Source organism: Bacillus sp. z33 (assembly GCF_058313615.1).
The window spans coordinates 1-57,671 of sequence record NZ_JBZFQN010000005.1; the positions used below are offsets into that span (position 1 = coordinate 1).

A 57,671-nucleotide genomic window follows, 5' to 3' on the forward strand; every position below is an offset into this window, starting at 1 on the left:
ATCAAATAGTCCGGTAACGATGGCGAAGAGGCCACACCCGTTCCCATTCCGAACACGGAAGTTAAGCTCTTCAGCGCCGATGGTAGTTGGGACGCGAGTCCCTGTGAGAGTAGGACGTTGCCGGGCATTTATATTGTTCCGCAGTAGCTCAGTGGTAGAGCACTCGGCTGTTAACCGAGCGGTCGTAGGTTCGAATCCTACCTGCGGAGCCATTTTTTTGTCCTGTTTAATGTGCTTCCATAGCTCAGCAGGTAGAGCACTTCCATGGTAAGGAAGAGGTCAGCGGTTCGAGCCCGCTTGGAAGCTCTCGAAAGTAGTTATGAATAGACATCTTATGAATGGCCCCTTGGTCAAGCGGTTAAGACACCGCCCTTTCACGGCGGTAACACGGGTTCGAATCCCGTAGGGGTCACCATTACAAGCTGGAGGATTAGCTCAGCTGGGAGAGCATCTGCCTTACAAGCAGAGGGTCGGCGGTTCGATCCCGTCATCCTCCACCATTTCAAACTAAAAACATTACCAAAAAATACATGGTGAAATTATAAATCATATCGGATATACTAATTAAGTATTCAAAAGAATGGTTTAAAAATGTTATGCCGGTGTAGCTCAATTGGTAGAGCAACTGACTTGTAATCAGTAGGTTGGGGGTTCAAGTCCTCTTGCCGGCACTCTTAATTTCGGAGGGGTAGCGAAGTGGCTAAACGCGGCGGACTGTAAATCCGCTCCTTCGGGTTCGGCAGTTCGAATCTGCCCCCCTCCACCATTATTTTAATAAGCTTTGAGTAATGGACAAGATATTGTCCCTTTTTTTCTTTTTGGGCTATAGCCAAGCGGTAAGGCAACGGACTTTGACTCCGTCACGCGTAGGTTCGAATCCTGCTAGCCCAGCCATTTAGAGCCATTAGCTCAGTCGGTAGAGCATCTGACTTTTAATCAGAGGGTCGAAGGTTCGAGTCCTTCATGGCTCATTATGCGGAAGTAGTTCAGTGGTAGAACATCACCTTGCCAAGGTGGGGGTCGCGGGTTCGAATCCCGTCTTCCGCTTCATAATAAAATATAATAAAAAAAACCTTAAATGCTATGCTATTTAAGGTTTTTTTTATTATAAAGACTTATCTTAAACTCAAAAAGATAGAAGCACTTAAAAATATGAAAAAAGGGTTTATGTCATTTAGGTGAAAAGAGTTCAATAGTAATTACACTCTTCTGGCAGTCAGCTTTCGTTTATTAAAACAAGTATTTAAAGTTGTTCTGGAGGGCTTTGGAGACTGAGGCAGAAAATTGAGGTATGATAGAAACATTGAAGGGTTTCAGAAAAACAGAGAATGACTTGTGATTCAGGTGAAGGGTAAATAGGTGGATGCATAAGGAACAAAGGTAAAATGTTTTGGAGAGGAAAGATATGGAGGATAATTGAAACCAACGAGGGCGAAGAAAGTTATCTTATAGATAAGATGAATCCTCTGAATATTCTCCGATCATAGTAAGTTGCGGTAAGGCAATCTATGTTGTAGGAGAGGGGACATAGTCTGGTTTAAACTGTGTATGAATTGATAACAAGCTTTTATAAAGAAAAGCAGCATCCCTACCTACTGGATTACTGCTTTTTATATACGTATCTAGTTTGAGTTTGATAGAGATTAATTAGCGAATCCAGTTCAGTACTTGCTTTTATGACATCAGAGTCAAGCATCGAGGTCGATGAGGCAAGTAGAATCATTCGTTGGCGACATCGTTCTATATCTTTCATAAGTATATGTAGTTCCAAGTCTTCACTCCTATCTGCAAGTGGTTTATTTTACCTTTATTACCCATTTTTATACATATTAAACAAGTGTTGGTTCTAAAAACAAATATTAAATATAATGAAACTTTTCTCAAGGCCAATGCGTATAAATGCTGAGGGCCTCAAATGCGGAGGATGGACAATTTGGAAGGACTTATTAAAGAAAGAATCCAGCAAGTGCTGGGAGGTAAACAACAAGCATATGAGGATATTGTTGAATTTTATAAGGACAGGGTATTTCAATTATGCTATCGCATGCTGGGTGACCGCCATGAAGCAGAGGATGTGGCACAAGAAGCTTTTTTGCGTGCTTATTTGAATATCCAAACATTCCAGATGAACAGAAAGTTCTCCACGTGGTTATACCGAATTGCTACAAATCTATGTATCGATCGAATACGTAAAAAGAAACCGGATTATTATCTCGATGCAGAAGTAGCAGGTACGGAAGGGCTTGATATGTACTCTCAGATTCCTTCAGATACTAAGCTGCCTGAAGAAGAACTGGAGAGCTTAGAGCTTAAGCAAAAAATCCATAATGAGATTCAAAATTTACCTGAAAAATATCGTTCGCCTATAGTATTAAAATATGTAGATGAACTTTCTTTAAAAGAGATAAGTGAAATTCTTAATTTACCTGTAGGAACTGTGAAAACACGAATTCATAGGGGAAGAAATGCACTGAGAAAATCGATGCGATCTATATAAATGAGGTGGATTAAAATGAAACAATGCCCTGAAAACATCGAAGATTATATGCATGATTATCTCGACGATGACATTATTGAAGAGCATGCGAATGTGCTTCTTGGACATATAGCAGAATGTGATGAGTGTATGAACACATTTCATGAGCTCAATAAGACAGTTGCATTCCTGAAAAGCACTCCTATTACTGCACCGAGCGGATTTACTGCGAATGTAATGGGTAATTTGCCGAAGCAATCAAAAGGAGTCATAGTTACAAAATGGCTGCAGAGAAATCCTGTATTAATAGCTGCATCTCTTTTCATCCTTCTGATGGGCAATACCTTATTTTCCTATTGGGGAGAAGATGAAAAGCAATTTTCTGTCTCAAAAGACCCTAATCTGATTGTTGAAGGACAAACTGTGATAGTCCCTGAAGGAAAGATAGTTAAAGGGGATCTAGTAGTTAAGAATGGGGATATAAAAGTAGAAGGAAAAGTTAATGGGGATGTAACTGTTATCAATGGAGATAATTATTTGGCTGGAGCGGGTGAGGTTAATGGAAATATAGAAGAAATTGATCAACTCTTCGAATGGATTTGGTACCATATGAAGAGTACCGTATCAGACGTATTTTAATTTATTGGAATAGACTCAAGCTAGGCTATCTGTTAGGATGGCCTTTTTTTCTATGCAGGAATTCGTACTGAATTCTTAGAGTTTATGGAACAGTATGATATAATAAAGGGGTTATACTAACATAACGGTATATAACCGTTCATGGGAAAGGACATGACTGGAGGAAATGACATGCCGTTTCTAAACAACTTTTCTTTATTGGATTATATTATCAGCATAACCGACATATTTCTTGTTTGGTTTGTTTTTTATAAATTATTACAAATTATTCAAGGTACAAAAGCTGTACAGCTATTACGTGGAATCATCCTGATTGTGTTTGTTCGTTTTGCCAGTGAGATCATTGGATTAAATACATTAAGTTATATAATGGCAAACGTAATGAATTGGGGAGTATTAGCGATTATCATTATCTTTCAGCCTGAATTACGAAGAGCGCTCGAACAATTGGGCAGAGGTCGTTTATTTACCAGGACAAATTTTCAGGAAGAGAATGTACAGGAACGAATGATTGAAGCCATTATTAAATCAACTACTTATATGGCCAAGCGCCGGATTGGTGCCTTGCTTTCTATAGAAAGAGACACAGGCCTAAATGATTATATTGAGACAGGTATACATTTGGATGCCAAAGTATCATCTGAGTTATTAATTAATATTTTTATACCGAATACCCCGTTGCATGATGGGGCTGTTATCATACAAAATGGGACAGTTGCAGCAGCAGCGTGTTATCTGCCATTATCTGAAAGTCCGTTCGTTTCAAAAGAATTGGGAACAAGGCACAGAGCGGCGCTTGGGATAAGCGAAGTCACAGATAGCTTCACTATTGTTGTTTCGGAAGAGACGGGGAGTATATCTTTAACTAAAAACGGAGAGCTTTATCGGAATCTTTCGATAGATGAACTGCAAAATATGCTTGAAAATGAATTGTCTATAAATAATAAAACGACCTCTTCGAATATTTGGAATTGGAGGTCGAGAAAAGATGGATAAACTCACTTCTAATAGTTGGTTTATGAAAATTGGAGCTTTTATTGTCGCCATATTCCTGTTTTTCTCTGTCAATAGAGATCCAGTCAATAATTCTAATAATCCTTTTGATACACCTTCAAGTACAGAAACAGCCACAATTAAAAATGTACCTGTGGAGGTTTACTATGATACGGACAATTTAATTGTCAGTGGGATACCAGAAACTTTGGATATTACGATAGAAGGGCCTAAGAGCCTTGTCATATCAGCTAAAAATAAAATGGATTTTGAAATATATGTAGATTTATCTGATCCTAAAATTGGTTCTCAAAAGGTACCAATCAAGGTGAAGAATTTATCTGATAAAATTAACTATACACTGACTCAGGCCAATGCAACAGCAGTAGTGGAAGAGAAAGTGGTCGAGGAATTTAAAGTGGAAGCTGAATTTGATAAAACACTTTTGGCGGAAGGATACACCGCAGACCCACCGTATGTGAATCCATCAACAGTTAATATAACTGGAGCCAAGAGCCAAATTGATAAAATTGCTATTGTAAAATCAACTGTGAAAGCAGACTCGCATATAACAGATGATATTACAACGGAAGCAACGGTGCAGGCTCTTGACAATAATATGAACTTGTTAGAAGTAAATATTGAACCAAGTACAGTTGATATATCAATTAATGTAAACAGCCCTTCAAAAAAGGTGAGCCTATCTGCTGAAGCTACTGGCTCACCACCTGAAGGCGTTACGATTGAAAGTATAAAGATAGACACAGAAACGGCTACCATCTATGGTGGGGAATCCATTCTTAAGGATATTAAGGAAATAAAGGTACCCGTCGATATAAGCAATATTGATGATGATACTGTGATTGATATACCTGTCAGTTTACCTGATGGAGTAGTTGGGTCTTCTGTCGACACTGTAAAAGTAACGATCAAGATAAAGAAGGAAAATGCTCGAACTATCTCGAATATACCTATTGTAATAAGAGGGTTAGACGAGGAGAAATATAGAGCTGAAATTCTCGATCCTTCAAATGGTATGATAGACTTGGCCATTGAAGGAGATGAATCTAAGATAAAATCCCTGAAATCCAGTGATTTCGATACATTCATTGATATAAAAGAACTGACTGAGGGAAGTCATAATGTAACCTTAGAGGTGAATGCACCGGATAAGGTACATTGGGAACTTCCCAACAACAGTAAGACAGTTAAAGTAGAATTAACAGAAAAAGATTCAGAAGGATAATTAACCTACACTCTTCCGATAGATAATAGGGAAATATAGGCATTAAACAGGAAGAGAATTAGCAGAAGGAGAGATTTTTAATGGGTAAATATTTCGGTACAGATGGTGTGAGGGGTGTAGCTAACAGCGAATTGACACCAGAGCTTGCTTTTAAGCTAGGCCGATTTGGTGGATATGTTTTAACGAGGCATAATGAAAATCGTCCTAAGGTAATAATTGGCCGCGATACGAGAATATCCGGATTTATGCTGGAAAGTGCTTTAGTTGCTGGGCTTCTTTCAATTGGAGCGGAAGTTATGCGTTTGGGCATCATTTCAACACCTGGTGTTGCTTATTTAACAAAAGCTTTAGGCGCAGAAGCGGGTGTTATGATTTCAGCCTCCCACAACCCTGTAGCGGATAATGGCATTAAATTCTTCGGCTCTGATGGGTTTAAGCTATCGGATGATCAGGAAGAAGAAATTGAAGCATTATTGGATATGGAAGAAGATAGACTGCCAAGACCAGTTGGCGAATACATTGGAAGAATTAATGACTACCTTGAAGGTGGGCAGAAATATATTCAATATTTAAAACAAACAGCGGATGAAGATTTTACAAATATTCACGTTGCCCTAGATTGTGCACACGGAGCTACCTCTTCCTTAGCAACACATTTGTTTGCAGACTTGGATGCTGATGTTTCGACAATGGGTGCTTCTCCAAATGGATTGAATATAAATGAAGGTGTCGGTTCGACACATCCGGAAAAGCTGGCTGAATTTGTATTAGAAAAAGGTGCAGATGTAGGTCTGGCATTTGATGGAGATGGAGACCGTTTGATAGCGATTGATGAAAAAGGCAAGATTGTTGATGGAGATCAAATTATGTTCATTTGTGCCAAATACATGAAAGAGCATAACCGCCTTAAGCATAATACGGTTGTTTCAACAGTCATGAGTAATATGGGATTCTATAAAGAATTAGATGTAAATAAAATCTTGAGTGCACAGACTGGTGTTGGAGATCGGTATGTTGTTGAAGAAATGAAAAAAGGTGGATATAACCTAGGCGGTGAGCAATCAGGCCATATTATTTTCCTTGATTACAATACAACAGGAGATGGATTGCTGACAGGAGTTCAGCTCATTAATATAATGAAGTTGACGGGCAAGCCACTTTCCGAACTTGCAGGTGAAATGCAAGTTTACCCACAGAAACTTGTTAATATTCGTGTAACAGATAAGCATCATGTAACAGATAATGAAAAAGTCAAAGAAATTATCGGAAAAGTGGAAGAGGAAATGAGCGGCAATGGACGTATTCTTGTGAGACCTTCGGGTACAGAGCCACTTGTTCGTGTAATGGCCGAGGCACCTACACAGGAGCAATGCGATCAATATGTTGAGCGAATTGCCGATGTTGTAAGGGCAGAAATGGGATTTTGATTAATAATGAATTTATTTATGCATAAGGGGAACGATTCTTCCTCTTGTGCATATTTTATATATGTATAACTGGATATTCGAGATTATATGTATAATTATGTAAATGTTGACGGAATAAGAGTATATGGTGTATGCTGAAAATTGAGTTTGAAATAGCAGGGAGGGTAGATGTTATATTGTTAGTAAAGCGCCAGGACTGGAATGAACCAGTTGACGAGGTGGAGGTTATCGATTTTTCGGCGGATGCCTTCCGGTTGCATGCACAACTGAACCTCTTTTTACTAAATCAGTTTGGTGACAAATTGGACAGAATAAAAAGAGATGCATATATCAACTAAAAATTATTCAGAGATAAGGGGGCAAGAGTGCCCCCGGGCGTTCTTGTTCCCTTCATCTTTTTATAGGAGGATAAACAAGTATGTGTGGAATCGTAGGATATATTGGACATCAAGATGCTAAAGAAATTTTACTAAAAGGCTTAGAAAAGCTTGAATATAGAGGATATGATTCAGCTGGTATTGCTGTTATGAATGAGAACGGTGTACATGTGTTCAAAGAAAAAGGAAGAATAGCGGATCTCCGTGAAGCCGTAGATCCAACTGTACTATCCTCAAAAGGAATTGGGCATACTCGCTGGGCAACTCATGGTGTACCAAGCATAAGAAATGCTCACCCTCACCAAAGTTCGAATGCACGTTTTACAATTGTTCATAACGGTGTAATTGAGAACTATGAGTTATTAAAGAGGGAGTACCTTCAAGATACAGATTTAGTGAGTGATACGGATACTGAGGTAATCGTACAGCTTATCAGCAAATTTGTTGAAGAAGGACTTAATGTAGAGGCAGCTTTTGCTAAAACTTTGAGTCTATTGCATGGTTCTTATGCAATTGGCTTACTGGATGCACAAGATGAAGACATCATTTATGTAGCTAAAAATAAAAGCCCGCTTTTAGTAGGTGTAGGTACTGATTTTAATGTAATCGCAAGTGATGCGATGGCTATGCTGCAAGTTACTGACCAATTTGTTGAACTAATGGATAAAGAGATTGTACTTGTTACGAAAGATCAAATTACCATTAAGCAATTAGACGGTACAGTGATTACGCGTGAACCTTATACAGCAGAGCTGGATGCAAGCGATATTGAAAAAGGAACATACCCACACTATATGCTAAAAGAGATAGATGAGCAGCCTTTAGTGACACGTAAAATCATTCAAGCATACCAGAATGAAGCTGGAGTGCTAGAAATAGACGAATCCATTATTGAAGCAATTAATGAAGCGGATCGTTTGTATATTGTTGCATGCGGAACAAGCTATCATGCCGGCCTTGTTGGAAAACAAATGTTTGAAAAAATGGCTAAAGTACCAGTAGAAGTACATGTAGCTTCTGAATTCGTCTACAATATGCCACTTCTATCTGAAAAACCATTATTCATTTTCATTTCCCAAAGTGGCGAAACAGCAGATAGCCGTGCCGTACTTGTTGAAGTGAAAGAAATGGGCTATAAAGCTTTAACGATTACTAATGTACCTGGCTCCACTTTATCCCGTGAAGCTGACTTCACGTTGTTGTTACATGCAGGTCCTGAAATTGCTGTTGCATCTACTAAAGCTTACACAGCACAAATGGCTGTATTAACAATCCTGGCGGCTGTTGTAGCGAAAGCAAAAAATCAATTAGCAGATTTTGATGTTGTAAAAGAACTGGGAATCGTAGCGAATGCAATGGAAGCTCTATGTGATGACAAAGATAAATTCGAAATGATTGCACGTGAATATCTTGCTGTTACACGTAATTGTTTCTTTATCGGACGTTCTGTCGATTATTTCGTTGGCCTTGAGGGTGCGTTGAAGCTGAAAGAAATTTCCTATATTCAAGCGGAAGGCTTTGCCGGTGGTGAACTTAAACACGGTACAATTGCCTTGATTGAAGAAGGAACACCTGTTATTGCTTTGGCAACACAGGAAGCTGTAAACCTAAGCATCCGCGGTAACGTAAAAGAAGTCGTAGCACGTGGCGCTAACCCATGCATCATCTCCATGAAAGGACTTAACCAAGAAGGAGACGCATACGTACTTCCAGAAGTTAACCCAATGTTAACACCTCTTATCTCTGTAATACCTTTACAACTTATTGCTTACTATGCATCCCTTCACCGTGGCTGTGATGTGGATAAACCTCGTAATCTAGCAAAATCGGTTACGGTTGAGTAAGGGATAATCCCTAATCTAATAAAAAAACCTATTGCGGATAAGTTACTCCGCAATAGGTTTTTTTTATTTTTATTTTAATTCACACCAAGATATTTACTTTTTATTTTTAAAGCGCATTCATTTACATGCTATAATAATAATAGTAATTGTACATAATCTCAGAGACAGATCATATAAATTTTGTTTTTAATACTAAAATACAGGTGTGTGAAGGTATGGGAATGAAACTTTCGGATATACCAAAGAAGAAGAAACCTTTGTATATGGCAGTATATGATAAACTTTTTAAACGAATAATGGATGGCACGTTTTCGACTGAAAGTAAATTGCCCACTGAACCTGAATTAGCCAGAATGCTGGGTGTAAGCAGAATGACATTGAGACAGGCGTTAGCGTTGTTACAGGATGATGGTTTAGTCAGCACTGTTCATGGAAAAGGAAACTTTATTACAAAGGGTTCCAATATAAAGAATAGAGGTCTAGAAAAAATCGGAAATCCTATATATAAATGTCATACCGAAACAATTGACGAAGTAGAATTGTATTTTAGTTTAGATTTAGAAAGTGAATATACTCAGCAGGTATTAAAAAGAAAAGTTGCAGCGGTTGTTGCTTTTGATCGCTGGTATAAACGAAAGGGAGAAGTAGTTGCTTATTCTTTTACATTTATGGCAATCGATGTGGTTTCTGAATTGAATTTGGATCTGAAGAATGAACAGCAATTGTTAGAAATGCTAGAAAGAAAAGTATATAAATTGGCAAATTCGGCTACAGTCGAAATTAGACATTCAAACTTTATGAATGTACCTTCATCTAAATACACACTGGATGGTGGAGAACAATGCGACTTATTACTAGAAAGTGTCTATATAAATGAGCAATATCCTATTGTTTATAACAAATACTATATTCCTAAAGAGTTTAGTTCAATAAATATAAACGCTACAAAATAATATATAAATATTAAACGAGAAGGATGAATCTATCACAAAGATTCATCCTTTTTATATGTGAATGATGTGCTAGTATGAAAGATTTGCAATAGATCGGCTATCTTCAAGTAGTATACGGATTATCAATAGTAAAAACACCTTTTTTAAAGAAGATTTATTGATATGAAATATATATAATATACATCTATCTAGACAACTATATAAAGTTGTTTGAAAAATAAGCAATTTAATCCTCTCCACTCATTGACAGAGCATTAATTAACGTGCTATGTTAAAAATATCCTGTGATACAACTTTTTGGACAACTATAAATAAGTTGTTTGTTAGATGGTTTCCTTAATACAAGAAAGCGATTGCAGGGTTGGTATTGATTTTTTATTTAGGAGCGAATGAGGGTGAGCACACAAATACATCAAGAAAAATCGTATATTAAACCAAACGGAGTAGAAACTACAGAAACATTGCTTTTGCCTGGAGTTCTTTGCGAGCATTAATATAAGCAATCTATTAATTTATCTATACTCGTGAAATGATTCACTTATAAACTTACTATTTTATTCTTCGCAACAACTGAATAAGAGAAATATTGCAATCAAGAGAGCATTAACAATTTAATGAAAGAAAGTGAACTGACAAATGGTTACAATTAATGAAAATTCGCCGGAAGCCAATTATAATCGTGTAAAAAAGGCTGTACCTGCTATTCTATTCTTCTTTGTTTTTGCGTTAATTATTGATAATTCTTTTAAATTAATTTCCGTTGAGATTGCAAACGATCTCGGTATTTCAGCATCAACTGTCAGTTGGCAAGCCACGCTTGCAGGACTGGTTATTGGAATAGGAGCGGTTGTTTACGCATCTTTAGCCGATTCTATCAATATAAGGACACTTATAATTGCGGGGATTATCCTAACATGCGTCGGTTCTATATTAGGTTTCGTTTTTCAAGATTCATTTATGATGATTTTAATTTCAAGAGTGATTCAAGCATCTGGTTTAGCAGCTGCTGAAACATTATATGTCATCTTCGTCATGAAGCATTTGCATAAAAAAGATCAGAAGCTATTTTTAGGTTTAAGTACAAGTAGCTATTCTTTATCCCTTGTCATTGGTTCAGTAACGGGTGGATATATATCTACCTATCTTGATTGGACCATTTTGTTTATCATTCCGTTGTTATCGCTTTTGATTCTCCCTTTTATTATGAAATATCTGCCGAAAGAAGAGTCAAAAAAGAGCTCCATTGATGTGATTGGATTAATACTGATTGCAGCAATTGCCACAAGCATCATGTTGTACATGTCTAACTTTAATTGGATCTTTATTATCCTCTTTATCATTGCGTTAGGGTTGTTCATAGCGTATATCCAAAGAAGCTCTAAGGCTTTAATAAGTATTTCGTTTTTCAAAAATAAGAGATTCGTAAATACACTCGGAATTGCATTTATTGTTTATTCCATTCAATTAGGATATATTTTTATGTTCCCATTCCTGATACAAGATTTATATGGATATGAACTGGATAAGGTTTCTCTATTGTTAATTCCCGGCTATATTATTGCTGTTATAGTTGGTGCTCTTTCTGGGAAAATTAGTACATTTTTATCAAGCAAAATGACTATTTCGATAGCTATCCTTTGCATTGCGCTTAGTCTAGTCCTACCAGGCTTATTTGTGGAAAGTTCCGTAATCATTTTCGTTATTTCCATGATTTTATTCTCTGGATCATTTGCATTGATGTATGCTCCATTACTAGATACATGTATTGGTACGATTGCAACTGAAAAAACAGGAACAGCAATTGGTTTTTATAATCTGATTATAAATGTATCTGCCTCTATTGGTGTTAGTTATACTGCAGCAATGATGGATTCACTATCATATAGTACGATCTTATTCGTTCTATCTATTCTCACATTATTTGCATTTGTAGCGTACTGGTTATTCGTAGAGCGTCTGGATAAAGCAGTGCATGCAGTTAAATTGGGAGAAACAGAATAATTATCATATTTATATAGATAAGTTAAGCGTACAAGATAAAGTGCCTTTTGTTTTAGGAAGTAAAAGTAAATAGTAAAATAGCAAAAGCGCTTCCTGCAGGAGGCGCTTTTACTAATCAGGCAGCAATTGTTAATGAAGCACATTGGGTAATTCCGGGAGGATAGAGAATCCGGTGATATGGCTGCTACTGCTGCTCAGCTGCCAGGATTATTGGAGAGACCGTCATTCAGGCTGTGGTAGATTATTTAGATGATAAAGAAATTAAAAAATTATATCAGAGCGCTCAAGTTTATAAAAGAATGATAGATATTGTGATTAGTGTTAACGCATCAAAGTTATGGTTCGGAATACTCAGGCTGTCGACAAGGTCGGCAGCTTTTTTGTATGTAAAGACAAAAAGAAGGTTCTACTAGAATGGTGTTGCCGTATGTTATAGCATATGGCAAAAGAAATATATATTAAAAAGACGGACTTTTATAGCTGTTTCTTTCATATAAATATAGCACACTAGACAAGATCGGAGGATTGATAATGAATTGGAATGAAGAGTATGACGTTATCGTAGTAGGCAGTGGCGCAGGAGGATTGGTAGCAGCGATTACATCTGCACATGGTGGTCTTCGTACAGCCATCATTGAGAAAGGGTCTGTATGGGGTGGTTCATCGGCTTTATCTGGCGGAGGGTTGTGGATTCCGAATAACCATGTTTCAAAAAATGCCGGCTTACAGGATAGTGAGGAAGAAGCACTTACTTATATGCAAGAAATAATAGAGGACACTGGTCCAGCATCTACGTATGAGCGAAAAGTAGCCTATGTAAAAAATGGCCACAGAATGGTAAAGTTTCTGGAGGATTTAGGGATGAAGTGGGTAGCGGGTTCTTTGTATCCAGATTATTATCCCGAAAAACCCGGTGGGAAAATAGGTCGCTCTATTGAGGCTGAAATTGTTGACGCTAGGCTTTTAGGCGAAAATGAAGCGACCTTGCGGGTTGGTGAACTTGAAGCTCCAATGCCCCTCTATTCCGGCAAAGTAGCCTCTTTACCCAAGGCTTTTACAAATGCAAAAGATTTTAACACGGTTGTCGGTATGTTCTTGAATGGATTTAAGCATAAGATCAAAGGTGAACATGCTATATCTATTGGAGGAGGATTGGTTAGTCGTCTACTAATGCTTACAAAGAATTATCATATTCCACTAATGTTATCAACGCCTTTAAAAGATTTAATTATGGAGGATGATAATATTATAGGAATTGAGGCTGAAAAAGAGGGACAGCCGTATTTCATTAAATGTCAGGCAGTGATATTGGCGGGGGGAGGATTTGAACGAAACTTGGAGTTGCGAAAAAAATATCATCACATAGGTACAGACTGGACAGCTGCAAGTCCGGATAACACAGGAGATATGCTGTTAATTGCAGAAAAGCATAATATAGATACTGCTTTATTGGATGATGCCTGGTGGGGACCAACGACGATTGACGCGAGCGGTGCCCGGAAATTCCTTGTTTATGAACGATCAATGCCCCACAGTATAATTGTGGACCAAACAGGAGAGCGTTATTTTAACGAGTCGCAATCCTATACGGATGCAGGTCATGCCATTTTGGAGAGGCAAGAAAAGAATGGTAAAGCCATACACTCATGGCTCATTATGGAGAGTCGGAATCGCAATAAGTATTTGTTTGGTGACATGCTTCCGAGAAGGACACCTAATAGCGCAATCGAAAGCGGTTTCTTAATAAAAGCGAATTCCATTGAAGAATTGGCGGAGAAATGCAAAATTGATATAGGTGGTTTAAAAAATACAGTTTCCAGGTTTAATCAATTTACAGATATAGGGTTGGATGAAGATTTTGGCCGCGGAAACTCTGCGTATGATAATTATTACGGTGATCCCACTTATAAAAATCCTAACTTGGGTGCAATTGAAAAACCTCCATTTTACGCCTGTAAAATTTATCCTGGTGACTTAGGCACAAAGGGAGGTATTGTAGCTAATGAATATGCTCAAGCCCTTCGCAATGGAGCGCCGATAGAAGGTTTGTATGCAACAGGTAATTGTTCAGCATCTGTAATGGGGCGTGTATACCCTGGTCCAGGTTCCACATTAGGTCCTACTACCGTATTTGGATATATATCAGCTAATCATATAAAAGAAAGACTTCTACAAACAACTGCAAAAACCTCAGACCTATTATAATAATCATAATCTTTTAAAAGATGAAATCTAAATGACAAATTCTGATGTTAATCATCTATTGTTCAATTTTATTCTATAGTCATCTACACTCCTAACTAAGACTTAACGGCATGTACAAAGTTATAAAGACCGTCCTTTACTGTATAGAGGATGGTCTTTTCTTATGCAGATATTTACTGTCTTCCAATATATTCATATAATTCCTATTCATCTAACTTATTGAAGCTTATAATAGAGTCATTCATATTAGTTTTTTGAAAGTGGGAATATCATTCATGAGTTCAAATGATGAAAAGCCGTTTCGAGAGATGGGAATTAAGGAAAAAGTTGCGAATATTGCTGGTATATTACTTATCATTTTCTTGCCCCTATCGTTTGTGTTGGGAGTTACTTACTTTGGATTCGCAGGTTTTTTCAGTCTATTTGGGGGAGAGTATGACTCTCGAACTGCACTCCTCATTTTTGTGGTGTTTCTATTTTTGCTTGGCTTGGTGCTAGACCCACTTTCAATGGTGCTTGTTAAATTATCAAAAAACTATATAACTGGTCCCTATCAATTATTTGCAGTAAAGTTTTTGTTTAACTGCATATTTAACTGGTTGACTATTTATACGGTAGATGAATTTATGGACAGTATTACCGTTCCTTTTACAGTTGAAATCATTGTGGTTTTATTTATGTTCTTTCTTGAAGAGGCTTTAGAGAAGAAGGGAACATAAGGTGAAAAAACAAGAATTTCCGTTGGTTCTCTGAGAGAAGACTCCGCCATTTTTGCATAGAAAAGGTTTAGAATCTTATAGACAACTTAGATGTATTGTTAGTCTGCTTAATTCTATGAATGAGGAGGAGAGAGCATGCTTCAGGTTAATCACAACGAGTTATCAGGATATAAAGTGAAGAGCATTCAATATTGTACCATCAGTACAAATGAAAAATCAGAATTCTGTTAAGGGAAACAAGGAGATATATATCATTTTTGTGAATAAAATGCATAGGAATCATGCCTTTTTTACATAATAAGAGAAATAACAACTCAACTCAGGAGGATTCTTTATGAGAAAAAGAAGTATGGCAGTATTACTGATATTCCTATGTACGTTTAGTTCGCAGGTTCATGCGGTAATGGGTGCTAAGGAGAAGACCTATTATGATAATTATAGAAGTATTTTGCAGGTGATGAAGGAAGGGATGTCAATGGCACCCCAAACAGGAGATCCAACGCTTGCTTTCTTATATGAAGCGATCCCCCACCATGAAGCTGCCGTTTCCATGTCAGAGAATTTATTAAAATATGATGGTACCAATGATGAGGTGAAGAAGTTGGCAGATTCCATTATTAAGGATCAATTAAATGGAATAAGCAAAATGGAAGAGTTGAAGAACAAACTGAAAGCCAATCCAATCGTTAATAAGCAGGCAGATGCCGCGTATTTGCAGGCTTACAATAAGATTTATAATGCGATGATCAAAAAGTTGGAGCGCGCCAAACTAACAGGAAATATCAATAGAGACTACCTAACTGAAATGCTCACGCATCATGAAGCTGGTATTCAAATGGGTGAAAACATCCTAAAATATACTCAAAATCCTGAATTAAGAACAATTGTACAAAATGAGATTGCTACACAACAACGACAAGTTACAGAAATGAATAATCTTTTAAAAACCATTAAATAAGCATGAAAAAGAAGGTGACGTGAATCAAATCACGTCACCTTCTTGAATTCTAAGCATAGCTATTAATTGTTATTCCGTGCTTCTCCGCCCTTTTTGCCTATTTCACGGTAGAATTCTTTATTGTGGTTAGCAGAAGTAGCTCATCCGCCTTTACGTCCTGCTTCTTCTCTAGACATTTTGTCTGCCATACTAAAACTCCTTTGTGTTTGAGTGATGTTTCTTGGTTATACTCTGTATATTTCCAGCGGGAGTGTAGAAAGGCCACTAAATCCAGGCTTTAATTTAACTGTAACTAGTTTGTAAAAGGAAGAATTACTACACTAATTAAGCGAGAATAAATCAGATTTAAGATTGACTTAATCATTTAAAATAAAGTTCAAAAAAATCTATTCATATATATTCTTTCACGTTTCAAACTTGAATTTTGGTTACAGTTCTTTTAAAAAGAGTTTAAAGATTGATTGTTTGTTAAGAGTGATTTTTATGCATAGTATGGCTATTTATTTTCCTGTATTATACAGAAAGTGCATTTAATTTATTGAGATATTGATATAATGGATAATTGAGAATAGAAAAGAGAGGAACAAGTAGGATGCTGGGGAAATTTTTTTCATATTATAAACCGCATAAGCGGCTATTTTTGATTGACTTTATTAGTGCCATCGTAGTTGCATTACTAGAATTGGCTTTCCCAATGGCAGTACAGTGGTTTATTGATGAATTGTTACCAACAGGAAATTGGAGCATGGTTGTTACGGTCAGTATTTTATTATTGGCGGTTTATGTATTGAGTACATTCCTGCAATTTATTGTGAACTATTTGGGTCATAAACTTGGTATAAATATTGAGACAGACATGAGACAAGAGCTCTTTAATCATGTCCAGCGACAATCATTTCGATTCTTTGATAACACGAAAACCGGCCATATTATGAGCCGTGTGACAAATGACTTATTTGATATTGGTGAATTTGCCCACCATGGACCCGAGGATTTCTTCATTGCGATTATGACCTTCTTCGGAGCCTTTGCCATCATGTTTAATATAAATCCAACCTTAGCGATTGTGGCTGTCATTATGATTCCGTTTTTAATATGGTTAGTGACCTTCAGTAATATGAAGATGAACATTGCTTGGAAAAATATGTACGGCCGTATTGCTGATGTCAATGCCCGAGTAGAAGACAGTGTAGCCGGGGTACGTGTTGTTCAATCTTTTACGAATGAAGCGTATGAAATGGCTCGTTTTGAGCTGAATAATGGGTTATTTCGATCTGCTAAGCTTGTGGCATACAAGGTGATGTCGTGGACACATTCTTCTATTTTTATGATGACAAGGATTCTAACCTTATTGGTTCTTATAGTGGGAGCCTGGCTCAGCTTTAATGGAACGCTGTCTTATGGAGAACTGGTTAGTTTTGTTCTATATACAAATGTTCTAATTAAGCCAATTGATAAAATCAGTGCATTACTAGAACTTTATCCAAAGGGAATGGCAGGCTTTAAACGTTTTCGGGAGCTTATTGAACAGGAACCAGATATACAGGATAAAGAAAATGCAATAGTGGTATCTGACTTGAAAGGAAATATATCCTTCAATCAGGTTGATTTTAGCTATGATGAATCAAAGCCGGTTTTAAAGGGTGTTTCTCTCCATTTAAAGGCAGGGGAGACAACAGCATTTGTCGGTCCATCCGGAGCCGGAAAAACCACGATTTGTTCACTCATTCCACGCTTTTATGATGTGGACGCTGGTTCCATTGAAATAGATGGAATAGATATTAGGGAGATGACAACCGAGTCACTTCGTAAACATATCGGGATCGTGCAACAAGATGTCTTTTTATTTACAGGGACCATACGTGAGAATATTGCTTATGGAAAGCTCGATGCTTCATTTGATGAAATCAAGGAAGCGGCTCGCAAAGCTCATTTGGAAAAAATGATTGAACAGCTGCCGGAGGGATATAATACACAGATCGGTGAGCGGGGATTGAAGCTATCAGGAGGGCAGAAGCAAAGACTTGCCATTGCCCGTATGTTTTTGAAAAATCCACCGATTCTCATTTTAGATGAGGCGACATCTGCCTTAGATACGGAAACAGAAAGTATCATTCAGCAATCGTTAAATGAACTGGCTGCAAACCGTACGACGTTAGTAATCGCTCATCGCTTAGCGACCATTCGTAATGCCGACCGCCTGATTGTGGTGACTGAAGAGGGCATAGCAGAGGATGGGTCTTACACAGAATTACTGAATCAAAATGGGATATTTGCAAACCTGCATCGAATACAATTTGGAAAAGAGACAGTTTAATATATCCTTAAATAAAACAGGTAGTGGAATGAACAGAATCTTCAATTGATGGATTTTTTCAATTGAATAAAGTTCAGACTGCTACCTGTTTTAGTTTTTTACTTATTTACTTCCTGCATTCAGGAGATTGCAGAGGTAGGGTACATTCGCAATCTTATGTAGGATCCAACTTCCTAATGTAGATGAGGCCGCTAATTGGGGAGTAAAAACTTCCATAGGTCTTTTATAAAAAAATAGTTTAAGCGTGCAAAAAAGCCTGGTTGACGTTAATCAATCCAGGCTTTTCCTGTGAATTCTAATTTTATTAGATTACATCCTGCTTTAGCTCAGAAGGAGGGTTAAATGCTTTTTCTGATTTAGAGATAACAACCGATGCGAGAGCATTACCCAGTACATTTACAACAGTTCTGCCCATATCGAGGATACGGTCGATACCAGCGATAAATGCTAACCCTTCAACTGGGATACCTACTGTGCCAAGTGTAGCTAATAAGACGACGAAGGAAACTCCCGGTACACCGGCTATTCCTTTAGATGTAATCATGAGAACAAGCATTAGAGTAATTTGATCCATTGCTGATAAATCGATGTTGTACATCTGGGCAATAAACAAAGCTGCCAAGGCTTGGTATAAGGTGGATCCATCTAGGTTAAAGGAATAACCCGTTGGTATGACGAAGGTGGAGATATGTTTTGGACAACCTTCTTTTTCCATTTTATCCATAATTCTTGGTAAAACTGCTTCAGAACTAGCGGTAGAGAAAGCAAGAATAAGTTCTGCTTTTAATACTTTGAACAAGCGGAAGATACTATATCCGACTGCTTTGGCAATCAATCCTAAAACGACAACGACAAAGAAAGCCATTGTTCCAAATACGGTAATAACTAACTTTCCTAATGGAATAAGAGATTCTAATCCAAATTTGGAAATCGTTACACCGATTAATCCAAATACACCAATCGGTGCAAATTTCATAATGAGGTTAGTTATATAAAACATAATTTGTGCAACGCCGTCAAAAAAGTTATAAACAGGCTTTGCTCTATCACCGACTGCTGCAACACCTAGTCCGAAAAGGACAGAGAAGAAGATAATAGCAAGCATATCAGTTGTCACAAATGCTTCGAATGGGTTGGCTGGAACAATATGAACGATCATATCAATAATAGATTGGTCTTCCTTGGCTTCAGCAGACCCAACATAGCTGGATATATCTGTTTTCTCCAAATTTTCCATGTTTACGCCTTTACCGGGTTGAAAAATATTAGCGGATAACAGACCTACTATAATGGCAATCATGGTTACACAGACAAAGTATAATAGCGATTTACCACCAAGTTTTCCGACTGCTTTTATGTCTCCAACGCCTGCTATAGCAACTATAATACTGGAGATGATGATAGGTACGACAATCATTTTAATTAAATTGAGGAATATATCTCCGAGAGGCTGCAAGTACGTTTGTGCAGTTATGTTCTGATAAAAAATAGCACCAACAATAATTCCTAATACTAATCCGATTAAAATTTGAGTAGCTAATGAAAATTTAAGTTTAGAAGTTTTCATATTCTAGCTCCCTTCTTTTGATGTTTTTTAGGATATAAACTGCTTCAGGTTAAATCTTGCTTTCTATCTATCTTCGAAGAGGAGAGTTAAGATAATGAATAGAAGTTGAGAGCAAGAAAAATAGGTAACTAGTTAAGAAGTCTAACTAAGTTTCTATAAACAGAATTAACAAAACAATAGAGGTACCGAGGAGAGGCAAAATTGGTATTTAAGGTTTTTATTGGTACGGTTGGTACAATAAACACATTTTAACACAAATGTTCAGAAAAAAGGAAATTTGAGCAACCGATCCATGCAACCAGATTAGTTAGAGTTGAAAGACGAAAAACGAATAGGTAAGACAATAGAGAAAATCATCTTTAGTCATGGGCTAAAAGAGTAAACATTTAGGAGCCCACTCAGGACTTAGGATTTAAATTTTTGAAAAATCGTTTAATATTTGAAAAATATGGTAAGAAGATACTAAAAGAGGAGGCTAATCTATGATTAAAAAGACTGGTGTTTTCATGTTAATGCTCATGATTATTTTATTGGTAGCCTGTAATAAAGAAGAGGCCGAGCAAACTAAAAATGATACAAAGAATAGCGGGTCGGATAAAGTACAGAGTAAAGTAATTGATATTTATAACAATAAGAAAGAGAAGATAGGAACGGCAGAGCTGAACGAGGTAGCAAAGGGGGTAGTGATTGAATTGGAAGCAAAAGGTCTGCCGCCGGGATTGCATGGTTTCCATTTCCATGAAAAGGGGATATGTGAGGCTCCTGATTTTGAGTCTGCTGGCGGACATTTTAATCCAACTGATGCAAAGCATGGGGCGGAGCATGAGGGAGGCCCGCATGTCGGAGATCTTCCAAATCTTGATGTAAATAAGGATGGAGTTGCTAAGGTTACAGTAAATGCAGAAGATGTGTCTTTATCTGATGGGGATGATGTATCTCTGGTCGATTCTGATGGAACTGCATTAGTCATTCATAAAAATCCTGATGATGGAAAAACACAGCCATCAGGTAATGCCGGTGACCGGATAGCTTGTGGAGCTGTTAAATAAGGATTAAACAGGAAGAAAATGTCACGATAAAAGAGAATAGCAGAAAGGCTGAATCATATGGGGTTCAGCTTTCTTTTTTTGCCTTTACTAATTCTATTTTATTCCTTTAAAGACAGCGAGATTGTGATTAGACAAGGATCCTTCCTTGAATTATAGTTATTAATGTACATAATAATTGCGTGTTGGAGGGATTCATTAATGACAGGACCTCTTTTTTTAAAGCCTGTTTTTCAAGAAAGAATTTGGGGTGGGACAGAGCTTAGAACTAAATTTGGATATGATATTCCATCTGAATATACAGGTGAATGCTGGGCGATTTCCGGTCATATAAATGGCCCATCGATTATCGAAAATGGACCTTATGCAGACAAGACTTTAATTGAATTATGGAATGAAGAACGGCATTTATTTGGGAATATGGAAGGGGAGGTATTCCCTCTCTTAACAAAAATTTTGGATGCCAATGCTGATTTATCCGTACAGGTCCACCCGAATGATGAATATGCGAATCTCCATGAAAACGGTGAACTGGGCAAAACAGAATGCTGGTACATTATTGATTGTAAGGAAGGTGCAGAAATGATATACGGGCATACTGCGCAATCCAAAGATGAGTTTACGTCCATGATTGAAAAGGGTGAATGGAATCGTTTATTGCGTCGTGTAGCAATTAAGCCTGGAGACTTCTTCTATGTTCCAAGTGGAACGGTCCATGCTTTGTGTGAGGGTACACTTGTGCTTGAAACACAACAAAGCTCTGATACAACATACCGTGTGTATGACTATGACCGTAAAGATCAAAAGGGGCAAAAACGAGAACTTCATATTGAAAAATCAATAGATGTGAGCAGGGTACCTCATAAAGATGCTGAGGTGCAGAGTACCCAAACGGTGATGCCTGGTGCAGAATTGACAACATTTGTGGAAACAGAGTTTTTCTCCATTTATAAATGGGATATCAGTGAAGTAACTTCCTTCCAACAGAATCAGCCTTTTATGCTTTTTAGTGTTATTAATGGAGAAGGGGTCCTTAAAACAACTATGGGGAAATATACGTTAGAAAAAGGCACTCATTTTATTCTTCCATCTGGTATAGGTGATTTTGAACTTGAGGGAAATCTTTCCCTAATCGTGTCACATCCATAAAATGAAAGCGTAAGGGGAAACTTCCTCTTACGCTTTCATTTTATCTGTGAATCGTTTTGTTATTTGATGAGGGCGTGTAATGGCACCACCAACCACGACAGAATGGGCACCAACTTCTAAACAGCGTTTGGCCATTTCTGGATTCAAAATATTCCCTTCTGCAATAACCGGGATTTTGACAGTTGAAACAAGATCCCGCAACAATTTGTAGTCATCATCATAAATAGATTTCCTGCTTGTATACGGTGTATAACCTACCAATGTTGTAGATATACAATCAAAACCAATTCGTTCTGCTTCAATGGCTTCACCAAGAGTAGATATATCGGCCATAAGTAATTGATTAGGGAAGTGAAGGCGGATGGATTGCACAAAGAATTCGAGTTCCACTTTCGATGGTCGAGGCCGATAAGTGGCATCCAGGGCAATCATATCTGCTCCGGCAGATACGATTTCACTTACCTCTCGAAGTGTGGGTGTAATATAGACAGGTGAATCAGGATAATCACGCTTCACGATTCCTATGACAGGTAATGGAACCTCCTCTTTGATAGCAACAATGTCATCATACGAATTAGCCCGAATGCCGGCTGCACCGCCTTCCATCGCAGCAAGCGCCATTTTACTCATAATCATTGAGCTATGGAGTGGCTCATCTTCAAGAGCTTGGCATGAAACAATTAAACGATCTTTGATAGCCTGTAGCATGTAGTCTTTACCTCCTGCAATAAATATACGAGTTTCTATTCAATACTATTTTACAGCAGTTAGGTCAATCATGTTTTGGATAATGAATCCAGTCCAGATTCTGTACGAAAATTTATAGGTGTAAACATGATAGATACGGTGATTATTTAATAGAAATATACCACTTTATATAAACGCTAAATTAGATAAAATTGTCTGCTCAGGTCAACGGTTAATTTTTATTCCATAAAAAATTTAAAATCATTGTAGCAGTTCTGAGGAAATTGCTCATGTTTAATAGTCCTAAGAACAGAATAGCAACATACAATCTCAATCTATGTGAGCGGACATGATCGCCATCATGACGGAAGCCTGGGAAAGTGAATCGTTTTTTTTTAAAAAGATAAGACACTGAAGTGACATCCTTTTATATGGGAAAAGGTGGAATAGTAATGATAAAATTAGATGATTGATATAAAGGAGGATACAGCATTGAATCAGGAATTTATATATATCATTTTTATTATTGCGCTTGGTTACCTTCTTAAAAGAGCTGGTATATTAAAAGAATCCGATGGAGCGGTTATTTCGAAAATCATTTTTAATATCACCTTGCCATCCTTGGTCATTGTATCCTTGCAAACTTCAACGATCACTCTGTCTTTAATAGGAATCACTCTTATTGTTGTCCTTTATGGAATATTCTCGACAGCAGTGGCTTATTTTGTGTTTAGAAAAGAGACACGAGAGATTAAAGGTACTTTTTTAATGCTTGCCTCAGGATATAATGTTGGACTTTTTGCGTTTCCTCTTGTTGAAGCCTTTTGGGGGGCAGAGGGATTATTGTATTTTGGGATGTTTGATGTTGGTAACTCATTCATTGTATTTGGGTTAGCCTATTTAGTAGGAAGTTATTTTTCTGAAGATGGTATGAGACTGGAGTGGCACTCCGTTCTGATGAAATTCGGAAAATCGATTCCTTTAATGACTTACCTCATTATGAGTACCCTGAATTTTGGGCATATCCAACTTCCGGCCGTTCTTTTGGATGTAGCAACCATTATATCTAAAGCCAATATGCCACTGGCCTTGTTATTACTCGGAATCTATTTGAAGTTTTCATTTGAAAGGCAATATATTCGTCCTATTATCAAATATTTAGTATTCCGCTATGGCTTGGGGTTACTAGTCGGCATTTCATTATATTTTATCCTGCCGGTTGATGATATGTTTAAATACACCGTTTTAATTGGTTTAGTCCTCCCAATTGGTCTTGCTGTCATTCCATATGCCCATGAATTTAAATATAGAACGACGATGATGATTGGCACTGTATCAAATATATGCATCTTTATTAGTATGATTTTATTGTATTTATTTTCCTATTTTATTTTATAACGCCCATAGAAAACCCCTTTTTCATGGTATACGGAAAAAGGGGTTTTCTTATCCTAAAAATTTATTTAATCGGATTAACCAATTCGAAGCCATTTTGATCCAACTTCACTTTCTGAGTATGTTCCTCTGTTTTTTTGATGTAGGAGCGGTCTGTCAGTACGTTTTGAATCCCTCTCAAAATTAGGTTCAGAGAGAATAAGCTTAAGACAAAACCAAGTGATGGACCGAGCACAATCCATTTATTGTACTGCAATTCTTGATAAGAAAGACCAATCATCCCTGACCATTCATGTGAAAGAGAAGTGGCAATATTAGAAGGATCGCCTGGTGGACCAAGGTCTATCAGTTCATAGCCGCCAATCACAAATAGGAAAGCACCAAGCTGAACAAGCAACACTAGAGATTGGGCAATTTGCTGAAGAAGAATAACAATCATTCTTGGTCTTAGATGATGCATAATATGGACTTTTATAATCCACCACTTCGATCCTCCCAGTAGACGGGATGCATGGATGAATTCGTTTTTTAAGTAATAAAGCAGCTCATTACCGATGACGGAGGTCAATGGAAGAAAGGTAATGATTGCTAGCATTAAGCACTGCTTAAAGAGTATACCCAATCCACTTTCAGATACAAAAAACATCATCGCAATTAATATGGTTGGAATAAAACGAAATGCGCGAGTTAAAGGTTCTATAGCCCAACTGAAGCGTTGACGATATAGTCCGTATAAAATGCCTGTACCTATTCCGAGAACCATTCGTAAAGTCCCAATTAAAGCAGCAATAAATAATGTATATTTAGCTCCTTCTATAACGTTCCAAAATGTATCCTGACCAATTCTGTCTACGCCCAATGGATACTTCAGGCTTGGAGGGTAGGGCGGTTTATCCACAAGGACACCCTCTTCATAGACAAGCTCAGGCGGTGGCTCAAGATGCGGCTTGATCCATGCTGGATAGAGCAGGCTCGTTACAATCAGGATAAATAAAAATAGAAAGCCGATGATAAAAGATGGGTTCTTAAGTAATTTTGTCATCATCATTGCCCACCGCCCATTACACGATTAACAATTGTTTTTCCCCATACATCCAGTAAATAGAAGGGAATAAATAAGAATGTCAATCCAATAACAATAAACTTGATATCCAGCCCTCTTATAAAAGAGAAAAGCCCATCCATATTAAATAAGCGCTCAAGAATGAGCAGGCTTGAGATAATAAACCAAAGTAGATATTGCAGATTTGAAAAAATAGTGATAGTCGTGTTGCGAAGAATATGTTTAAAAAAAACCTCGCTTTTGGAAAGTCCCTTTGCATAGGCATATTCCACATACATTTTTCCTTCTTCTTCACTGACTGATAAATCAATCATTTGGAACAGCATAAAAATTGGTAAAATAGACAGAGCCAGAATAGGCAGGATGTAAACATGGTCTTCATCTAAAGCGATAGGATCCAGAATGAGCATACCGGTCTTCTTAAAGATCCAAATTGAAAATAATTGAATCGCAAAAATCATGATGACATCTGGGATGGATTGAATAAAGAAGGCTATTTCACGGAAAATTTTCTGAAGGAATCGTGATGAAAAGTAATGGAATAATTCCAGTAATAGGGCTGCGATAAATGTTGCTAATAAAGTGCCCCCTAAAATAAGCAGTGTATAAATGAAAGGTTCTTTCAGACTGGTCCAAAACAACGAAAATTTTGGAACGAGCGGGTATGCGCTTGATTCAATCATAATTTGTATTTGATCGATAAAGAGGAATGCTTCGTAAATATCCCGGGCCTGGTTCGTGAATGCATTCCACAAGCTAATGGATGGGTCTGCTTGATTCCATTCCCATATGGAACTGAAGATTAGAATAATAAAGATGATAGCCAGTATAGTTAAAATAAAATCCAATAAAAAGGAAGATAATCTTTTTAAATAGTTCATATGTATATTCACCTACTCCAACATACTTTCTAAATTGGTAAAGTCTGATTCCAAGTACCATGACTGATGTTGGCCTTTGCCTTCTGTTTCTTCATCAAAGCTGTTAATGACTCCATACATGATGATTCCTTTCATTAATTCTTCGTTATATGTATAAGATCTATATCCCGGACTGTCGTCTCTTATATATTCTCCTGATGCACCATATACATTTTTAATGGATGCTGGTTGTTTATTGGGCTCAAATAAGACTTCAAGTTTATATTGTTGATTAATCTTAGGACGTTTAAACTCATACTTTATGAAGCCGCCATCTTTGACTGTTGTATATCCCTCCCATGCGATTTTATCATCGTCGATTTCTTTTAATGTAACATGGATAATGGAATGTTCTAGAAGAGTACTTGAGAGTGATAACATAACACTTCTATCACTATATTCATTAATTTCCCCCATAACCATAACATCCTGTCTTAAATGGCCTCGGCATCCTACTAAACTGCAAGTTAGAACCATCATAAGAATACCTATAACCATTTTTTTAAACATGCCAATTGACCGCCCCCTTTTTCTTATTGCATTAACACTATGATGTTAATTTTATACATTTAGTGATTAATATGTAAATAAAATATTTAGAAAATTCAATTAAAAAACAGCTACGGATTCATAATTGAAACCGTAGCTGTTTTTTTTATCTATCCATATCGCTTAATCCAGATGCATGCTCATTTGGCAGATCCGGTAAATGTGGAACAGGGAATCCTTGCGGTGGGGGAGTGACAGATAGTGTTCCGCCATTTCTGCTCGGTGTTTGTCCCTGGAAAACCTCAGCAATTCTCGTTGGGTCTAATCGGAAGTTAAACTGAGCATTATGGAAGCCCATATCCACAAATTTCTTACATTCAGGATATTTATTTATATCATAATTCGGAACTGGGAAGAGTTTACCCCAATCTACACCCAGAGTTTCAAGAGCCTTGGCAAAAGCATTTTGATGAGCATTATCCCTGACGATTAAAAATCCGAGAGTCTCCCGAAACGTTTGATTATTGCTCATTTCATAAATTCTTGTTTTTTGAAGAACGCCTGTTGATTCAAGCACGAGATTATTCAACAGATTGGCTATTAAATTCCCATGGTCATATACCCATGAACCATTCCATGGATTTCCGCCTGCATCAACTGGTAGAGATGCCTGTGCCCCCATTATATAATGATGAGGATTGGCATGTTTAATTGCTTCATCCAAAGGTGCGCCATCAACGCCTCCATCACCTGGTTGTGAAGAAAGACCAGAATCATTTAACAACTGATTAATGGTGTTTTGAACAAGCTCGACATGACTAATTTCTTCTAAAAATATGCCTCGGATTAGATCCCGATATTGAGTGGCCTTTCCTCTGAAATTATTGCTTTGGAAGAAAAATTGCATCATAGTTCGCATTTCCCCAAATTGTCCGCCCAAGGTTTCCTGTAATACTTTCGCAGCAGGAGGGTCTGGCTTATCAGGTTTAATGATATTAATTAGCTCTTCTTTGTAATAATACATGTATGTCTCTCTTCCTTCTTTTAGTATTTATTCAGTTGTAGTCAGAACATGAAGAGGAGGCGGGACTAACCAGCCTTTTTCTTTGTTTATTTTCAATAGCGCGGCACCATACTGTGCTTTTTTCATATGGAATTGTCCAAACATTAATCCGATATCTTCACGGATACATTGCGCCATAGCTTGAGCACATGCGACAAGTCCAGCTGCGATATCGGCTGTTACACGCGCTGAAACCTCTTGGTCTGTAAAACGAGCACCAGGAGGAATGTTTTCAATTTGGGATTCCGGTTTTTCAGGTGGTGCAGGCGGTAGAGCAATACCATTATGTTTTAATATCTCTTGAAGCTGTTTTACTTCTGATTTGGCATTGTCAATCATGTCATCTAATAATCCTTTTAAATCATGATCACCTGTATGATTTTTTAAGGTTTGGTAGCCTGGGATCATAGCTTGTGCACCCATCAAGTATGTCCATGTAGCAAATACTTCACCATAATGCAGTGGTTCTTTTTGTGGGTTTCCACTTAAAATGCCCATATTAATCAGTCAACTCCTTTAATAAAATTAATGAACTCAATTGTTAATATGAACCAAACAATGATTATTTATACAAAAAAGGCAACCGATTAATCGGTTGCCTTTGTACTTAATATATTAATGATTGTGTCCATGTCCGCTTTTCTGAGGGTTCGTAATTTCAAAACCTGGCTCAGGTAAATGGAAATATTTAATCCAAACTCCATCTAGAAAATCTTCACGTGTATCGAGTAAGACATCGATATCTTTATCTGTCTTAACTATTTCATCATGCTCGGACGGTGTGTCCAACTCAATATCATAGTGGGCATGATCGCCGTGCATATGCGAAATAACTACACGAATCATTTTCCCCTCAGCCTCTTCTGCGCTGAGCATTTTTTTTAATTCTTTGGCAGCGTTACGATTTATTTTACAGTTCAAACTATCTCCTCCAATGGAATATGTCTTTAAATAGTGTACCGCAATAACTTCCATTATTAAAACGATGAGGTATAATGAAACTATAAAACTAGATTTATAGTTATGTTGAAAGGAGAGAATAACGATGCCATGGGAACTGAAAACGGATCACAGAATGCGCTGTATATGTGAAGAAGGCAAACAACAGCTTCCAGTTGTTCATGATGAAGGATCATTACTGGGGCTGGCAGAAATGTTTAAAGCGCTTGGTGATCCGACTCGCCTGGAGATCCTATCATTATTATTAATTGAAGACTTATGTAAATGTGAAATTGTCACAGCTCTTTCTCTTCCGAACTCTACTGTCAGTCACCATCTGAAAATTATGGAAAAGGGAGGGGTCATTAAAGGAAGAAGAGAGGGGAAATATACGATTTATCGATTGTGCGAAGAAAGAATAGAGTCGATTATCACCTTTTTACGTAAACAGTGAACAAGATAGGAGGTAAGAAATTGAAGGGTGCTTATCATTTAACAGAAGATGCTATCTCTTCATCTCTTCTGAAGCTTTCCGTTCCTATCATTGCAACAAATTTTATCCAGACGACTTATGGTATGGTCGATATGATTTGGGTTGGCAAGCTTGGAAGCGGCCCGGTGGCTGCGATTGGGACGGCAAGTTTCTTTGTTAACTTGGCGCTGGCTCTAGCTACGATGGTCTCAATCGGAAGCGGGGTAAAAATTGCTCAATGCATAGGAGCTAATCAACAAGAAGAAGCGGCAGAATACATAAGAAATGGCTTTATCATGTCGCTTATTCTCGCTATTTTATATACGCTAATTGTTTTTATATATAAAGATTCGTTTATTGGTTTTTTTGAACTTGGCAATGACCAGGTGGAGAAGATGGCAGTGCAATTTTTAGTCATCTCTATGATTGGTGTTATATTTTCAATCGTAAATTTACTGTATAGCATGATTCTTAATAGTATGGGGAACAGTAAAACACCATTTCGGGTTTATATGATTGGTTTTATCATTAATATCATTCTCGATCCTTTTTTGATTTTTGGAGTCGGATTTATACCAGGAATGGGAGTTATTGGAGCGGCACTGGCCACTTTAACAGCAAACATGACGGTCACGCTTCTTTTCTGGTTCAACTCCAAGCGATACCTATATTTTGGACGCATTACAAATTTGAAAAGTGAAAAAATGGTGGAAGTCATTAAAATGGGAATCCCCATAACCATACAAAGGGTAACATTTATTGGGATATCCATCATTATTGCAAAAATTATTGTTCAATGGGGTGCAGAGGCAATTGCCGTTCAGAAAGTCGGTATACAAATTGAGTCCATTTCCTATATGACAATAGGTGGGCTGCAGGGTGCAATTGCCGCATTTGTCGGACAAAACTATGGCGCAAAGAAACTCGATCGAATCCATATAGGTTACAAAATTGCTTTGTGTATGACTATAGCTTTTGGTATTTTCACCTCGCTCATATTTATTTTATTGCCAGAGACGCTTTTTTCTATTTTTATTAGTGAGCCGGATAGCATAAAGCTGGGAGCAGACTATATGCGGATCATTGGATTTTCACAAGTTTTTATGTGTATGGAGCTTTTAACAGTCGGAGCATTTAACGGGTTGGGGAAAACCTATATTCCACCTATTTTTAGCATTACTTTTACGGTACTCAGAATCCCAATGGCCCTCTTTTTATCCGGACCATTTGGATTAAATGGAGTATGGATGAGTATTGCTATCAGCAGCCTGTTGAAGGGGATTGTTCTGGTGATTTGGTTTATGTTTACTTTACGAAAAATGAGAAATAAGACATCAAGAATACTCGCAGAGTAACGGTTGGTAAGGGAGATTGTAGATATGACACATATAGACCATAAACTTTTAAGAATTATGAAAGAAAAGAACGTATCCGAAAAATTGTTAAGGGGTAATTTTGGGCTTGAAAAGGAAAATACGAGGGTTAATAAAGATGGAAAACTGGCTTTGACACCACATCCGGCTGCATTTGGAAACAGAACAAATAACCCCTATATTACAACAGACTTTTCTGAGTCTCAAATAGAGATGATAACTCCTGTGTTCCCGACGATTGAGGAGGCGTTTGATTTTTTGGAGAATGTTCATGATATCGTGAGTATGGAACTTTCGAAACAAGGAGAATATTTGTGGACTGGCAGTAATCCACCTATTCTTCCCGATGAACCCATGATTCCAATAGCGAAGATGGAAAATGATCAAGCTAAAGAATACCGTAACGAGCTTGCTCGAAAATATGGACGTAAGAAGCAATTAATCAGCGGAATTCATTATAACTTTTCGTTTTCTGAAGAATTGCTAAGCGAATTGTTTCAAGCACAATCAGACCATCAATCCTATCAGGAATTCAAAAATGATACTTATTTAAAAATCAGTCGAAATTTTAACCGCTATCGAGATCTATTAGTTGAAGTGACCGGAGCCAGTCCTGTTTTTCATGATACATATATACCGGAATGTCTGCAAAGAGCAGAGAGATTAATGCAAGGAAGTTATTATCTTCCCGGAATCCCTTCATTCAGAAACAGTACTTGCGGCTATAAAAATAGAAAAGATTATAATGTTTCCTATCAATCAGTCGAAAAATATGTGAACGATATCCGAGTTTTGATACAGGAACATGAGTTGTTGAGTGCAAATGAATATTATCATACACTTCGCCTGAAGGCAGGCAGAACCGATGATCCCCTGCAAAGCCTATTAGATAATGGGATTAAATATATTGAGATTCGTCTGCTGGATTTAAACCCTTTGTTTAAGATTGGAACAAGTAAGGAGATTCTTTATTTTATTCACTTATTCATCTTATACATGCTGCTGCTGGACGAAGAGAATGAAAACAAATTGAGTTATCTTTCAATTATAGCGGGCATCAAAGATATGGTGAGGGAATTAAAACTGGAAGAGAAATACTTAAGGATTCTGGATACTATTGAAAATATACTTATTAATCCAGAACTTTCATATGCAGCGAAAATAAAGAATGGTATTAAGCAATCATCTTATGCAATGTTTCATATGGAACATTCCTTTAAGTATTTACACGAAAGTGAAAATACTTCTTTTACCGCAGTGGGTTATGAGGATATGGAGCTATCAACTCAGATTCTAATGAAAGATGCTATTAAAAGAGGAATAGGTGTTAAGATAGTTGACCGGGATGATAATTTCATTGCTTTAACGGATGGGAAGAAAACAGAGTATGTAAAGCAGGCGACCAAAACATCGCTCGATTCATACAGTACCGTTTTAGTTATGGAGAATAAGCTTGTTACGAAGGAAGTCCTTCGTAACGTCGATATAAGAGTGCCAGGTGGAGGAGCTTATCATTCGATAGAGGAAGCGTTTAAAGATTATCAGCAGTATCATGCCAAGAAAATTGTTATTAAACCTAAATCGACCAATTTTGGAATAGGCATTACGATTTTCACAGGTTCTTTTTCAAAGGACGATTATCAAAAAGCTTTAGAAATGGCTTTTTGCCATGATCGGACCGTTTTAGTTGAGGAATTCCTAAATGGTAAGGAATATCGATTTCTTGTGATGGGGGATGAAGTGACTGGAATTCTGCACCGTGTACCTGCCAATGTGATAGGTGATGGACAATCGAGCATTGCTGAACTGGTTATGGAGAAAAATAAAGATCCTTTGCGGGGGGAGGGCTATAAAACTCCTCTAGAGAAAATCCATTTGGGGGAAAGTGAAGCATTATTCCTGAAGGGGAAAAGTAAAGACTTTGCTTATATCCCTCAAAAAGGTGAAATTGTTTATTTGAGAGAGAACTCCAATATCAGTACGGGTGGAGATAGTATTGATTTTACGGATGAGATTCCAGAAAGCTATAAAGAATTGGCCATACAATCAGCTAAAGCTGCAGGAGCCATAATCTGTGGAGTTGATATGGTAATTGAGGATTATACTATTGAAGCAAATGAACAAAATTATGGAATTATTGAACTTAATTTTAACCCTGCCATTCACATTCATTGTTATCCATATAAGGGAGAGAATCGGATGGCTGGGGAACGAATTCTTCAATTACTTTTTGGGAAATAAAAAGGGCCGCAACAGGTTTACACATTACCTGTTGCGGCCTTTTGCTGAATATCAGAAAAATCACCTTGCTGATCTAGGCAGTCATGCTGAGACAAGCATTAGCACATTTGAAGCAAGCCTCGGCACATCTTTGACAATGGTCATGATCGTGCTTTTGACATTCCTCACCGCAAGCTTTACAAATTGCTGCACAAAGATTGCAGATTTCCTTCGTAAAAGGGCTGTTTGATTGCATGGACTTAACTGCAAACGTGCAAATATCTGCACATTCTCTATCCAGACGGATGCATTCTGCCATCATTAGCCCATGATCCTCTTTTAAACAGGCATCAAAACAAACATTACATACATCCATACATTCGATGCAGGCAACAAACAATCTTAATACAAATTTTTATTCATATAAGTACCTCCTGTTGGAATTTTCAAAGATGCATGTTTAATCTAAATCCCTCGATGGATTAGATTAAACAGAATCAGTCTAAGGGTTGATCGGTAGTCTGGTCATTTGGTCAATAAATCGGTTCTCCCTAGCTGACTTATGTTATCTTAATTTATTGACGATAATTAAATGTAACCAGAAAGAGGTACCTGAAAGAAGTAGATGCTTTTTTTTATAAAATTTAAAAATTTACTTTAATATGAGTTTCTGTTGATGTTTCCTATAAATGTTGTATAATAGTGTAAGTTTGGGAGTAAACATTAAGTTTGATAATAATAAACTTTCTCTAGTGAGAGTTTACTTATAATAAACGAAATTGAGGTCATACCATGTTAATGGAAATTGGAAGCAAAATTAAAAATTTAAGATTAAAAAAAGGTTTGACTCAAGAAGAACTTGGTGAAAGAACCGATTTAAGCAAGGGATACATCTCTCAGCTGGAACGAGGCCTCAGTTCGCCTTCCATCGAGACATTCTTTGATATACTCGAGGTTCTGGGCTGTACCCCAAAGCAATTTTTTGATGAGGAAGAGCGTGAACAAAAAGTAGTATACGCAGAAAACGATACGACAGATTTTATAGATGAAGATCGGGGTTATCAACTTCAATGGCTTGTTCCGGAATCAAATGAAAAGGAAATGGAACCGATTCTGTTGACATTGCAGCAAAAGGGAGAGTTCAAAAAGTTTGAGCCGTCACTTTCGGAGACATTTGGTTATGTATTAAAAGGGAGAATTATGATAACTCTCGGCAGAAAAACATACTTTGCCAAAGCTGGGGAAGCTATTTATTTTAATGCAACCGAGGAACATCAACTTATTAATGATTTCGACGGGATTTCTGAACTATTGCTTGTAGCGACGGATTCTTATCTATAATAATATCCACGAGAAGGAGTAATGAACATGAACGATCATACTATCATTCGTTTTGAGAACGTCACAAAGCAATATGATGACGATCCAGCAGTATTAAATGATGTCAGCTTTGAAATTGAAAGAGGAAAGTTCTATACACTCTTAGGGCCATCTGGTTGCGGAAAGACTACAATCCTCCGCTTGATTGCCGGATTTATGCAGCCATCTGAAGGCAAGATTTATTTTAACGGAAAATTGATTAATAATGTACCGGCAAACGAGCGTCAGGTAAATACGGTATTTCAGGATTATGCCCTTTTTCCACATCTGAACGTATTTGAAAATGTTGCATTTGGTTTACGTATTAAGAAAATGAAAAATGCAGACATTGCTAAGAAGGTGACAGAGGCACTGCGCTTTGTAAACTTGGCAGGTTATGAAAAACGTGAGATCAAAGAAATGTCTGGCGGACAGCGTCAACGTGTAGCTATTGCCCGTGCCATAGTAAATGAACCGGAAGTAATCTTACTTGATGAGCCATTGTCAGCGCTTGATTTAAAGCTTCGTACAGAAATGCAGTATGAATTGCGCGAATTACAGCGCCGCCTTGGGATTACCTTTATCTTTGTTACACATGACCAGGAAGAAGCATTGGCCATGAGCGATGAAATTTTTGTTTTGAACAAAGGAAGAATTCAGCAAAGCGGTACACCTACTGATATATATGACGAGCCGGTTAACCGATTTGTCGCAGATTTTATTGGAGAATCTAATATTGTCCCTGGTAAAATGATTGCCGACTTTTTAGTGGAATTTGCTGATAAACGTTTTGACTGTGTAGACGGAGGCTTCAGAGAGAATGAATCAGTAGAAGTCGTCATTCGTCCTGAAGATTTAGAAATCACTACACGTGAACAGGGGAAATTGCAGGTACGTGTGGATTCTCAATTATTCCGTGGTGTTCACTATGAAATTTGCTGTTTTGATGAAGCAGGTAATGAGTGGCTTGTTCACTCCACGAAAAAAGCAGTTGTTGGGGAAGAAATTGGGTTAAGTTTTGATGACGAAGCCATTCATATCATGCTGCCGGGAGAAACAGAAGAAGAATTCGATAAACGCTTAGAAGCGTATAATGAGGCCGGCCATGAAGAATAAAGCAAAAACTCTCTATTTGATCCCGTATTCCATTTGGATTGCTTTATTCGTTATATTCCCGATTATTCTGGTTGTCTATTATTCCTTTATCGGGCTGGACGGGCAATTCACCTTGGAGAATTATAGCAAATTCTTTACACCTGTCTATTTGAAAATGACATTAAGTTCGTTTTGGTATGCATTTTTAGTTACGGTGATTTCCTTATTAATTGCATACCCGACCGCTTTATTATTAACGAAAACCAAGCATAAGCAATTATGGCTTTTATTAATAATTTTACCAACCTGGATTAACCTGCTTTTAAAAGCATATGCCTTTATTGGGATTTTTGGTACGTACGGTGCTGCCAACGCCTTTTTGGAGGTGCTCGGCATAGGAACAAAGCAAATCCTATTTACTGATTTTAGTTTCATCTTTGTTTCTACCTATATTTTTATACCGTTTATGTTATTGCCCATATACAATGCGCTGGAGGAAATGAACCAATCCTATGTGGATGCGGCCAGTGATCTCGGAGCATCAAAATGGATGGCTTTCCGCCGTGTAATTTTCCCACTGACGCTCGACGGCGTTAAATCAGGTGCTCAGGCTGTCTTTATTCCTGCCCTGTCACTCTTTATGATCACGCGTTTGATTGCAGGTAACCGTGTCATTACATTGGGGACAGCAATTGAGCAGCATTTTCTCGTTACACAGGATTGGGGAATGGGTGCTACCATTGCGGTTTTCCTAATCATCGCGATGGCATTAATTATGATTCTGACAGGTAGAAGAAAGTGAGGGATGGATTATGAAAAAGAAATTTAAGCTATCAAATCTATATTTAATTCTTGTATTTGCCATCCTTTATGCCCCTATTTTCTACCTGATGTTCTATTCGTTCAATAGCGGCGGAAAAATGCATGGCTTTGATGGTTTTACGTTGAAATGGTATAAAGAAGTGTTTGCCGATACACGATTGCTTATTATTGTATTAAATACATTAGTCATCGCTCTATTATCGGCTACGATTTCTACCGTACTCGGTGTTTTTGGAGCTTTGGCGATCCATGAGGTACGAAAGAGAAGGACGAAAAACACATTGCTTTCCTTGAACAATGTATTGATTGTGAGCCCTGATGTCATTATTGGTGCTTCCTTCTTAATTATGTTCACCATCATAGGGATTAAATTGGGCTTTATGTCCGTCCTTTTATCCCATATCGCATTCAGCGTTCCGATTGTTGTAATCATGGTACTGCCTAAACTTCAGGAAATGAGTCCGACATTAATTGATGCAGCGCGTGATTTGGGAGCAAGTCAGTGGAATGTCTTAACAAAGGTCATTCTTCCTTTTATCACACCTGGTATCTTTGCTGGTTTCTTTATGGCATTAACCTATTCACTTGATGACTTTGCAGTAACCTTCTTCGTGACAGGTAATGGATTCTCAACTTTATCAGTAGAAATCTATTCCATGGCACGACAAGGGATTACGTTAACAATTAATGCCTTATCTACCTTACTATTCTTATTTACGATTTTATTGGTTATTGGATATTACTTTATTACACAAAGAAGCTCCAAACCGCGAATGGGGGTTAAAGAATGAGTAAGCTGACCCGTACCCTAATTCTGATTTTGGTCATTTCATTCGGCCTTCTGTATTTGATCAATCGGTTAAATGCATCGGAAGGATATGCCGGAGACAATACCTTAACGGTTTACAACTGGGGAGATTATATCGATACGGATTTGATTGATAAATTTGAAGAGGAAACGGGGATTAAAGTTATTTACCAAACCTTCGATTCCAACGAAGCAATGATGACTAAAATTGAGCAGGGCGGTACGTCCTATGATGTGGCAGTCCCTTCTGAATATGCAATCAGTAAAATGAAAGAAGAAGAATTACTGATTGAAATTGATCACGATAAAGTACCAAATATGAAATATATCGATTCTCGTTTCCTCGATCTTTCCTTTGATGAGGATAATAAATACTCAGTTCCATATTTCTGGGGAACCGTTGGAATTGCCTATAATACCAAGCTCCTTCCGGATAAAGAGTTCAAAAGCTGGAATGATCTATGGGATGAAGATTTAGAGAATAAAATTTTGCTTGTCGATGGTGCCCGTGAGGTTATTGGAATGGGCTTGAATAGCCTTCATTATTCATTAAATGACACGAATGAAGAGCATTTGCAGGAAGCGAAGTCTAAATTGGATACATTAACGCCAAATATTAAAGCTATTGTGGGCGATGAGATCAAAATGCTCCTTGCTCAGGAGGAGGCAGCAGTCGGGCTGGTTTGGTCTGGTGATGCAGCTGATATTATGTGGGATAACGAAGATATAGATTATGTCGTACCGGAAGAAGGATCGAATCTCTGGTTTGACAATATGGTTATTCCGAAAACATCCCAAAATGTGGACGGAGCACACCAATTTATCAATTTTATGCTGGATCCAGAAAATGCAGCCCAAAACGCAGACTATGTTGGCTATTCAACGCCAAATAGTGCTGCCCTTGAGATATTGGGAGAAGAGGTGTCCAGTGATACACGCTTCTATCCATCTGCTGAACTGACAGACCGACTTGAAGTATACGATAATCTTGGCAAAAAGATGCTGGCTCATTACAATGAGCTCTTCCTGGAATTTAAAATGCATAAAAAATGAGGCTTAAAAAAACCGATTTCACTTTAGAGTGGAGTCGGTTTTTATGTTAGAATACGGGAGATTTTATTTATGATAAAATTTTCACATTTTCAAAGGAATTAGATCGCCCTTGGACGAAATAGTAGTATATTAACTATAAAGGAGGTACTATAATTGCTCGATAATCAAAATTTGTTTGATGCATTACAAATTTACCACATCATTAATAGGGGGTTTAGAAAAGAGCCAATATTTTATAACATGCTTGATAAGCATAAATTCATGTTTATTCTTGCCGAAACACATAGCAAATTTAAATTTAAAATCCATGCGTATTGCCTTATGAACAATCACTTTCACCTTCTCATAGAACTCTCCGATCTATCTTCAAGTAAAATCATGCAAACCATTCAACAAAGGTATGCCATGTATTATAATCATACCTACCAATCTCAGGGTCATGTTTTCCAATCAAGGTACTATTCCAGAATAGTCGATAACCCAAACGATTTTTTAAATGTAAGTAAATATATTCATATGAACCCAGTTACAGCAGGCTTAGTTACAAAACCCCAGGATTATCAGTGGAGCAGCTACGCCACGTACTTTAATCACTCTCCTCGGGATCATCCACTGATCGATACAAATACTACTTACTCGTGTTACCCAAATAATTCAAGAGAATTATATAAGAAATTCGTTGAAAAACAATCATAACTAGTATGGTGGTAAAAGGTGCCGTCCACCAATCGGCACCTTTTTATTTTGGAAAGACAGCAAATAAGCTGTGTGCAGTTACGATAAGCGTGGTAAAAGTGAGTCAAAGGTGTAGGAAGTCTGTAGGAAAGCAGCAATGCAGCACTTATCACACAGCTATAACGGGGTTAAGGTGAGTCAAAGGTGTAGGAAGTCTGTAGGAAAGCGCCTATGCTGCACCTATGACACACCTATACTGGGGTAAAGGTGAGTGATAGGTGTGTGAAGACTGTAGGAAAGCATCTATGCTGCACCTATGCCACAGCTATACTGGGGTAAAGGTGGGTCGAAGGTGTAGGGAGTCTGTATGAAAGCATCTATGCAGCACCTATGCCACAGCTATACTGGGGTAAAGGTGGGTCGAAGGTGTAGGGAGTCTGTAGGAAAGCACCAATGTAGCACCTATGCCACAGCTATACTGGGGTAAAGGTGAGTCAAAGGTGTAGGAAGACTGTAGGAAAGTATCTACGCAGCACCTACCCCGCACCTATGCCAGTATAATCACAAAAAAAGAACCCTTCCCATCGATGGGGAGGGTTCATTACACCTTAACGTTTGGAAGGTGCGAATTTATAACTGGCTTCCAAAGAACTCTTTGGTGCGTTCTTCTGTAGGATTCTCGAATATTTGTGCAGGAGTGCCTTTTTCTAAAATATTTCCCTCATGCATGAAGAATATCCAGTCAGCTACTTCACGGGCAAAGCTCATTTCATGAGTGACGATGATCATGGTCATGCCCTCTTCGGCGAGTTCTTTCATGGTGGTTAAAACTTCACCAACCAGCTCCGGGTCAAGTGCAGAGGTTGGTTCGTCAAACAACATGATATCGGGCTTCATAGCCAAGGCGCGGGCAATGGCTACACGTTGTTTTTGTCCACCGGATAATTTGTTTGGGTAGACATCGGCCTTGTCATCCAAGCCAACCTTTTTTAGTAGCTCTAATGCTTCTTTTGTTGCGATATCTTTAGACAGTTTCTTCACCATAATAGGAGCTTCAATTATATTTTCCAACACAGTTTTATGAGGAAATAGGTTAAAATGTTGAAAGACCATCCCGATTTTTTGGCGTACTTCGTTGATATTATGAGTGGACGTTTCAATTTGTTCTCCTTCAACATAAATAGAGCCACTATCTTTTTTCTCCAGAAAATTTAAGCAACGGAGCAATGTACTTTTTCCGGAACCGCTTGATCCGAGTAAACAGACAACATCGCTTTCATAAACAGTCATATTGATGTCTTTAAGAACATGTAAATCCCCAAAGGATTTATTCAAATTTTCAATTCTAATCATTTCTCTTGATTCATACATTTTTTCATCCCCCTTTGACTAATCACTAATCGCCATTCTCTTTTCTAAAGTGCGAAGACCAATTGTTAAGACAGCAACCAATATTAGATAGTAAACTGCAACAATGAGCAAGTAGGTCATTTCGTCGAAATTATTGGAACCGAGCGTTGTCGCAACATTAAACAATTCATTTAATGAGATGAAAGCGGCTAGGGAAGAGTCCTTGAGCCCGATAATGAATTGATTTCCAAGCGGCGGCAGAGCCCTTCGGAAAGCCTGCGGAAAAATAATTCGGCGCATGGCGAGTCCACGCGTCATGCCAAGTGAGCGACCAGCCTCCATTTGGCCTTTATCAATCGATTGAATCGTGCCACGGAATATCTCAGCAATATAAGCTCCGTTATGGAAGGCGAGGGCTAAAGAGGCTGCCCAGAAATCTGGAATTAAAAAGATGCCGCTGAAACCAAAATAAAGAATAAAAATTTGAACAATTAATGGAGTTCCTCGAACAAGATAAATATAGGCATCAGAAATATATCCGAGTATCTTGATTTTCGAGATTTTTAGCAATGCTACAAAAAGTCCTATAATAATTCCGGTAATAATCGATACAACTGTTAATTCAAGAGTTAGAAGAAGTGCGTCGAAGAATACCCCGCGGGTATCAACCAATGTTTGAAAAAAGTGCGATAAACTTTGCAATCATAACAGCTCCCTTTCTTATTTTTCTGGTTTCTGAGTGATGTCTTCACCGAAATATTTCATACTGATTTTTGATAAAGTACCGTTTTTACGCAACTCCTCAAGCGCTTTATTAACTTCTGCAAGAAGCTTAGGGTTGTCCTTTGGAATGACTATCGCTTGTTCACTGCGTTCAATAAGCTGCTTTCCTACAATTTTGAAACCTTCTTTAGCAGCGGTTTTACCTGTAACAAAATCGGTAATGACGGCATCATGGCGGCCATTGCTTAATGCTTTGAGCGCAGTCACATCACTATCGTATGTTTTAATATTGGAAGTATATCTGTTAGCAGTGTCTGCATATGTAGATCCTTTTGCTGCCGCTACTTCCTTCCCTTTTAAATCTTCAGCTGTTTTAATGTCACTGTCTGGACGGGTAAAAATTTGTGGACCGGAATAGTAGTATGGAGTAGAAAAGAGGACGAACTTTGAACGTGCCTCATTAATGGTATGGCTGGCTACTGCAACATCTGCTCTACCTGTTTTTACACCCTCGACAATTCCTTTAAATTTCATTTGCTTTTGGACTGGTTCAAGTCCCAATTGTTTAGCGATTGCTTCCCCAACCTCAATATCAAAGCCAGTCATGGTCATATCATCTTTCATATAGCTGAAGGGCTTGAATTCTCCGGATGCGGTGAAAACGAATTGATCTTTATTAATTAGTTCTGCGCCGCTTGCCATTTGCTCCTTTTCTGCGCAGGCAGTCAGGGTGGTAAGCAGGATTAGCAGAAAAATAAAAGGAAGAGTATTTTTTTTCATTCCAGTAGAATCTCCTTTCTAATCGTGTAGAAATTGCTTCCTAATTAAATACCCTTTACTGTTATTAATTAACCAAAATACTAAAAAATAACTTTGTTGGAATAGTAAGTTTTGATGTGAGGCGGATAGGGTGCATGACTGCATAGAATCTGCTTGGGATATCAGGTATACTGATACTAATTAATGGGAGAGAAATGATGTAGTCTGATATATGTATGGTTTTTTTAAATATCGAATTCTGCAGGTGATACTGAATTGAGTAATTTAGGGAGCGATAACAATGGATTATAATGATAAAATCAAAAATCGTATAAAGCGAATGGAAGGGCAATTACGCGGGATATTGAAAATGATGGAAGATGGAAAAGAGTGCAAAGAAGTCGTGACTCAATTGTCTGCGGTACGTTCTGCAGTCGATAAAACAATTGGGGTCATTGTCAGTGATAACCTTATCGAGTGTGTGACAGGTGCGGAAGATGGGGAGAAGGAAAAATTGGTGAATGAAGCTGTAAATTTATTAGTCAAAAGTCGCTGAGAGCTTCGGTTGGCTTTTTTTATCAAAATTTGTTATACCTATAGGGGTAATATAGAAAAGTACTAAAGGAGGAAAAATCATTCTATGAAAACAATCGAACCACAAGAAGTAGAAGCAAAATTAACTGCCGGACAGTCCTTAAATATTATTGATGTTCGTGAAGTAGATGAAGTTCAAAGCGGGAAAATTCCAACAGCGGTTAATATTCCTTTAGGACTGCTTGAATTTCGCGTGAATGAGTTGGATAAATCCAAAGAATATATTGTAGTTTGCCATGCTGGGGGGAGAAGTGCCAGAGCTGTTCAGTTCCTCGAATCTCAAGGGTATGATGTAACCAATATGAAGGGCGGCATGCTCGAGTGGGATGGGAAAACTGAATAAAGATAGACAAGGACTATAAAAGCTCTCGAACGATTTACTAATAAAGATGTCTGATAGGGTTTGGGGTTGTAGTTATCAGTCTCCTATGTGAGAAACAGTAATCAATCCAATAAGCGATAGATATTACCTCCATTGAGTAACTCCTCGGATTTTGGATCCATACCTAGATGATCAGCGAGTGCTTTTAACGAGTATTTCTTTATGGGAAGCTAACAGAAAAAAGCATGCTACTTCACAGTGCGCATGCTTTTTTTTCGTCTGTTACTCTTATGCTTTCGGTGCCTTTTTTACTTCGATATATAATAAATGATGATCTTCCGCATCCTCTACGGTAAAGATGAAGCCATCTTCTTCTAAAGAATCTCCAATGGCAGCGTCGATTTTATGAGTTAAAAACCATCCGCCTAATGTATCGACATCCGGATAGTCCATTTGTATTCCAAGCAGGTCCTCAATCTCAGATAATAGCATTTTTGCATCCAGAATATAATGATAATCACCTATTTTACGAATCTCTGGAAGCTCGTCTGTATCGAATTCATCTCGGATTTCTCCAACAATTTCTTCGAGAATATCTTCAACAGTAACAATACCTGAAGTTCCGCCATATTCATCAAGCAGTACGGCTATGTGTATACGTTCCTTCTGCATTTTAACTAGTAAATCATGAATAGGAATTGTTTCAATTACTGTAATAATTGGTTTGATATAATCCCGAATGGGCATATCTGTTTTCAAGCCCCTTCTAAGACTGGCTGTTAACAATTCTTTTACATTTACAAACCCAATAATCGTATCTTTATCCCCATCCGTAACTGGATATCGCGTATATTGTTCATTATTTAAAGATCCAACAATATCTTCTAATATATTATCCTTTTGAAACGCATGGATCTCAGTGCGCGGAACCATAATTTCTCTGGCAATCCGGTCATCAAATTCAAAGATATTGTTCACATATTTAAATTCGGATTGATTGATTTCTCCCTTTTTATAACTGTCAGTAAGAATCATCCGCAATTCTTCTTCAGAATGGGCGATATCTCCTTCGGAAGCCGGTTTTATACCAAATAAACCAGTGATAAAACGAGCGGAATGGTTGAGTGCCCATATTACAGGAAACATCACTTTGTAGAACATAATAAGCGGGCGTGCAAAATTCATTGTAATTGTTTCTGCCTTTTGAATCGCAACAGATTTAGGCGCCAATTCTCCTACTACCACATGTAAAAACGTAATAATTGAAAATGCAATTATAAAAGAAATAACAGATGCCACTGATTCTTGAATGTGTAACTGTTTAAAAAGGGGATCAATGAGATGTTTTACAGTTGGCTCCCCAAGCCACCCAATACCTAATGAGGTAATGGTAATTCCAAGTTGAGTAGCTGATAAATATTCATCTAAATGTGTGACGACCCTCTTAGCTGCTAGTGCTTTCCGATTTCCTTCTGCAACAAGCTGATCTATTCTGGTCGCCCGGACCTTAACAATGGCAAATTCCGATGCAACGAAAAACATCGTACTTACCAATAAAAATAAAAGTAAAACTAGATTAACTATGTTCATCGTCTCCATTCAAGTTCTTTACCCGAACCATGAGTAAAGATTCACCTCCTGATAAAAAAATGGCTATGTGTTTCTCTTCACCGACAGATTAGGGTTTAAACTTTTTTATGATATATGGTTAAAAATTCACATATATACAGGATACTCCTCTAAGTGACTTTGCTCAATCTTTATGATACTCTTTAACTAGAAAAGAATCATGAATGGTGGGCATTCATGATTCTGCAAAAGCCACTCCTTATTGGAGACAGGTCATTAGTATCTTGGACCTCGCTATCTTTCAATAGATAGAGAGGTCTATTTTTTATTATTTATCGTGATTACTGTCAGGATCAAGGTAGCAAAACTGAATGTTACCATAAATGTCTCAAAGATGGACATGGGTCATCACTCCATTTCAGTTAGTTAATGTCTACTTAATGGAAATGACTTTTGCTAGTTTATTATAGCATAGATTTGGAAAAGATAAGAACGTGTGTTCGCTAATGGTACAAATAATGACTTTTGGCTCATCTAAAAAAGCTGGAATACAGTTATCCCAGCCTGGAATGCAAAGGTTTTTCTGAAATAATGACGCCATCATCATCTGCATACACATATTGTCCAGATACCCATTCCGTTCCTCCGAATGAAAGTTTTCCGCCTTTGGCACCTTCTCCTCTTTTTTCGCTCTTCAATGGGCAAGTCCCAATCGCTTTTATCCCGATATCTATACCGGCCAAATCCGCTGAATCGCGGACACACCCGTTAATAATGATTCCATTTATGTTTCTTTCAGCTGCAATAGCTGCTAATCTGTCACCTAAGAGTGCGCAATTCAGTGAGCCCCCTCCATCCACCACTAAAACAGTGCCAGCCTCAATTGTTTCCAAGCTTTCCTTTACCAATACATTATCTTCGTATACTTGAACTGTTCGGATCTCTCCATGGAATTCTTTTTTCTTTCCATAAGAATGAAATGGAGTTCTGCATAGTATAAAAAGATCAGGATACTCATCACATAAATCAGCGGTTTTCATTTTCTTTCATCCTTTCAAATATTTACTGTAAATTGATTATATTGAATTATCTGTAAATTATCCATTTATTAGAAGAGAAATGTTTTTGTATATAGACAATATGGGAATAGAAGAAGAATAAGTATTAGGAAGATGAGGAGAAGGAATATGTATAATAATGTACTATTTATTTACAATGGTGCTGCTGGTCAAACGGAGACGGATTTGGCGCTTGGTGCTGTACTTCCTGTCATCAGCACGGAGACGAAAGAACTAAAAGTAGTGCAGACAGAAGAGGCGGGAGAAACTAAAAGGATTTGCCATGAACTTGGGGAAAGGTATGACCTTGTTATTATTCTCGGTGGGGATGGAACGGTTCATGAAGCCATCAATGGTCTTGCTTCTCTGGATAAGAGACCCGTTTTAGCTATATTGCCGGGAGGAACATGCAATGATTTCAGCAGAATGCTCAATATCCCTCAAAATCTAAAAAAAGCGGCAGAGACTATTATGAATGGGTCGTCTATTCCTGTTGATATAGGGAAAGTTAATGACAGCTATTTTCTTAATTTCTGGGGGATTGGATTAATTGCCCATACATCGAATAATATAGATGAAAACCAAAAAAGATTAATGGGTAAAATGAGTTACATTATTAGCGCGTTACGGACTGTAAAAGAAGCAGAGTCTTTTCATTTTAAAATGACAACTGATCAGGGACAGTATCAAGATGAAGCAGTCATGATATTAGTACTGAACGGTAAATATATTGGGACCAGACAAATCCCACTGCCAAACATTCAAATGGATGATGGACTCTTTGATGTTTTAATAGTGAAAGAATCATCGTTTGGTGCATTTCTAGATATATTTTCTTTGGATCCTCCTGGTGAGAGTCCAATGGATTTTGAAGCGAGAATAATACATTTGCAGACTGCATCTTTGTCGATTGAAACGGATGAAGTGTTGGCTGCGGATACAGATGGTGAGATTTATATGGAAACTCCGGCAACCATGGAAATTTTGAAACATCATATACACATGATAACAGGGGAAATATAGAGTTAGGTTACAAAACTTCCTTTTCCATTTAAAATGATAGAAAAGAAGAATTGGAAGTGAGTCTATGTCTAAGTTGATTGAGAATACCCCATTTCCCCGTACGCGTGAGCTACTCCGTACAGATATGCGCAATTTAGGATTAAAGCGAGGTATGACAGTCCTTGTTCATTCCTCGCTTTCGTCAGTTGGTTGGATTAATGGTGGGCCAGTATCCATTATTCAGGCATTAATGGATACAGTTACAGCTGAAGGGACCCTTATCATGCCGGCTCAATCAGCTGATTTATCGGACCCGGCGGAATGGTTAAACCCACCAATCCCCTGGGAATGGTGGGAAACAGTGAGAAATACAATGCCAGCTTATGAGCCTGAGATTACGCCAACTTATGGAATGGGGAAAATAGCTGAATTGTTTCGCACCTATCCGGGTGTGTTAAGGAGTGATCATCCAAATGTTTCGTTCACAGGATGGGGGAAACAGAGCAAGGATATCCTGGCCAAGCACACTATAGAAAATGGCCTTGGGGAAGGGTCTCCATTAAGAAAACTGTATGATTCAGATGCCCATGTCCTATTTATCGGAACCAGCTACGAAACGAATACTTGCTTTCATTTAGCTGAATATCGTTCCGGTACACGAGAAGTAATCCAAAAAGGTGCACCTATCCTTGTAGAAGGAGAGCGGAAATGGGTGGAGTACACAGATATTGATTATGATGATACTGAATTTGAAACAATAGGGATTGCATTCGAACAGCAGTGCTCCGTTAAGAAAGGTAAAATTGGCAGTGCTGATTCCAAGTTGTTTTCTTTGCGTGAGGCAGTGGATTATGCGGAAGAATTTTTTAAGAATGAAGAGAAGTTTTAATTCTGTAGTTGGGTCATTCTAGAAAAGTCTCTCTGCCTTAAGGGGATTTGGTTGATAAGTTTTTCCCTGTATCTTTTGTATCATATAGATTACGGGACAATACATAAAAGAGAGATAAACAAATTAAAGGCTTACCTCCAATTAATTGAAGGAAAGCCTTTAAGCTTATTTATACTTCTACATGCTGCATGTCATTTTCGTATAGGAGTTCCATTTCCCCTTCACGAATTTCGATCTTCGTTAAACTTGTGTTACCTGGAGGAGTCGCTTTAAAGACATCTGATAATGGAGTATCTTTAATATACGTAAGCAGAACTCGCAGGAAGATGGAATGAGTCACAATCAGAATCGTACCGGAAGGATTATCAGTTATAATCCGTTCAAATACGGCTACGGCTCTTTTTTTGAGCTGCTCGAATGTTTCGCCTGTCTCCGTTTCAAATAAATGCGGGGTTTCCCAAAAGATTTTAAATTCCTCTGGATATTCCGCCTCTATTTCATCCCTGATACGACCATCCCAATCACCAAAATGCATCTCCCGTAAATCATCTTCCTGAATAAGGCTGATCTCACGTTCTCCAATAATATATTGAGCTGTTTCGTAAGCACGTTTGGAAGTGCTGCTGTACACTTTATCAAGCTTTACATCTGCAAGCCTACTCCCTAGGGCCTTTGCATCATTTATGCCTTTTTCGGTCAGTTCGCCATTTCCCCAGCCTTGCATGATGCGATTTACATTCCATTCTGTAAGTCCATGTCTAGTTAAATAGATTGTAAGCAACGTACATGTCTCCTTTGTCATTAGTGAATAATCATAAGTATAACGCAAGGAAGGCTGGATGTGAAAATACCGGGTTCTCAGTCAGGTTTTATATCCTTTTTTAGAAGAATGAAATGTTGAGGAAGATACGATAGGGGGGTATAGTATAATTAACAGTGTGAGCAGAAGGGAGGTCATTATGAACGATAGAGAGTTAATTGAAGATATGAGCAGCCATTGCCACACCGATCACGAACGAAAAAGCCATCATTCTGAAAAAGTGAAGAGAAATTTAATCACTCGTTTAAATCGGGTGGAGGGGCAAATCAGAGGAATTAAAGCAATGATTGAAAAAGATATATATTGTGATGATATTATTACTCAAATCGCCGCTACACAATCAGCGTTGAATGCTGTTGGGAAGCTGATGCTCGAAGGCCATTTGAAATCATGTGTAGCAGAACGGATTCAGCAAGGTGATATGGAAGTCCTAGATGAGGTATTGATTACCATACAAAAATTAATGAAAAAATAGGAGGAATTAAAATGGAAACAACAATCTTAGATGTAAAAGGGATGTCATGCGGACATTGTGTTAAAGCAGTGGAAGGCAGTGTTGGTGATTTAAGTGGAGTTACATCCGTAACCGTTACATTGGAGACGGGGAAGGTTGAAGTCCAATATGATCCAGCCATGATTAGTCTGGAGACTATTAAGGAAACCATTGATGACCAAGGATATGAAGTCGATTAAGATTATTGATGTTTTAGACTAAGCTGTTCATCATTTGGGGTTTATCAGGGGGCAGCTAACAAGAAGGTGGTGAAATCATGAAGCAAATTCAATTTCAGATTACTGGAATGAGCTGTGCAGCCTGTTCAGCGAGGATTGAAAAGGTGCTGGGAAAAATGGAAGGTGTTCAAGAGGCAAATGTGAACTTAGCCACCGAAACGTCAATCATCAACTATGATCCTGCTCTTGTATCAGCGAAGGATTTGAAAGAAAAAATAGAAAAGATTGGATATGGCGTTGTGACGAAAAAATCTGAATTGGTGATTACCGGAATGACCTGTGCGGCCTGCTCAGCCAGGATAGAAAAGGTGCTGAATAAGACGGAGGGTGTCCTTGACGCTACTATAAATCTTGCTGTGGAATCAGGAACAATCGTATATAGCGTGGGAGATCTATCCGAAAGAGAGCTAATCGCCAAAATAGAAAAGCTTGGATATGGAGCTACGCCGAAGAACCAACAGTCAAAAGAAGGTGACGATTCAAGAAAGTCGGCTATTAAGAGACAGCAGTTTAAGTTTATAGCGGCTGCAGTTCTTTCTTTGCCATTATTGTGGACGATGGTAGCTCATTTTTCCTTTACCTCCTGGATGTATGTGCCAGATATATTACTGAATCCTTGGGTACAGCTGGCTTTGGCAACACCAGTCCAATTTATTATTGGCTGGCAATTTTATAAAGGTGCCTATAAAGCCTTGCGAAATGGCAGTGCCAACATGGATGTATTAGTGGTGCTTGGTACGTCGTCAGCTTATTTTTATAGTCTATATGAATCGATTGTAAAGAGTGGAAGCCATCATGGGGAGATGCCACATCTTTATTTTGAAACAAGTGCCATTTTAATTACGTTAATTTTGCTGGGTAAATTATTTGAAGCCAAGGCAAAAGGCCGCTCTTCAGATGCGATTAAAAAGCTGATGGGCTTGCAGCCTAAGACAGCGACCGTAATACGGAATCAAAAAGAAATAAAGATCCCTCTTTCTGATGTGGTAAAAGGGGACATAATCTATGTGAAACCAGGGGAACGGATTCCTGTAGACGGGCAAGTAATAGAAGGAAGGTCTGCTGTAGATGAATCGATGTTAACTGGCGAAAGTGTCCCTAAAGATAAAAATAGGGACGATAACGTATTCGGAGCCACTATTAATAAAAATGGTGCATTAAAGATAGAGGCCCTTAAAGTCGGCAAAGATACAGCTCTCTCCCAAATTATTAAAGTGGTTGAACAGGCGCAGGGCTCAAAGGCGCCGATTCAGCGATTGGCTGATAAAATATCAGGTGTCTTTGTCCCAATTGTCGTAGGCATCGCCATTTTAACATTTTTGGCATGGTATTTTATCGTGGACTACGGAAATTTCACAAGGGCATTGGAAAATATGATTTCTGTCCTCGTTATAGCCTGTCCCTGTGCATTAGGCTTGGCTACCCCAACATCTATCATGGCCGGGTCTGGGCGGGCGGCTGAGTACGGTATTCTATTTAAAGGCGGGGAGCACTTAGAGACTGCTCACCAGATTGATACCGTTATATTGGATAAGACCGGTACGATTACAAATGGTAAGCCAGTTTTAACAGATATTGAATCAATTGGTGAATGGGACCGAGAACAACTGTTAAAACTAGTTGCGGCAGCAGAGAAACCTTCTGAACATCCACTTGCCCAGGCAATTGTGGAAGCGGCTGCTGAAAGAGATTATGAACTTGCGGAAGCAACCGATTTCAAGAGCAATCCGGGTTTTGGAATATATGCATCTGTTGGGGAAAATCAAGTCTTGGTTGGAACAAGAAAATGGATGATGAACAATCAACTGGATATTACTCCTATTACAACAATCATGGAGGAACTTGAGGAAAAAGGGAAAACGGCGATGATTGTTGCTGTTGATGGGACTATCGCTGGAATCATTGCTGTAGCGGATACCATTAAAGAGTCTTCTCGGCAAGCCGTCCAACGCCTCAAAGATATGGACATTGATGTTTGGATGATCACAGGCGATAATCAGAAAACCGCACAGGCTATCGCAAAGCAGGCCGGTATAAAAAATGTGATTGCTGAAGTCCTTCCTGAAGGCAAGGCAAATGAGGTTAAAAGGATTCAATCTGAAGGAAGAAAAGTGGCTATGGTTGGCGACGGCATTAATGACGCTCCTGCTCTTGCGTTGGCTGATACAGGTATTGCCATCGGAACTGGTACAGATATTGCGATGGAAGCTGCAGATATTACCCTGATGAAGGGTGATTTAAATGGGATTGCTGATGCACTTTATGTAAGCAAACAGACGATGCGTAATATTAAACAAAATCTATTTTGGGCTTTTGGCTATAATACTCTGGGAATCCCAGTTGCGTTTATGGGGCTTCTCGCACCTTGGCTCGCAGGTGGTGCCATGGCATTCAGTTCAGTGAGTGTCGTATTAAATGCCTTGCGTCTTCAACGAATTAAACTGAAGTAAATATCATAAGTAAGCTGACATATATATGTCGGCTTTTTTGATTTTTATCGAAGGATAGAAGGGCCTGTGATGGTCAAAAAGAAATAAAGGAAACTCTCAACTTTTATAGAATGTAAGGTGTATGGGGGTGGGATATAATGGAAATTGAGGTGCCGAGAAAACCGATGTCAAAAGGAAAGAAAATTAGTTTATGGGTGATTGCAATACTTGCTGCCATCCTTATGGTTGGATCGATTGGAGTAGTATATTTTGTGAAACGTCCTTTGCCGCAAATAGAGGGAGAGGTTGGGGTGCAAGGATTACAAAATAAAGTGGACGTTTTGCGTGATCAAGAAGGAGTCCCTCATATAAAGGCCAGTAATACACAGGATTTATTTTTCGCTCAAGGGTATGTCCAAGCGCAGGATAGGTTGTTTCAAATGGATTTGTCTAGAAGGCAGGCGTCCGGTCAGTTAAGTGAAGTGATTGGAGAGTCAACACTTGAGAATGATAAATATTTTCGTACATTGGGCCTGAGGAGAGCTGCTGAAGTTTCTTATCCGGCTTATTCAGAGGAGGCTAAAGAAATACTGCAATCATTCGCCGATGGTGTAAACGCCTACATGAATGAAAGGAAGGGGAATGGAAAATGGCCCGTCGAATTTACCTTTCTTGGATATGAACCGGAGAAATGGACACCTATTGATTCGCTGACAATCGGAAAGTATATGGCTTTTGATTTAGGAGGCAATTGGAACAGTCAGGCTTTTCGCCACTATTTGCTGCAAAATTTCCCGAAAGAAAAGGCGTATGAATTATTCCCTGATTATCCTGTAGGAGCTCCGGTAAATATATCAAAGGATGAACTCGACATAGAGGGCAGTTTATCTGCTTCAGTGGTCCCAAATGAGTTTAATGGAAGCAATAATTGGGTTGTATCAGGAGAGAAAACCAAAACCGGCGCGCCTTTATTGGCCAATGACCCTCATTTATCGCTGGCTACTCCTTCTGTTTGGTATCAAACCCATTTGGAAGGTCCCGGCTATAACGTAAGCGGGGTCATCTTTGCGGGCATTCCGGGTATTATCCTTGGTCATAACCAAGATATTGCATGGGGAGTTACAAATGTAGGTCCAGATGTACAAGATTTGTATATTGAGAAAAGAAATCCTGGACAGGAAGACGAATTTCTCTATAAGGAAAAATGGGAAAAGGCAGATGTTATTCATGAGGATATAAAAATTAAAGGACAGAAGACGGAGGATTATAAAATTACCATTACCCGCCATGGTCCTATTATCTCAGAGTTTCTGAAAAATACCGGCAAGGAACATGTCTTGTCTTTAAAGTGGACCGCCTTGCAGCCTTCAAACGAGTTAGAAGCAGTGCTTAATATGGGAAAATCAAAAAATTGGACCGAATTTGAAAAGGCACTGGAGGATTTTGAAACGCCGGCACAAAATTTTGTGTTTGCTTCAAAGGATGGAACCATTGCTTATAAGGCTAATGGGAAGATACCTATACGTAAAGAAGGACAGGATGCACTTTTGCCCAAAGAAGGCTGGACGGGGGAAAATGAATGGATTGGATATATTCCGTTTACTGAATTACCACGTACCATTAATCCTGAAAAAGGGTATATATCAACGGCAAACAATAAGGTAACGAATGATAGTTATCCTTATCATATAAGTCATGATTGGGCACAGCCCTATCGCCAAATGAGGATTAATGATGTTCTTTCAAGTGAACATGATTTAACAAGTGAAGGTATGAAAGATTTGCAAATGGATCAACTGAACCTGCAGGCAGAAGAATTTTTACCGAAATTTTTAGAAGAGATATCAGAGTCTGGCGAAAATGAGGCTATTGAGATCCTGCAGGAGTGGAATTATATCGATGACAAAGACATGGCTGCTCCATTGATATTTCAATTGTGGATGACGGAAATTTCAAATACCCTGTTTGATGAGGAAATATCTGAAGAAATGCTCCCCCTTTTTAGAGGAAGGAAGCAGGCGGTTGATCAGCTTCTTCGGAAAGCGCTGAAGGGTGAACAAAGTATATGGGTGGATGAAAAGGGCGGAATAAAAAAGGTACTGGAAAGCAGTTTAGCAAAAGCCGTGGTAACTGGAAAGGAACTCCAAGGTGGGATTCTTTCTATATGGACTTGGGGAGATTACCATCAAATTCAATTTAAGCATCCCTTATCCAGCGTTAGCCCCCTTCAATATATATTTAATTATGAAAAGGCTAGGGGGAGCGGGGGGAGCTCGGTTACTGTCCGGGCAGCCGGGTATAATAATCTTGGTGAAATTAATCATGGCGGATCCTGGAGATTCGTTGCAGAACTCTCTGATTTATCAAAGGCAGATCATTTAGTTGGACCCGGACAGTCCGGCCATTTAAGCAGCAAGTGGTATCAAAACCAAATGGAAGATTGGGTTACTGGAACTTATCATACGACGAAATTAAATGAACAGGTCGGTTCCCTCCTGAAGTTAACCCCGAAGAGGAAATGATTTGTATCTCCTCGGAAAGGGAAAAGAATAAAAAATAGTCAAGGCGAAAATTTAGTATTGTAGTACTAAAAGTCATATAATTTAGTATGCAAAGCTTATCGAATTATTTGAATTTTTAAAGCTAAAGTCTTATATAAAATTCTACTTCAATTTAAACAACAATATATAAATAAGATTGGGGCATACTTATCTTTTTCTATTTGACAGATTGAAGGATTACCAATGTTACAACAACTTTACAATATAATTTTTTTACGTTTTTTTGAATCTTTTTTGATAATACATCGTCTAGAATAAGAGAGAAACAGTTCGCACCTATAGTTTAAAAATGGAATGGGTAATAAGATAGAGGGTTGACTCAGGAAAAGTAGTCTAATCGCAACCAAACATCTTATTGATGAACACATGCCGGAGGGGTTTGTATTGAAACAGGGTAAAAGAGACTTTATATATCTTCATAAACAGGAAACTGAGCATTTTGTAGCTTCATTTGGCATAGACTTTTTCAGCTTTATGCAATCTTTGAAAGAGCCGCCGCAAAATGTTTTATTATTGGACCATCCGTTTATGGATGTTGAATACGATATGCATACACAGTTTAATTATGTTTCTTTCCCCTTTTACAAAAAATATTATAAAGAAAATGGAAAGGAATACGGACATATAAACTGGATTGATTTTGAGGATATTGAGGGACTGGAAGAATTGGCTCCATGGGAAATAGCTGAAATATTGTTTATCAGACATACATTTAACCATCTAAGATCCCCATTTTATCAAAAATTAAATAATCGGTTTGTGTATTTAACATTGGAAGATGGTTTTTATAATAAAATTTATTACCGGTATTGGAATGACTTTTACCAGTTGATTGCTAAACTGATTCCTGAGCATGTGGAAACAAATAGACCGGACAGACTATGGCTTGGCGGCAAGAAAAGACCCGAAAATCCAGTTATTCCATTAGATATTCTTAAACAGTTATCCCCTTTGTTTAATGAGGGAGCGCTTATCAGCTTTCATAAATCTATTCAAACAAGACAGAGTATTGAGATTCCGATCTGGGCTGTCGGTGATTATCGCCATGAAGATGAATTAAAAGATGAATTAAGGTTGATTTATCAAAAGAGGCAAACAGTCAATTTGGTTTATCAGAAGAAAATGAAGGAATGGGTTATAGAAGAAAAATAAACCTCCTGTAAGATTAAGGGAGGTTTTCCTGTTTATTAAACAGATATAACAGTTCACAAATTGTATCCAAAAATGCATATAATAAGATGAATGTTTGATTTGCCTATTAAGGTAAATTAGATCGCATATTAATTTAATGTTCTGAAAAGGAAATGATACAATAAGGTATGTATCAACTAACGGAGGGTAAATAACATGAAAATCAAACTGGGATTATTATATGGCGGTAAATCTGCTGAACATAAAGTATCCATGCAAACTGCTTTAGCGGTAATCAAGGCGTTGGATTCTTCTAAATATGATATACATCCGATTTACATAAATGAAGAAGGTGAATGGATTAAAGGACCGCAATTACAGGGACCGATTGAATCTGTTGAGCAATTGGAATTTGATGGAAGTAATCAGGAGGCTCAGACAACAGGTTTTGCTAGTATTATTGCTAATGGATCCGAGCAGGCATTCGATGTTGTCTTCCCATTATTACATGGTCCAAACGGCGAAGATGGAACGGTACAGGGGCTATTGGAGCTGCTTAACATTCCATACGTAGGAAATGGCGTCCTTGCGTCATCTGCAGGTATGGATAAAGTCATTATGAAAAATATCTTTGCGCAGGCTGGCTTGGAGCAGGTTGGCTATGTTTCCTATTTACGCTCAGAATGGAGCGGTAACGAAGAAAAAGTATGCCAGGAAGTAGAAAATGCAGTGGGATATCCATGTTTTGTTAAACCGGCCAATTTAGGTTCCAGTGTTGGAATTAGCAAATGTGATAATGCTGGGGAACTTCATAAAGCATTTGAAGAGGCATTCCAATTTGACCGTAAAGTAATTGTGGAAGAAGGAGTTACGGCAAGAGAAGTGGAAATTGGCGTAATGGGCAACGATTATCCTGAATGCTCGGTGGCCGGTGAAATTATACCGAAAAAAGACTTCTATGATTATAAAGCGAAATATGAAGACGGAGATACAGCATTAGTGATACCTGCTGAAATATCTAAAGAAGAATATCAAATGCTGCATGACATGGCAATCAAGGCCTATAAAGCATTGGATTGCTCCGGACTTGTAAGAGCAGATTTCTTCTTTACGCATGATGGAAAAGCATATATCAATGAGGTAAATACGATGCCTGGATTTACACCTTTCAGTATGTTCCCATTACTTTGGAACCACACGGGTGTTGAATACCCACAATTAATTGAAAAACTAATCAATCTAGCTATCGAAAGGCATGCTGAAAAGCAAAAAATCAAATATACTATTTAACGCTAATCAATCTATACGGTACGTAATTTGGTTAAACAGGGCACCACACATATCCTTGGGAGAGGCAGCAGCCGGACATCGTTCAGGCCTAACCATATGATATGGTTAGGCCTGGTATATTGCCTTGTAAAGAGGAAACGACAAGGGAGTAACATATCGCCGATTTGTCAGAGTAGTTGTTTCTATTTCAGGGATGATAAAGGGTAATGGAGGATTAATATGATCAAACGCACACTGGCTGAAATTGCAGCTATGGTAGACGGCACTATAAATGAAAGATTTCAAGAAATTCTTGTTTCAGGAGTGACAAATGACACAAGAAAAATCGAAGATGGTAACCTATTTGTCCCTCTTCAAGGTGAACATAGCAATGGACATCATCACGTTGAGGCAGCATTTGAGCAGGGAGCAGCTGCATCATTTTGGGAAACAAATGCACCTAACCCTCCTGAAAACACGGCATTGATATACGTTAAGGATAGTTTAAAAGCATTGCAACAGTTAGCTAAAGCGTATTTGCAAGAGCTGGATACGAAAGTTATCGGGATTACGGGCAGTAATGGTAAAACGACTACTAAAGATATGACTGCGTCCATTATGAAAACAAAATACCGGGTTCATAAAACGAGCGGGAATTACAATAACCATATTGGATTACCTCTTACCATTCTGTCTGCCCCAGAAGATACAGAGATACTGATTCTTGAAATGGGAATGAGCAGTCGCGGAGAAATTTCCCTGCTTTCAAGTATAGGACAACCAGATGCTGCGATTATTACCAACATCGGAGAATCACATCTACTTGACCTTGGTTCCCGTGAAGGAATTGCAGATGCCAAAATGGAGATTGTTGAGGGCTTAAAGAAGAATGGTACACTCATTTACAATGGGGATGAACCACTTCTGGTTAGCAGGGTATCGAAGGATGATTATAAACATATTACATTCGGCAGCAGCATGACAAATGACTATCATCCTATTCAAAGTGAATCAGGTGAGAATGAAATGAGATTTACGATTGATGTAGAGGGTATTCATTCATTTGTATTGCCACTATTAGGCAATCATAATGTACTGAATGCTTTGTCCGCTATAGCAGCTGGTAAAACGATGGGATTGTCATGGGATCAAATTGCAAAAGGGCTTGCCGAAGTGAAGCTTTCAAATATGAGGATGGAAGTGTCAGTGGGAGCGCGAGGCGAAAAAATCATCAATGATGCTTATAATGCCAGTCCGACTTCTGTAAAAGCTGCCATTGAATTGGTGAAAGGCATGACAGGAGCCGACCGGAAGATCCTTGTACTCGGAGATATGCTTGAACTGGGACCGGAAGAAGAGAAATATCACTCAAAAATGGGCGAATTAATCACTGAGGAAATTGATTATGTCTTTACGTATGGAAAATTAGCAGAAAAGATTGCTGAAAGCGCTGCGGGGAACATAGGTAAAGAGCGTGTTTACCACTTCAATGATAAAGATCAATTATCCGCAAAATTAAAAGAGGTTATTGATCAGCATTCCATTGTGTTGGTTAAAGCTTCCAGGGGAATGAAACTAGAGGAAATAGTTCGCAACCTCCAAAATTAGTTTTCCTAATTAGTTTACCGCCTCTCATATATATGGTAGATGTCCTTCATTCTTGCATTGTAGTGAAGAATGAAGGACATCATCTAAATAATCCGACATTGCCTGCATATTTTATCTACAGTTGGGTATATATAAACTATATGTGAATAGAGGTTGAGTGAATAGTTAGAATTTTTCACCTGAAAGGCTGCAGTGATAAGATATTTGCTGTAGCAAGGGATTAGCCGGCCTTTCTTTAACTAATCAATCGATTGATTAATACTGTTGGGATCATTTGACTGTCTACTGCTATAAGATCTGATGAAAAAAAGCAATCAACGTAAGACACCCAGACTTTTAAAAAATTAATTCACAGACGTGCGATACAAAAAGATTTATACTTAAACCTCTATCTGAAATACTCATCAATTCCACTTTATCGCACAAAAAATTACTGTGTTGCGTGTGTCTTTCATACACAGGATCTATATAGATCCTATCTTCGTAATAGAGGGAGGCGGTGTAT

General features: G+C 38.1%; 53 protein-coding genes, 9 tRNA genes, 1 rRNA gene and 1 pseudogene. 46 read left to right on the forward strand and 18 right to left on the reverse strand.

What is annotated here, in order from left to right:
- Positions 1-9 precede the first annotated feature (9 nt).
- The 10 genes from rrf (at position 10) to AC4G3L_RS15920 (ending at position 1,047) form a co-directional block, all read left to right on the forward strand.
- Positions 10-126, forward strand: a 5S ribosomal RNA gene (rrf, locus tag AC4G3L_RS15875).
- An 11-nt stretch (positions 127-137) separates the two neighbouring features.
- A tRNA-Asn gene (locus AC4G3L_RS15880) sits at positions 138-212 on the forward strand.
- Between the two features lie 21 nt (positions 213-233).
- A tRNA-Thr gene (locus tag AC4G3L_RS15885) sits at positions 234-306 on the forward strand.
- 34 nt (positions 307-340) lie between these two features.
- Positions 341-415: transfer RNA gene (locus tag AC4G3L_RS15890), tRNA-Glu, on the forward strand.
- Between the two features lie 9 nt (positions 416-424).
- Positions 425-500 (forward strand) — tRNA-Val (locus tag AC4G3L_RS15895).
- 98 nt (positions 501-598) lie between these two features.
- Positions 599-671 (forward strand) — tRNA-Thr (locus tag AC4G3L_RS15900).
- An 11-nt stretch (positions 672-682) separates the two neighbouring features.
- Positions 683-766 (forward strand) — tRNA-Tyr (locus AC4G3L_RS15905).
- A 53-nt stretch (positions 767-819) separates the two neighbouring features.
- Positions 820-894, forward strand: a tRNA-Gln gene (locus tag AC4G3L_RS15910).
- 4 nt (positions 895-898) lie between these two features.
- Positions 899-971: transfer RNA gene (locus AC4G3L_RS15915), tRNA-Lys, on the forward strand.
- A gap of 4 nt (positions 972-975) precedes the next feature.
- Positions 976-1,047 (forward strand) — tRNA-Gly (locus AC4G3L_RS15920).
- A 553-nt stretch (positions 1,048-1,600) separates the two neighbouring features.
- Here AC4G3L_RS15920 and AC4G3L_RS15925 read toward each other — a convergent pair.
- On the reverse strand, positions 1,601-1,753 hold the full coding sequence (locus AC4G3L_RS15925; protein WP_491078045.1) for an aspartyl-phosphate phosphatase Spo0E family protein: 153 nt from the start codon (positions 1,751-1,753) through the stop codon (positions 1,601-1,603).
- A gap of 171 nt (positions 1,754-1,924) precedes the next feature.
- Between AC4G3L_RS15925 and sigW the strand changes: the two genes are divergently transcribed.
- The 12 genes from sigW (at position 1,925) to AC4G3L_RS15985 (ending at position 15,838) form a co-directional block, all read left to right on the forward strand.
- Positions 1,925-2,497, forward strand: a complete 573-nt coding sequence (sigW, locus tag AC4G3L_RS15930; protein WP_491077980.1) for an RNA polymerase sigma factor SigW — start codon at positions 1,925-1,927, stop codon at positions 2,495-2,497.
- Between the two features lie 15 nt (positions 2,498-2,512).
- The gene (locus AC4G3L_RS15935) at positions 2,513-3,115 is read left to right on the forward strand and encodes an anti-sigma factor family protein (RefSeq protein WP_491077981.1); all 603 of its coding nucleotides are present in this window, start codon (positions 2,513-2,515) and stop codon (positions 3,113-3,115) included.
- Positions 3,116-3,286: 171 nt separating this feature from the next.
- On the forward strand, positions 3,287-4,111 hold the full coding sequence (gene cdaA, locus AC4G3L_RS15940) for a diadenylate cyclase CdaA (protein WP_491077982.1): 825 nt from the start codon (positions 3,287-3,289) through the stop codon (positions 4,109-4,111).
- A complete protein-coding gene (locus AC4G3L_RS15945) occupies positions 4,104-5,354 on the forward strand; it encodes a CdaR family protein (protein ID WP_491077983.1) in 1,251 nt (416 codons plus the stop codon). Before cdaA ends, AC4G3L_RS15945 begins: the two co-directional genes overlap by 8 nt.
- An 80-nt stretch (positions 5,355-5,434) precedes the next feature.
- On the forward strand, positions 5,435-6,781 hold the full coding sequence (gene glmM / locus AC4G3L_RS15950) for a phosphoglucosamine mutase (protein ID WP_491077984.1): 1,347 nt from the start codon (positions 5,435-5,437) through the stop codon (positions 6,779-6,781).
- A 131-nt stretch (positions 6,782-6,912) separates the two neighbouring features.
- Entirely contained in the window at positions 6,913-7,119 is a 207-nt protein-coding gene (locus AC4G3L_RS15955; RefSeq protein WP_491077985.1) for a hypothetical protein, read from the forward strand.
- A gap of 80 nt (positions 7,120-7,199) precedes the next feature.
- Positions 7,200-9,002: a glutamine--fructose-6-phosphate transaminase (isomerizing) gene (glmS, locus tag AC4G3L_RS15960; RefSeq protein ID WP_491077986.1), complete on the forward strand. Its 1,803-nt coding sequence runs from the start codon at positions 7,200-7,202 to the stop codon at positions 9,000-9,002.
- Positions 9,003-9,217: 215 nt separating this feature from the next.
- Positions 9,218-9,955, forward strand: coding sequence for a GntR family transcriptional regulator (locus AC4G3L_RS15965; RefSeq protein ID WP_491077987.1), 738 nt, complete (start codon positions 9,218-9,220; stop codon positions 9,953-9,955).
- Positions 9,956-10,591: 636 nt separating this feature from the next.
- A complete protein-coding gene (locus tag AC4G3L_RS15970) occupies positions 10,592-11,956 on the forward strand; it encodes an MFS transporter (RefSeq protein ID WP_491077988.1) in 1,365 nt (454 codons plus the stop codon).
- 531 nt (positions 11,957-12,487) lie between these two features.
- Positions 12,488-14,161, forward strand: coding sequence for an FAD-dependent oxidoreductase (locus AC4G3L_RS15975; protein ID WP_491077989.1), 1,674 nt, complete (start codon positions 12,488-12,490; stop codon positions 14,159-14,161).
- Between the two features lie 275 nt (positions 14,162-14,436).
- Positions 14,437-14,880, forward strand: coding sequence for a YrvL family regulatory protein (locus tag AC4G3L_RS15980; RefSeq protein ID WP_491077990.1), 444 nt, complete (start codon positions 14,437-14,439; stop codon positions 14,878-14,880).
- A 334-nt stretch (positions 14,881-15,214) separates the two neighbouring features.
- Positions 15,215-15,838: a DUF305 domain-containing protein gene (locus tag AC4G3L_RS15985; RefSeq protein WP_491077991.1), complete on the forward strand. Its 624-nt coding sequence runs from the start codon at positions 15,215-15,217 to the stop codon at positions 15,836-15,838.
- Positions 15,839-15,903: 65 nt separating this feature from the next.
- On the opposite strand, the pseudogene AC4G3L_RS15990 reads toward AC4G3L_RS15985, so the two are convergent.
- Positions 15,904-16,026: pseudogene (locus AC4G3L_RS15990) on the reverse strand (KGG domain-containing protein); the annotation flags it as partial.
- A 404-nt stretch (positions 16,027-16,430) separates the two neighbouring features.
- Here AC4G3L_RS15990 and AC4G3L_RS15995 point away from each other — a divergent pair.
- Positions 16,431-18,155: an ABC transporter ATP-binding protein gene (locus AC4G3L_RS15995; RefSeq protein ID WP_491077992.1), complete on the forward strand. Its 1,725-nt coding sequence runs from the start codon at positions 16,431-16,433 to the stop codon at positions 18,153-18,155.
- A gap of 304 nt (positions 18,156-18,459) precedes the next feature.
- On the opposite strand, the gene AC4G3L_RS16000 is transcribed toward AC4G3L_RS15995, so the two are convergent.
- Entirely contained in the window at positions 18,460-19,722 is a 1,263-nt protein-coding gene (locus AC4G3L_RS16000; protein WP_491077993.1) for a cation:dicarboxylate symporter family transporter, read from the reverse strand.
- Positions 19,723-20,204: 482 nt separating this feature from the next.
- Between AC4G3L_RS16000 and AC4G3L_RS16005 the strand changes: the two genes are divergently transcribed.
- Positions 20,205-20,771 (forward strand): superoxide dismutase family protein, encoded by a 567-nt coding sequence (locus AC4G3L_RS16005; RefSeq protein WP_491077994.1) that lies wholly within the window; start codon positions 20,205-20,207, stop codon positions 20,769-20,771.
- Between the two features lie 198 nt (positions 20,772-20,969).
- A complete protein-coding gene (manA, locus tag AC4G3L_RS16010) occupies positions 20,970-21,917 on the forward strand; it encodes a mannose-6-phosphate isomerase, class I (protein WP_491077995.1) in 948 nt (315 codons plus the stop codon).
- Positions 21,918-21,944: 27 nt separating this feature from the next.
- Here manA and AC4G3L_RS16015 read toward each other — a convergent pair whose 3' ends face one another.
- Positions 21,945-22,625 carry an N-acetylmannosamine-6-phosphate 2-epimerase gene (locus tag AC4G3L_RS16015; RefSeq protein WP_491077996.1) on the reverse strand — a complete coding sequence of 227 codons (681 nt, stop codon included), beginning with the start codon at positions 22,623-22,625 and terminating at the stop codon, positions 21,945-21,947.
- A gap of 471 nt (positions 22,626-23,096) precedes the next feature.
- Between AC4G3L_RS16015 and AC4G3L_RS16020 the strand changes: the two genes are divergently transcribed.
- Positions 23,097-24,002, forward strand: a complete 906-nt coding sequence (locus AC4G3L_RS16020) for an AEC family transporter (protein WP_491077997.1) — start codon at positions 23,097-23,099, stop codon at positions 24,000-24,002.
- Positions 24,003-24,063: 61 nt separating this feature from the next.
- Here the strand turns inward: AC4G3L_RS16020 and AC4G3L_RS16025 are convergent, their stop codons facing one another.
- The 6 genes from AC4G3L_RS16025 to AC4G3L_RS16050 form a co-directional block, all read right to left on the reverse strand.
- On the reverse strand, positions 24,064-25,047 hold the full coding sequence (locus tag AC4G3L_RS16025) for an ABC transporter permease (RefSeq protein ID WP_491077998.1): 984 nt from the start codon (positions 25,045-25,047) through the stop codon (positions 24,064-24,066).
- Positions 25,044-25,943: an ABC transporter permease subunit gene (locus AC4G3L_RS16030; protein ID WP_491077999.1), complete on the reverse strand. Its 900-nt coding sequence runs from the start codon at positions 25,941-25,943 to the stop codon at positions 25,044-25,046. Before AC4G3L_RS16030 ends, AC4G3L_RS16025 begins: the two co-directional genes overlap by 4 nt.
- Before the next feature lie 12 nt (positions 25,944-25,955).
- Positions 25,956-26,492 carry a hypothetical protein gene (locus AC4G3L_RS16035; RefSeq protein WP_491078000.1) on the reverse strand — a complete coding sequence of 179 codons (537 nt, stop codon included), beginning with the start codon at positions 26,490-26,492 and terminating at the stop codon, positions 25,956-25,958.
- Positions 26,493-26,637: 145 nt separating this feature from the next.
- The gene (locus AC4G3L_RS16040) at positions 26,638-27,495 is read right to left on the reverse strand and encodes a manganese catalase family protein (protein ID WP_491078001.1); all 858 of its coding nucleotides are present in this window, start codon (positions 27,493-27,495) and stop codon (positions 26,638-26,640) included.
- Positions 27,496-27,522: 27 nt separating this feature from the next.
- The gene (locus AC4G3L_RS16045) at positions 27,523-28,032 is read right to left on the reverse strand and encodes a DUF3231 family protein (RefSeq protein WP_491078002.1); all 510 of its coding nucleotides are present in this window, start codon (positions 28,030-28,032) and stop codon (positions 27,523-27,525) included.
- A gap of 117 nt (positions 28,033-28,149) precedes the next feature.
- On the reverse strand, positions 28,150-28,455 hold the full coding sequence (locus AC4G3L_RS16050) for an iron-sulfur cluster assembly accessory protein (protein WP_491078003.1): 306 nt from the start codon (positions 28,453-28,455) through the stop codon (positions 28,150-28,152).
- Positions 28,456-28,579: 124 nt separating this feature from the next.
- Here AC4G3L_RS16050 and AC4G3L_RS16055 point away from each other — a divergent pair, with 124 nt between their 5' ends.
- Genes AC4G3L_RS16055 through gshAB form a run of 3 tightly spaced genes read left to right on the forward strand, consistent with a single transcriptional unit; the run spans position 28,580 to position 32,559 of the window.
- A complete protein-coding gene (locus AC4G3L_RS16055) occupies positions 28,580-28,927 on the forward strand; it encodes an ArsR/SmtB family transcription factor (protein WP_491078004.1) in 348 nt (115 codons plus the stop codon).
- Between the two features lie 20 nt (positions 28,928-28,947).
- Positions 28,948-30,300, forward strand: coding sequence for an MATE family efflux transporter (locus tag AC4G3L_RS16060; RefSeq protein WP_491078005.1), 1,353 nt, complete (start codon positions 28,948-28,950; stop codon positions 30,298-30,300).
- A gap of 24 nt (positions 30,301-30,324) precedes the next feature.
- Positions 30,325-32,559 carry a bifunctional glutamate--cysteine ligase GshA/glutathione synthetase GshB gene (gene gshAB / locus AC4G3L_RS16065; RefSeq protein WP_491078006.1) on the forward strand — a complete coding sequence of 745 codons (2,235 nt, stop codon included), beginning with the start codon at positions 30,325-30,327 and terminating at the stop codon, positions 32,557-32,559.
- A 73-nt stretch (positions 32,560-32,632) separates the two neighbouring features.
- Here gshAB and AC4G3L_RS16070 read toward each other — a convergent pair whose 3' ends face one another.
- Positions 32,633-32,914, reverse strand: a complete 282-nt coding sequence (locus tag AC4G3L_RS16070; RefSeq protein WP_491078007.1) for a four-helix bundle copper-binding protein — start codon at positions 32,912-32,914, stop codon at positions 32,633-32,635.
- A gap of 422 nt (positions 32,915-33,336) precedes the next feature.
- On the opposite strand from AC4G3L_RS16070, the gene AC4G3L_RS16075 reads away from it, so the two are divergent.
- The 6 genes from AC4G3L_RS16075 to AC4G3L_RS16100 all read left to right on the forward strand — a co-directional run bounded on the left by AC4G3L_RS16075 (position 33,337) and on the right by AC4G3L_RS16100 (position 38,371).
- Positions 33,337-33,879, forward strand: a complete 543-nt coding sequence (locus tag AC4G3L_RS16075; RefSeq protein ID WP_491078046.1) for a helix-turn-helix domain-containing protein — start codon at positions 33,337-33,339, stop codon at positions 33,877-33,879.
- Positions 33,880-33,906: 27 nt separating this feature from the next.
- Positions 33,907-35,013, forward strand: a complete 1,107-nt coding sequence (locus tag AC4G3L_RS16080) for an ABC transporter ATP-binding protein (RefSeq protein ID WP_491078008.1) — start codon at positions 33,907-33,909, stop codon at positions 35,011-35,013.
- Entirely contained in the window at positions 35,003-35,794 is a 792-nt protein-coding gene (locus AC4G3L_RS16085) for an ABC transporter permease (RefSeq protein ID WP_491078009.1), read from the forward strand. Before AC4G3L_RS16080 ends, AC4G3L_RS16085 begins: the two co-directional genes overlap by 11 nt.
- 10 nt (positions 35,795-35,804) lie before the next feature.
- A complete protein-coding gene (locus AC4G3L_RS16090; RefSeq protein ID WP_491078010.1) occupies positions 35,805-36,605 on the forward strand; it encodes an ABC transporter permease in 801 nt (266 codons plus the stop codon).
- On the forward strand, positions 36,602-37,675 hold the full coding sequence (locus tag AC4G3L_RS16095) for an ABC transporter substrate-binding protein (protein ID WP_491078011.1): 1,074 nt from the start codon (positions 36,602-36,604) through the stop codon (positions 37,673-37,675). The genes AC4G3L_RS16090 and AC4G3L_RS16095 overlap by 4 nt, the downstream gene beginning before the upstream one ends.
- 153 nt (positions 37,676-37,828) lie before the next feature.
- The gene (locus tag AC4G3L_RS16100; RefSeq protein ID WP_491078012.1) at positions 37,829-38,371 is read left to right on the forward strand and encodes an REP-associated tyrosine transposase; all 543 of its coding nucleotides are present in this window, start codon (positions 37,829-37,831) and stop codon (positions 38,369-38,371) included.
- Between the two features lie 609 nt (positions 38,372-38,980).
- On the opposite strand, the gene AC4G3L_RS16105 is transcribed toward AC4G3L_RS16100, so the two are convergent.
- The 3 genes from AC4G3L_RS16105 to AC4G3L_RS16115 are packed head-to-tail and all read right to left on the reverse strand — an operon-like array spanning position 38,981 to position 41,203.
- The gene (locus AC4G3L_RS16105) at positions 38,981-39,721 is read right to left on the reverse strand and encodes an amino acid ABC transporter ATP-binding protein (RefSeq protein WP_491078013.1); all 741 of its coding nucleotides are present in this window, start codon (positions 39,719-39,721) and stop codon (positions 38,981-38,983) included.
- An 18-nt stretch (positions 39,722-39,739) separates the two neighbouring features.
- Complete coding sequence (locus tag AC4G3L_RS16110) at positions 39,740-40,402, reverse strand: amino acid ABC transporter permease (RefSeq protein WP_491078014.1); 663 nt, start codon at positions 40,400-40,402, stop codon at positions 39,740-39,742.
- Positions 40,403-40,420: 18 nt separating this feature from the next.
- Positions 40,421-41,203, reverse strand: coding sequence for a transporter substrate-binding domain-containing protein (locus AC4G3L_RS16115; protein WP_491078015.1), 783 nt, complete (start codon positions 41,201-41,203; stop codon positions 40,421-40,423).
- Between the two features lie 280 nt (positions 41,204-41,483).
- Between AC4G3L_RS16115 and AC4G3L_RS16120 the strand changes: the two genes are divergently transcribed.
- Positions 41,484-41,738 carry a metal-sensitive transcriptional regulator gene (locus tag AC4G3L_RS16120; protein WP_491078016.1) on the forward strand — a complete coding sequence of 85 codons (255 nt, stop codon included), beginning with the start codon at positions 41,484-41,486 and terminating at the stop codon, positions 41,736-41,738.
- 84 nt (positions 41,739-41,822) lie between these two features.
- Entirely contained in the window at positions 41,823-42,119 is a 297-nt protein-coding gene (locus AC4G3L_RS16125; protein ID WP_491078017.1) for a rhodanese-like domain-containing protein, read from the forward strand.
- Between the two features lie 267 nt (positions 42,120-42,386).
- Here AC4G3L_RS16125 and AC4G3L_RS16130 read toward each other — a convergent pair whose 3' ends face one another.
- The 3 genes from AC4G3L_RS16130 to rraA form a co-directional block, all read right to left on the reverse strand.
- A complete protein-coding gene (locus AC4G3L_RS16130) occupies positions 42,387-43,688 on the reverse strand; it encodes a hemolysin family protein (protein ID WP_491078018.1) in 1,302 nt (433 codons plus the stop codon).
- A 297-nt stretch (positions 43,689-43,985) separates the two neighbouring features.
- Positions 43,986-44,069, reverse strand: a complete 84-nt coding sequence (locus AC4G3L_RS16135; protein ID WP_491078047.1) for a putative holin-like toxin — start codon at positions 44,067-44,069, stop codon at positions 43,986-43,988.
- Positions 44,070-44,221: 152 nt separating this feature from the next.
- Complete coding sequence (rraA, locus tag AC4G3L_RS16140) at positions 44,222-44,707, reverse strand: ribonuclease E activity regulator RraA (RefSeq protein ID WP_491078019.1); 486 nt, start codon at positions 44,705-44,707, stop codon at positions 44,222-44,224.
- Between the two features lie 123 nt (positions 44,708-44,830).
- Here rraA and AC4G3L_RS16145 point away from each other — a divergent pair, with 123 nt between their 5' ends.
- A complete protein-coding gene (locus AC4G3L_RS16145) occupies positions 44,831-45,748 on the forward strand; it encodes a diacylglycerol/lipid kinase family protein (RefSeq protein WP_491078048.1) in 918 nt (305 codons plus the stop codon).
- 64 nt (positions 45,749-45,812) lie between these two features.
- Complete coding sequence (locus tag AC4G3L_RS16150; RefSeq protein WP_491078020.1) at positions 45,813-46,616, forward strand: AAC(3) family N-acetyltransferase; 804 nt, start codon at positions 45,813-45,815, stop codon at positions 46,614-46,616.
- Between the two features lie 169 nt (positions 46,617-46,785).
- On the opposite strand, the gene AC4G3L_RS16155 is transcribed toward AC4G3L_RS16150, so the two are convergent.
- Positions 46,786-47,397, reverse strand: a complete 612-nt coding sequence (locus tag AC4G3L_RS16155; protein ID WP_491078021.1) for a histidine phosphatase family protein — start codon at positions 47,395-47,397, stop codon at positions 46,786-46,788.
- A 178-nt stretch (positions 47,398-47,575) separates the two neighbouring features.
- Here AC4G3L_RS16155 and AC4G3L_RS16160 point away from each other — a divergent pair, with 178 nt between their 5' ends.
- The 7 genes from AC4G3L_RS16160 (at position 47,576) to AC4G3L_RS16190 (ending at position 57,166) form a co-directional block, all read left to right on the forward strand.
- The gene (locus AC4G3L_RS16160) at positions 47,576-47,911 is read left to right on the forward strand and encodes a metal-sensing transcriptional repressor (RefSeq protein WP_491078022.1); all 336 of its coding nucleotides are present in this window, start codon (positions 47,576-47,578) and stop codon (positions 47,909-47,911) included.
- Positions 47,912-47,922: 11 nt separating this feature from the next.
- Positions 47,923-48,129: a copper chaperone CopZ gene (gene copZ / locus AC4G3L_RS16165; RefSeq protein ID WP_491078023.1), complete on the forward strand. Its 207-nt coding sequence runs from the start codon at positions 47,923-47,925 to the stop codon at positions 48,127-48,129.
- 77 nt (positions 48,130-48,206) lie between these two features.
- The gene (locus tag AC4G3L_RS16170) at positions 48,207-50,618 is read left to right on the forward strand and encodes a heavy metal translocating P-type ATPase (RefSeq protein ID WP_491078024.1); all 2,412 of its coding nucleotides are present in this window, start codon (positions 48,207-48,209) and stop codon (positions 50,616-50,618) included.
- Between the two features lie 137 nt (positions 50,619-50,755).
- The gene (locus AC4G3L_RS16175; protein ID WP_491078025.1) at positions 50,756-53,119 is read left to right on the forward strand and encodes a penicillin acylase family protein; all 2,364 of its coding nucleotides are present in this window, start codon (positions 50,756-50,758) and stop codon (positions 53,117-53,119) included.
- Between the two features lie 423 nt (positions 53,120-53,542).
- Positions 53,543-54,310 carry a hypothetical protein gene (locus AC4G3L_RS16180; protein ID WP_491078026.1) on the forward strand — a complete coding sequence of 256 codons (768 nt, stop codon included), beginning with the start codon at positions 53,543-53,545 and terminating at the stop codon, positions 54,308-54,310.
- Positions 54,311-54,505: 195 nt separating this feature from the next.
- A complete protein-coding gene (locus AC4G3L_RS16185) occupies positions 54,506-55,579 on the forward strand; it encodes a D-alanine--D-alanine ligase (RefSeq protein WP_491078027.1) in 1,074 nt (357 codons plus the stop codon).
- Positions 55,580-55,798: 219 nt separating this feature from the next.
- On the forward strand, positions 55,799-57,166 hold the full coding sequence (locus AC4G3L_RS16190) for a UDP-N-acetylmuramoyl-tripeptide--D-alanyl-D-alanine ligase (RefSeq protein ID WP_491078028.1): 1,368 nt from the start codon (positions 55,799-55,801) through the stop codon (positions 57,164-57,166).
- The last annotated feature ends 505 nt before the right edge of the window (positions 57,167-57,671 follow it).

Bases quoted from the DNA above. Each gene is read 5' to 3' on its own strand.
- AC4G3L_RS15925 (WP_491078045.1), bottom strand. From the start codon at position 1,753: ATGAAAGATATAGAACGATGTCGCCAACGAATGATTCTACTTGCCTCA.
- sigW (WP_491077980.1), top strand. From the start codon at position 1,925: ATGGACAATTTGGAAGGACTTATTAAAGAAAGAATCCAGCAAGTGCTG.
- AC4G3L_RS15935 (WP_491077981.1), top strand. From the start codon at position 2,513: ATGAAACAATGCCCTGAAAACATCGAAGATTATATGCATGATTATCTC.
- cdaA (WP_491077982.1), top strand. From the start codon at position 3,287: ATGCCGTTTCTAAACAACTTTTCTTTATTGGATTATATTATCAGCATA.
- AC4G3L_RS15945 (WP_491077983.1), top strand. From the start codon at position 4,104: ATGGATAAACTCACTTCTAATAGTTGGTTTATGAAAATTGGAGCTTTT.
- glmM (WP_491077984.1), top strand. From the start codon at position 5,435: ATGGGTAAATATTTCGGTACAGATGGTGTGAGGGGTGTAGCTAACAGC.
- AC4G3L_RS15955 (WP_491077985.1), top strand. From the start codon at position 6,913: ATGCTGAAAATTGAGTTTGAAATAGCAGGGAGGGTAGATGTTATATTG.
- glmS (WP_491077986.1), top strand. From the start codon at position 7,200: ATGTGTGGAATCGTAGGATATATTGGACATCAAGATGCTAAAGAAATT.
- AC4G3L_RS15965 (WP_491077987.1), top strand. From the start codon at position 9,218: ATGGGAATGAAACTTTCGGATATACCAAAGAAGAAGAAACCTTTGTAT.
- AC4G3L_RS15970 (WP_491077988.1), top strand. From the start codon at position 10,592: ATGGTTACAATTAATGAAAATTCGCCGGAAGCCAATTATAATCGTGTA.
- AC4G3L_RS15975 (WP_491077989.1), top strand. From the start codon at position 12,488: ATGAATTGGAATGAAGAGTATGACGTTATCGTAGTAGGCAGTGGCGCA.
- AC4G3L_RS15980 (WP_491077990.1), top strand. From the start codon at position 14,437: ATGAGTTCAAATGATGAAAAGCCGTTTCGAGAGATGGGAATTAAGGAA.
- AC4G3L_RS15985 (WP_491077991.1), top strand. From the start codon at position 15,215: ATGAGAAAAAGAAGTATGGCAGTATTACTGATATTCCTATGTACGTTT.
- AC4G3L_RS15995 (WP_491077992.1), top strand. From the start codon at position 16,431: ATGCTGGGGAAATTTTTTTCATATTATAAACCGCATAAGCGGCTATTT.
- AC4G3L_RS16000 (WP_491077993.1), bottom strand. From the start codon at position 19,722: ATGAAAACTTCTAAACTTAAATTTTCATTAGCTACTCAAATTTTAATC.
- AC4G3L_RS16005 (WP_491077994.1), top strand. From the start codon at position 20,205: ATGATTAAAAAGACTGGTGTTTTCATGTTAATGCTCATGATTATTTTA.
- manA (WP_491077995.1), top strand. From the start codon at position 20,970: ATGACAGGACCTCTTTTTTTAAAGCCTGTTTTTCAAGAAAGAATTTGG.
- AC4G3L_RS16015 (WP_491077996.1), bottom strand. From the start codon at position 22,625: ATGCTACAGGCTATCAAAGATCGTTTAATTGTTTCATGCCAAGCTCTT.
- AC4G3L_RS16025 (WP_491077998.1), bottom strand. From the start codon at position 25,047: ATGATGATGACAAAATTACTTAAGAACCCATCTTTTATCATCGGCTTT.
- AC4G3L_RS16030 (WP_491077999.1), bottom strand. From the start codon at position 25,943: ATGAACTATTTAAAAAGATTATCTTCCTTTTTATTGGATTTTATTTTA.
- AC4G3L_RS16035 (WP_491078000.1), bottom strand. From the start codon at position 26,492: ATGTTTAAAAAAATGGTTATAGGTATTCTTATGATGGTTCTAACTTGC.
- AC4G3L_RS16040 (WP_491078001.1), bottom strand. From the start codon at position 27,495: ATGTATTATTACAAAGAAGAGCTAATTAATATCATTAAACCTGATAAG.
- AC4G3L_RS16045 (WP_491078002.1), bottom strand. From the start codon at position 28,032: ATGGGCATTTTAAGTGGAAACCCACAAAAAGAACCACTGCATTATGGT.
- AC4G3L_RS16055 (WP_491078004.1), top strand. From the start codon at position 28,580: ATGCCATGGGAACTGAAAACGGATCACAGAATGCGCTGTATATGTGAA.
- gshAB (WP_491078006.1), top strand. From the start codon at position 30,325: ATGACACATATAGACCATAAACTTTTAAGAATTATGAAAGAAAAGAAC.
- AC4G3L_RS16070 (WP_491078007.1), bottom strand. From the start codon at position 32,914: ATGGATGTATGTAATGTTTGTTTTGATGCCTGTTTAAAAGAGGATCAT.
- AC4G3L_RS16075 (WP_491078046.1), top strand. From the start codon at position 33,337: ATGGAAATTGGAAGCAAAATTAAAAATTTAAGATTAAAAAAAGGTTTG.
- AC4G3L_RS16080 (WP_491078008.1), top strand. From the start codon at position 33,907: ATGAACGATCATACTATCATTCGTTTTGAGAACGTCACAAAGCAATAT.
- AC4G3L_RS16085 (WP_491078009.1), top strand. From the start codon at position 35,003: ATGAAGAATAAAGCAAAAACTCTCTATTTGATCCCGTATTCCATTTGG.
- AC4G3L_RS16090 (WP_491078010.1), top strand. From the start codon at position 35,805: ATGAAAAAGAAATTTAAGCTATCAAATCTATATTTAATTCTTGTATTT.
- AC4G3L_RS16095 (WP_491078011.1), top strand. From the start codon at position 36,602: ATGAGTAAGCTGACCCGTACCCTAATTCTGATTTTGGTCATTTCATTC.
- AC4G3L_RS16105 (WP_491078013.1), bottom strand. From the start codon at position 39,721: ATGTATGAATCAAGAGAAATGATTAGAATTGAAAATTTGAATAAATCC.
- AC4G3L_RS16115 (WP_491078015.1), bottom strand. From the start codon at position 41,203: ATGAAAAAAAATACTCTTCCTTTTATTTTTCTGCTAATCCTGCTTACC.
- AC4G3L_RS16120 (WP_491078016.1), top strand. From the start codon at position 41,484: ATGGATTATAATGATAAAATCAAAAATCGTATAAAGCGAATGGAAGGG.
- AC4G3L_RS16125 (WP_491078017.1), top strand. From the start codon at position 41,823: ATGAAAACAATCGAACCACAAGAAGTAGAAGCAAAATTAACTGCCGGA.
- AC4G3L_RS16130 (WP_491078018.1), bottom strand. From the start codon at position 43,688: ATGAACATAGTTAATCTAGTTTTACTTTTATTTTTATTGGTAAGTACG.
- AC4G3L_RS16135 (WP_491078047.1), bottom strand. From the start codon at position 44,069: ATGTCCATCTTTGAGACATTTATGGTAACATTCAGTTTTGCTACCTTG.
- rraA (WP_491078019.1), bottom strand. From the start codon at position 44,707: ATGAAAACCGCTGATTTATGTGATGAGTATCCTGATCTTTTTATACTA.
- AC4G3L_RS16150 (WP_491078020.1), top strand. From the start codon at position 45,813: ATGTCTAAGTTGATTGAGAATACCCCATTTCCCCGTACGCGTGAGCTA.
- AC4G3L_RS16160 (WP_491078022.1), top strand. From the start codon at position 47,576: ATGAACGATAGAGAGTTAATTGAAGATATGAGCAGCCATTGCCACACC.
- copZ (WP_491078023.1), top strand. From the start codon at position 47,923: ATGGAAACAACAATCTTAGATGTAAAAGGGATGTCATGCGGACATTGT.
- AC4G3L_RS16170 (WP_491078024.1), top strand. From the start codon at position 48,207: ATGAAGCAAATTCAATTTCAGATTACTGGAATGAGCTGTGCAGCCTGT.
- AC4G3L_RS16175 (WP_491078025.1), top strand. From the start codon at position 50,756: ATGGAAATTGAGGTGCCGAGAAAACCGATGTCAAAAGGAAAGAAAATT.
- AC4G3L_RS16185 (WP_491078027.1), top strand. From the start codon at position 54,506: ATGAAAATCAAACTGGGATTATTATATGGCGGTAAATCTGCTGAACAT.
- AC4G3L_RS16190 (WP_491078028.1), top strand. From the start codon at position 55,799: ATGATCAAACGCACACTGGCTGAAATTGCAGCTATGGTAGACGGCACT.